At 73.5% G+C, this 57,671-nt stretch carries 38 protein-coding genes (1 of these 38 running past the window's edge); 25 read left to right on the top strand and 13 right to left on the bottom strand.

Annotated features, from left to right (window positions below; all coding sequences use genetic code 11):
- Positions 1-662: the 3' portion of an MFS transporter gene (locus ACR80Q_RS16460; RefSeq protein WP_435378736.1), read on the top strand. The gene continues 634 nt to the left of window position 1, outside the view; only the last 662 of its 1,296 coding nucleotides appear in the window; its start codon lies beyond the left edge, outside the window; it ends in the stop codon at positions 660-662.
- A 24-nt stretch (positions 663-686) separates the two neighbouring features.
- Here ACR80Q_RS16460 and ACR80Q_RS16455 read toward each other — a convergent pair whose 3' ends face one another.
- Both ACR80Q_RS16455 and ACR80Q_RS16450 read right to left on the bottom strand, forming a co-directional pair.
- Entirely contained in the window at positions 687-1,787 is a 1,101-nt protein-coding gene (locus ACR80Q_RS16455) for a 2-oxoacid:ferredoxin oxidoreductase subunit beta (RefSeq protein WP_435378735.1), read from the bottom strand.
- On the bottom strand, positions 1,784-3,721 hold the full coding sequence (locus tag ACR80Q_RS16450; RefSeq protein WP_435378734.1) for a 2-oxoacid:acceptor oxidoreductase subunit alpha: 1,938 nt from the start codon (positions 3,719-3,721) through the stop codon (positions 1,784-1,786). Before ACR80Q_RS16450 ends, ACR80Q_RS16455 begins: the two co-directional genes overlap by 4 nt.
- 212 nt (positions 3,722-3,933) lie before the next feature.
- Here ACR80Q_RS16450 and htpX point away from each other — a divergent pair, with 212 nt between their 5' ends.
- Positions 3,934-4,830: a zinc metalloprotease HtpX gene (htpX, locus tag ACR80Q_RS16445; protein ID WP_435378733.1), complete on the top strand. Its 897-nt coding sequence runs from the start codon at positions 3,934-3,936 to the stop codon at positions 4,828-4,830.
- On the top strand, positions 4,827-5,420 hold the full coding sequence (locus ACR80Q_RS16440; protein WP_435378732.1) for a thermonuclease family protein: 594 nt from the start codon (positions 4,827-4,829) through the stop codon (positions 5,418-5,420). The genes htpX and ACR80Q_RS16440 overlap by 4 nt, the downstream gene beginning before the upstream one ends.
- Before the next feature lie 29 nt (positions 5,421-5,449).
- On the opposite strand, the gene ACR80Q_RS16435 is transcribed toward ACR80Q_RS16440, so the two are convergent.
- Positions 5,450-6,913, bottom strand: coding sequence for an FAD-dependent oxidoreductase (locus ACR80Q_RS16435; RefSeq protein WP_435378731.1), 1,464 nt, complete (start codon positions 6,911-6,913; stop codon positions 5,450-5,452).
- A 71-nt stretch (positions 6,914-6,984) separates the two neighbouring features.
- Between ACR80Q_RS16435 and ACR80Q_RS16430 the strand changes: the two genes are divergently transcribed.
- The 8 genes from ACR80Q_RS16430 (at position 6,985) to ACR80Q_RS16395 (ending at position 15,077) form a co-directional block, all read left to right on the top strand.
- Positions 6,985-8,055 (top strand): ABC transporter substrate-binding protein, encoded by a 1,071-nt coding sequence (locus tag ACR80Q_RS16430; RefSeq protein ID WP_435378730.1) that lies wholly within the window; start codon positions 6,985-6,987, stop codon positions 8,053-8,055.
- A gap of 7 nt (positions 8,056-8,062) precedes the next feature.
- Entirely contained in the window at positions 8,063-8,929 is an 867-nt protein-coding gene (locus tag ACR80Q_RS16425) for an ABC transporter permease (protein WP_435378729.1), read from the top strand.
- Complete coding sequence (locus tag ACR80Q_RS16420; protein WP_435378728.1) at positions 8,926-9,690, top strand: ABC transporter ATP-binding protein; 765 nt, start codon at positions 8,926-8,928, stop codon at positions 9,688-9,690. The genes ACR80Q_RS16425 and ACR80Q_RS16420 overlap by 4 nt, the downstream gene beginning before the upstream one ends.
- On the top strand, positions 9,687-10,454 hold the full coding sequence (locus ACR80Q_RS16415; RefSeq protein WP_435378727.1) for a class I SAM-dependent methyltransferase: 768 nt from the start codon (positions 9,687-9,689) through the stop codon (positions 10,452-10,454). Before ACR80Q_RS16420 ends, ACR80Q_RS16415 begins: the two co-directional genes overlap by 4 nt.
- Complete coding sequence (locus tag ACR80Q_RS16410) at positions 10,447-12,117, top strand: class I adenylate-forming enzyme family protein (protein ID WP_435378726.1); 1,671 nt, start codon at positions 10,447-10,449, stop codon at positions 12,115-12,117. The genes ACR80Q_RS16415 and ACR80Q_RS16410 overlap by 8 nt, the downstream gene beginning before the upstream one ends.
- A 264-nt stretch (positions 12,118-12,381) precedes the next feature.
- Entirely contained in the window at positions 12,382-13,812 is a 1,431-nt protein-coding gene (locus ACR80Q_RS16405) for an alpha,alpha-trehalose-phosphate synthase (UDP-forming) (protein ID WP_435378725.1), read from the top strand.
- Positions 13,809-14,618, top strand: a complete 810-nt coding sequence (otsB, locus tag ACR80Q_RS16400) for a trehalose-phosphatase (protein ID WP_435378724.1) — start codon at positions 13,809-13,811, stop codon at positions 14,616-14,618. The genes ACR80Q_RS16405 and otsB overlap by 4 nt, the downstream gene beginning before the upstream one ends.
- 9 nt (positions 14,619-14,627) lie before the next feature.
- Positions 14,628-15,077: a nuclear transport factor 2 family protein gene (locus ACR80Q_RS16395; RefSeq protein WP_435378723.1), complete on the top strand. Its 450-nt coding sequence runs from the start codon at positions 14,628-14,630 to the stop codon at positions 15,075-15,077.
- Between the two features lie 389 nt (positions 15,078-15,466).
- On the opposite strand, the gene ACR80Q_RS16390 is transcribed toward ACR80Q_RS16395, so the two are convergent.
- Positions 15,467-17,113, bottom strand: a complete 1,647-nt coding sequence (locus tag ACR80Q_RS16390; protein ID WP_435378722.1) for an ABC-F family ATP-binding cassette domain-containing protein — start codon at positions 17,111-17,113, stop codon at positions 15,467-15,469.
- 85 nt (positions 17,114-17,198) lie between these two features.
- Here ACR80Q_RS16390 and ACR80Q_RS16385 point away from each other — a divergent pair, with 85 nt between their 5' ends.
- Both ACR80Q_RS16385 and sufU read left to right on the top strand, forming a co-directional pair.
- Positions 17,199-18,566 (top strand): cysteine desulfurase, encoded by a 1,368-nt coding sequence (locus tag ACR80Q_RS16385; protein ID WP_435378721.1) that lies wholly within the window; start codon positions 17,199-17,201, stop codon positions 18,564-18,566.
- Positions 18,566-19,045, top strand: coding sequence for a Fe-S cluster assembly sulfur transfer protein SufU (sufU, locus tag ACR80Q_RS16380; protein ID WP_435378720.1), 480 nt, complete (start codon positions 18,566-18,568; stop codon positions 19,043-19,045). Before ACR80Q_RS16385 ends, sufU begins: the two co-directional genes overlap by 1 nt.
- A 7-nt stretch (positions 19,046-19,052) precedes the next feature.
- Here the strand turns inward: sufU and ACR80Q_RS16375 are convergent, their stop codons facing one another.
- Positions 19,053-24,035: a CBM35 domain-containing protein gene (locus ACR80Q_RS16375; RefSeq protein ID WP_435378719.1), complete on the bottom strand. Its 4,983-nt coding sequence runs from the start codon at positions 24,033-24,035 to the stop codon at positions 19,053-19,055.
- A gap of 168 nt (positions 24,036-24,203) precedes the next feature.
- Positions 24,204-25,388, bottom strand: coding sequence for an ROK family protein (locus ACR80Q_RS16370; protein WP_435378718.1), 1,185 nt, complete (start codon positions 25,386-25,388; stop codon positions 24,204-24,206).
- 194 nt (positions 25,389-25,582) lie between these two features.
- Between ACR80Q_RS16370 and ACR80Q_RS16365 the strand changes: the two genes are divergently transcribed.
- The 7 genes from ACR80Q_RS16365 (at position 25,583) to ACR80Q_RS16335 (ending at position 38,800) form a co-directional block, all read left to right on the top strand.
- Positions 25,583-26,641, top strand: coding sequence for a Gfo/Idh/MocA family protein (locus ACR80Q_RS16365; protein ID WP_435378750.1), 1,059 nt, complete (start codon positions 25,583-25,585; stop codon positions 26,639-26,641).
- Complete coding sequence (locus ACR80Q_RS16360) at positions 26,638-28,161, top strand: sugar ABC transporter ATP-binding protein (RefSeq protein WP_435378717.1); 1,524 nt, start codon at positions 26,638-26,640, stop codon at positions 28,159-28,161. The genes ACR80Q_RS16365 and ACR80Q_RS16360 overlap by 4 nt, the downstream gene beginning before the upstream one ends.
- Entirely contained in the window at positions 28,158-29,252 is a 1,095-nt protein-coding gene (locus ACR80Q_RS16355) for an ABC transporter permease (protein ID WP_435378716.1), read from the top strand. The genes ACR80Q_RS16360 and ACR80Q_RS16355 overlap by 4 nt, the downstream gene beginning before the upstream one ends.
- Positions 29,249-30,298 (top strand): ABC transporter permease, encoded by a 1,050-nt coding sequence (locus ACR80Q_RS16350; RefSeq protein ID WP_435378715.1) that lies wholly within the window; start codon positions 29,249-29,251, stop codon positions 30,296-30,298. Before ACR80Q_RS16355 ends, ACR80Q_RS16350 begins: the two co-directional genes overlap by 4 nt.
- 63 nt (positions 30,299-30,361) lie before the next feature.
- Positions 30,362-31,618: a substrate-binding domain-containing protein gene (locus ACR80Q_RS16345; protein ID WP_435378714.1), complete on the top strand. Its 1,257-nt coding sequence runs from the start codon at positions 30,362-30,364 to the stop codon at positions 31,616-31,618.
- Between the two features lie 127 nt (positions 31,619-31,745).
- Entirely contained in the window at positions 31,746-32,600 is an 855-nt protein-coding gene (locus tag ACR80Q_RS16340; RefSeq protein WP_435378713.1) for a sugar phosphate isomerase/epimerase family protein, read from the top strand.
- A gap of 101 nt (positions 32,601-32,701) precedes the next feature.
- Entirely contained in the window at positions 32,702-38,800 is a 6,099-nt protein-coding gene (locus tag ACR80Q_RS16335; protein WP_435378712.1) for a ThuA domain-containing protein, read from the top strand.
- 262 nt (positions 38,801-39,062) lie between these two features.
- Here ACR80Q_RS16335 and ACR80Q_RS16330 read toward each other — a convergent pair whose 3' ends face one another.
- The 7 genes from ACR80Q_RS16330 to ACR80Q_RS16300 are packed head-to-tail and all read right to left on the bottom strand — an operon-like array spanning position 39,063 to position 46,551.
- Positions 39,063-40,475, bottom strand: a complete 1,413-nt coding sequence (locus tag ACR80Q_RS16330) for an alkaline phosphatase family protein (protein WP_435378711.1) — start codon at positions 40,473-40,475, stop codon at positions 39,063-39,065.
- Positions 40,472-41,707, bottom strand: a complete 1,236-nt coding sequence (eboE, locus tag ACR80Q_RS16325; RefSeq protein ID WP_435378710.1) for a metabolite traffic protein EboE — start codon at positions 41,705-41,707, stop codon at positions 40,472-40,474. The genes ACR80Q_RS16330 and eboE overlap by 4 nt, the downstream gene beginning before the upstream one ends.
- 22 nt (positions 41,708-41,729) lie before the next feature.
- The gene (locus ACR80Q_RS16320) at positions 41,730-42,593 is read right to left on the bottom strand and encodes a TatD family hydrolase (RefSeq protein WP_435378709.1); all 864 of its coding nucleotides are present in this window, start codon (positions 42,591-42,593) and stop codon (positions 41,730-41,732) included.
- A gap of 55 nt (positions 42,594-42,648) precedes the next feature.
- Positions 42,649-43,392: an EboA domain-containing protein gene (locus ACR80Q_RS16315; RefSeq protein WP_435378708.1), complete on the bottom strand. Its 744-nt coding sequence runs from the start codon at positions 43,390-43,392 to the stop codon at positions 42,649-42,651.
- Positions 43,389-44,336, bottom strand: coding sequence for a sugar phosphate isomerase/epimerase family protein (locus tag ACR80Q_RS16310; protein WP_435378707.1), 948 nt, complete (start codon positions 44,334-44,336; stop codon positions 43,389-43,391). Before ACR80Q_RS16310 ends, ACR80Q_RS16315 begins: the two co-directional genes overlap by 4 nt.
- The gene (locus tag ACR80Q_RS16305) at positions 44,333-45,265 is read right to left on the bottom strand and encodes an SCO3242 family prenyltransferase (RefSeq protein WP_435378706.1); all 933 of its coding nucleotides are present in this window, start codon (positions 45,263-45,265) and stop codon (positions 44,333-44,335) included. Before ACR80Q_RS16305 ends, ACR80Q_RS16310 begins: the two co-directional genes overlap by 4 nt.
- Positions 45,262-46,551, bottom strand: a complete 1,290-nt coding sequence (locus ACR80Q_RS16300) for an inositol-3-phosphate synthase (RefSeq protein ID WP_435378705.1) — start codon at positions 46,549-46,551, stop codon at positions 45,262-45,264. The genes ACR80Q_RS16305 and ACR80Q_RS16300 overlap by 4 nt, the downstream gene beginning before the upstream one ends.
- Before the next feature lie 334 nt (positions 46,552-46,885).
- Between ACR80Q_RS16300 and ACR80Q_RS16295 the strand changes: the two genes are divergently transcribed.
- The 5 genes from ACR80Q_RS16295 to ACR80Q_RS16275 all read left to right on the top strand — a co-directional run bounded on the left by ACR80Q_RS16295 (position 46,886) and on the right by ACR80Q_RS16275 (position 57,580).
- On the top strand, positions 46,886-48,424 hold the full coding sequence (locus tag ACR80Q_RS16295) for a sugar ABC transporter ATP-binding protein (protein WP_435378704.1): 1,539 nt from the start codon (positions 46,886-46,888) through the stop codon (positions 48,422-48,424).
- On the top strand, positions 48,421-49,554 hold the full coding sequence (locus ACR80Q_RS16290; RefSeq protein ID WP_435378703.1) for an ABC transporter permease: 1,134 nt from the start codon (positions 48,421-48,423) through the stop codon (positions 49,552-49,554). Before ACR80Q_RS16295 ends, ACR80Q_RS16290 begins: the two co-directional genes overlap by 4 nt.
- Positions 49,555-49,649: 95 nt before the next feature.
- Positions 49,650-50,726, top strand: a complete 1,077-nt coding sequence (locus tag ACR80Q_RS16285; protein ID WP_435378702.1) for a substrate-binding domain-containing protein — start codon at positions 49,650-49,652, stop codon at positions 50,724-50,726.
- Entirely contained in the window at positions 50,726-51,898 is a 1,173-nt protein-coding gene (locus ACR80Q_RS16280) for a Gfo/Idh/MocA family protein (RefSeq protein ID WP_435378701.1), read from the top strand. Before ACR80Q_RS16285 ends, ACR80Q_RS16280 begins: the two co-directional genes overlap by 1 nt.
- Before the next feature lie 102 nt (positions 51,899-52,000).
- The gene (locus tag ACR80Q_RS16275; RefSeq protein ID WP_435378700.1) at positions 52,001-57,580 is read left to right on the top strand and encodes a ThuA domain-containing protein; all 5,580 of its coding nucleotides are present in this window, start codon (positions 52,001-52,003) and stop codon (positions 57,578-57,580) included.
- Positions 57,581-57,671 lie beyond the last annotated feature (91 nt).

Raw genomic sequence — 57,671 nt, 5'->3', positions numbered from 1 at the left:
GTTCCGACCGTCGACCGCTCCACGTCGAGATCGGGGAGGGTCTCGGCTTCGTGCTGCGGCAGCCGCTGCTGCGACGCATCGTCGCCACCACCGCCGTCGGCAACCTGTTCAACGCGGTCGGGGGTGCGCTGCTGGTGCTGTACGCGATCCGTGACCTCGGCATCGGCGAGACGGGGCTGGGGATCGCGCTCAGCGTCGGAGCGGTCGGCGGGCTCGTCGGGGCGTTCGCCGCCGGACCCGTGATCAGGCTGGTGGGGGAGGGGCGCACCATCGCGCTGGCCCTGCTGCCCACGCTGCCGGCCACGGCGCTCGTGCCGCTGGCGGCCGGTCAGTCGCGGCCCGTCGCCGTCGTCCTGCTCGCGGTGTCGGGAGCCGCCTTCGGTGTCGGGGTCGTGCTCTACAACGTGGCGCAGGTGTCGTTCCGGCAGCGGCTGTGCCCCAGGCCCCTGCTGGGTCGGATGAACGCCTCGGTCCGGTTCGTCATCTGGGGCACGATGCCGGTCGGCGCGTTCGCCGGCGGCGTCATCGGGGCGCAGCAGGGTGTGCTGACCGCCCTGTGGGTCGGGGTCGTCGGACAGTCGCTGGCGGTGCTGCCGGTCCTGCTCAGCCCCCTGGTGCGGATGCGGGACCTGCCCCGTCACCTGGACGAGCACGCCGCCTGACCGGCCGGGCGGGCGGGCGGGGGCTCAGTCCACCGTCCAGGTGTCGGAGCCGGTGAGCAGGGCCGTGAAGGCCGCGTCGTCGGCCGGGCCGCCGGCGGCCGACACCGCGCCGTCGACCTGCGACCGGACCAGGTCGTCGTACACCGGCCGGTCGACCGAGCGGAAGATGCCGACCGGCACGTGGCCCATGGCGGTGTCGTCCAGGCGGGACAGCGCGAACGCGGCCGACGGGTCGTCGGCCGCCGGGTCGTGGACCACGGGCTCACGGCCGGCCGCCAGCGCCGCGTCGCGCGACACGACCTCGACGCCGCCGCCGTCGGCCCGGGCCACGACCACGTTCGCGTCGCCGTCGGGGCCCCCGAAGCGCACCGGCTCACCGGACTGGAGGCGGACCAGCCGCGCGGTGGCCTCGTCGCGGTCCTTGAGGACGTCGAACGCACCGTCGTTGAAGATCGGGCAGTTCTGGTAGATCTCGACCAACGCGGTGCCACGGTGCTCGGCGGCGGCCCTGAGTACCTGGGTCAGGTGCGCGCGGTCGGAGTCCAGGGTGCGAGCCACGAAGGTCGCCTCGGCGCCCAGCGCCATCGACACCGGGTTGAACGGTCCGTCGACGCTGCCGGCGGGGGTGGACTTGGTCACCTTGCCGGTCTCCGACGTGGGGGAGTACTGGCCCTTGGTCAGGCCGTAGATCCGGTTGTTGAACAGCAGGATCGTCACGTTGAGGTTGCGGCGCAGGGTGTGCAGCAGGTGCCCCGCCCCGATGGACAGCGCGTCGCCGTCGCCCGTGACCACCCAGACGTTGAGGTCCGGCCTGGCCACCGCCAGGCCGGTCGCGAAGGTCGGGGCACGGCCGTGGATGGAGTGCACGCCGTAGGTGTCCAGGTAGTACGGGAAGCGCGACGAGCACCCGATGCCGGAGACGAAGACGATGTTCTCCCGCCGCAGGCCCAGGTCGGGCAGGAAGCCCTGCACCGCCGCGAGCACCGCGTAGTCACCGCAGCCCGGGCACCAGCGGACCTCGTTGTCGGCGACGAACTGCTTGCGGGTCAGCGCCTCGCCGGCGTCCAGCGTGGGGACGCCGCGCAGGCCCTGGCCCACGGTCGGCAGACCGAGCTCGATGCTCATGCGTGGACCTCCTGGGTGTGGTCGGTGCTGTGGTCGGGGCCGCCGTTGCGTCCGAAGCGGCGTGCCGTCGTGCGCGGCGGCGCGTGGGTCACCGCGTCGGTGATGGCCTGCTCGAGGTCGCCGGAGCTGAACGGCTGCCCGCGCACCGTGGTGCGGCTGATGACGTCGACCAGGTACTTGGCCCGCAGCAGCAGGGCCAGCTGGCCCAGGTTCATCTCCGGCACCAGGACCCTCGGGTAGGCGCGGAGGACGTCGCCGGTGTTGGCCGGGAACGGGTTGAGGTGCGTCAGGTGGGCGCGGGCGACCTTGAGGCCGGCGGCGCGGGCCTTGCGGACGGCGGCGCTGATCGGGCCGTAGGTGGAGCCCCAGCCCAGGACCAGCAGGTCCGCGCCGTCGGGGTCGCACGACCACGGGTCGTCGACGTCCAGGTCCGGGACGTCGACGCCGTCGACCTTGGCCTGGCGCAGCCGGACCATCCGGTCGTGGTTGTCCGCGTCGTAGCTGATCTCACCCGTGCCGTCGGCCTTCTCCAGGCCGCCGATCCGGTGCTCCAGCCCGGCGGTGCCCGGCACGGCCCACGGCCGCGCGAGCGTGCCGGGGTTGCGGGAGTAGGGCCGGAACTTCTCCCCGGCGGGGACGTCGTCGGCGTGCGCGAAGCGGACCTTGACGCGCGGCAGGCTCGCGACGTCCGGGATCGGCCACGGCTCGGAGCCGTTGGCCAGGTAGCCGTCGGACAGCAGGATCACCGGGGTCATGTAGGTGACGGCGATGCGGACGGCCTCGCGGGCGGCGTCGAAGCAGTCGCCCGGCGTGGCGGCGGCGACGATCGGGAGCGGGGCCTCGCCGTGGCGGCCGAACATCGCCTGCAGCAGGTCGGCCTGCTCGGTCTTGGTGGGCAGGCCGGTCGAGGGTCCGCCGCGCTGCACGTCGACCAGGATCAACGGCAGCTCGAGCATCACGCCGAGGCCCAGCATCTCCGCCTTGAGCGACAGGCCGGGCCCGGACGTGGTCGTCACGCCGAGCGCACCGCCGTAGGCCGCGCCGAGCGCGGCGCCGATCCCGGCGATCTCGTCCTCGGCCTGCAGCGTGGTGACGCCGAACCGCTTGAGCCCGGACAGGGTGTGCAGGATGTCGCTGGCCGGCGTGATCGGGTACGACCCGAGCACCAGGGGCAGGTCGCTGGTGTGGGCGGCGACCGCCAGGCCGTAGGCCAGCGCGGTGTTGCCGGTGATGTTGCGGAAGGTGCCGGAGCGGCTCGGGGCCGGGGCGACCTCGTAGCGCACGGTGAAGACCTCGGTGGTCTCCCCGTAGGCCCAGCCGGCCTCCAGCGCGCGCAGGTTGGCGGCCAGGATGTGCGGCTTGGCCGCGAACTTGGACTCCAGGAACCGGCGGGTGCCGTCGGTGGGGCGGGAGTACAGCCAGGACAGCAGGCCGAGCGCGAACATGTTGGTGGAGCGCTCGGCGTCCTTGCGACCCAGGCCCAGCTCCGCCAGAGCCGTCACCGTCATCGACGTCAGCGGCACCGAGTGCAGCCGGTAGGCGTCGAGGCTGCCGTCGGTGAGCGGGCTCGAGGCGTACCCGACCTTGGACAGGTTGCGCTTGGTGAAGCTGTCGGAGTCCGCGATGACCGTGCCGCCGTGCGGCAGGTCGCGCAGGTTGGCCTTGAGGGCGGCCGGGTTCATCACGACCAGGACGTCCGGGTCGTCGCCGGGCGTGAGCACCTCGTGGTCGGCGAACTGCAGCTGGAAGCTGGAGACGCCGGGCAGGGTGCCGGCAGGGGCGCGGATCTCGGCGGGGAAGTTGGGCAGCGTCGCGAGGTCGTTGCCCAGGGCCGCGGTCTCGGCGGTGAACCGGTCCCCGGTCAGCTGCATGCCGTCGCCGGAGTCCCCCGCGAAGCGGATGACGACGTGGTCGAGCGGGGTGGTGGTTGCCATCGTGGGTGTAACAACCTCTCGTCGGGGAGATTCCGATCCTACGGACGTGACGTCCGAGGGCCGACCTGAGACAGCAAGGCGGCCGACTTTCTACCAGTCTACGCAAGCCTGAGTGCTTGCTGCACCGGGGAACTGTGGTGAGCCTCACCGGCGTTCACCGGGGAGACTGGGGTGGTAGGGGTCCCCGACGTCACGGACGAGAGCGAGGCACGGTGCTCCAGCGGCACAACCATCACAACGGCTTCAAGACCGCGCTGCTGTTCGGGGCGCTGTGGGGGATCCTGCTCCTCATCGGGGCCGCGCTCGCCGTCGCGTTCCGCAGCTCCTCGATCGTGCTCCTGTTCGCCGTCATCGGCGTGGCCACCACGGCCTACGGCTACTGGAACAGCGACAAGCTGGCCATCCGGGCGATGCGCGCCGTCCCGGTCACCGAGGCCGAGCAGCCGGCCATGTACCGCATCGTGCGCGAGCTGTCGGCGGTCGCGCAGCAGCCGATGCCCCGGCTGTACGTGTCGCCGACCGCGGCGCCGAACGCGTTCGCCACCGGGCGCAACCCGAGCAACGCCGCGGTCTGCTGCACCACGGGCATCCTGCAGCTGCTGGACGAGCGGGAGCTGCGTGGCGTCCTCGGTCACGAGCTGATGCACGTCTACAACCGCGACATCCTCACCAGCTCGGTGGCCGCCGCCGTCGCCGGCATCATCACCTCGTTCGCCCAGTTCGCCCAGCTGAGCTTCCTGTTCGGCGGGGGTCGCGGCAACAACAACCCGCTGGCGATCATCGGGGTCCTGGCCTCCGCGATCCTGGCGCCCGTCGCCGCGTCGCTGGTGCAGCTGGCCATCTCGCGCACCCGTGAGTTCGACGCCGACGAGGACGGCTCGGCGCTGACCGGCGACCCGCTCGCCCTGGCCTCGGCGCTGCGCAAGCTCGAGCGGGGGACGCAGGCCGCGCCGCTGCCGCCGGACCGCCAGCTGGTCAACGCCTCCCACCTGTTCATCGCCAACCCGTTCCGCAAGGGGGGCGGCATGAAGAGCCTGTTCGCCACCCACCCGCCGATGGACCAGCGGATCCAGCGCCTGGAGCAGCTGGCCTACGGCACCGCAGGGTGAGGCGCGGTCGGCGCAGGGTCCTGCGGGTCGGCGTGCTGCTGGTCGGGTCGGCGCTGGTCGCGGCGACGGCGGCCGGCTGCGGGGGACCGGACCTCGACGAGCCGTTCGCGTCGGTCGAGGCGCAGGCGACCACGGACGTCAGCTCGGTCCCGGTGCCCGACGGCGGCCAGCCGGTCACGGTCGAGCGGGTCGTCGACGGCGACACCCTGCTGGTGTCGGGCGACGCCGGGACGGTGCTGCCGGCCGCCGGTGAGCACCGGGTGCGCCTGCTGCTGGTGGACACCCCCGAGGTCGACGGGCCCAACGCCACGCAGGAGTGCCTGGGCCCGGAGGCCTCGGCCTTCGCCGCCGACCTGCTGCCGGCCGGCAGCACGGTGGTGCTCGCCGCGGACGAGGAGACGGTGGACCAGTTCGACCGGCTGCTGGCCTACGCGTGGACCCCGGACGGCGTCTTCGTCAACGAGGCGCTGGCGGCGAACGGGTTCGCCTACTCGGTGCTCATCCCGCCCAACGACGAGCACGCAGCGGCCGTCATCGCCGCCGAGCAGCGGGCCCGGGACGCCCGCCTGGGGGTCTGGGGCAGCTGCTGAGCGCCGGGTCCGCCCGGCGCGACCGGGGGTCAGCGGCCCAGCAGCCGGTCGACCGCGGCCTCCCACAGCCAGGACCAGGTCGGGTAGGCGTGGTGGGCGGAGAGACCGCCGAGCCCCACCCGCCCGCCGCTCCACTGCTCGACGCTCAGGCCGAGCCGGCCGACCAGCGCCGCCTCGCCGATGAGCTCGCCGGCGCTCGGACCCACCACCAGGGCCCCCGCCAGCCGGCCGCCGCCCAGCAGGGGGCCGTCCGGTGCGGCCGGGTCCACGGCCCCGGTCACCCAGACCTGGACGAACCCGCCCCGGGTCCACGCCCGTCGCCTCGGCAGGCCCGCCGCGACGGCGCGGTCGTTGCGCGACAAGGGCACCCGCACCGAGCGGGTGAGGAGTCCCTCACCCGTCGCGCCGCCGACGGTGCCGTCGGGACCGGTCGCGCACCCGACCGAGGCCACCTCGGGGTCGGTGTAGACCACCTGCGGCACCCAGCGGGCGTCGAAGGTGGCCGGGAGCCCGAGCAGCGTCGCCGCGGCCACCCGCCCCGTCGCCACCGCGACGTGGGTGCTGGGCCGCAGCCCCGTGACGTCACCGGCCGCGCAGACCCGGGCCGCGCCCGTCCGCATCGCGGCGTCGACGACCACCCCGGCCGGGCCCCGGAGCACCGCGTCGTCGCCCAGCCCCTCGAGCACCGGTTCCCGGCCGACGGCCAGCAGCAGCAGCGAACCGGGCCCGGCGCTCGCCCGCACCCGGTCGGCGTCGGCCCCGGTGACCACGTGCACGCCGTCGGCGGCCAGCGAGGCGGCGAGCACCGCGCCGGCGCCCGCCTGCGGGGCCAGCAGCGAGGCCTCGCGCTCCAGCAACACCACGCCGTGCGGGCGGGCGAGCCCCAGCCGGGCCAGCGCCTGCGCCAGCTCCACCCCGCTGGCCCCGCCGCCGACCACCACCACGGGACCGCCCCGCCCGGCCCGGGTCCGTCCCAGGTGGGCCTCGACCGCGTCGAGCCAGCCGTCCGTGGTGGCGACGGTGCCGCCGGTCGGCAGGTCGAGTCCCAGGGACCGTGCTCCGACCGGCCGCGACCCGGTCGCCCACACCACCCCGCGCGACGGGCCGAGCACGGTGCCGTCGGCCAGCCGGACCCGGGCGTCGGGGAGCAGCCCCGCGCGTTGCCGGACGACGTCGGTCCCGGCGCCCCGCAGCGCGGTCTCGCTCTCGGTCCGGGCGACCCGGGCGACCACGGCACGGGTGTGCGCGAGGGCCTCGTCGACCGTCAGCCCGGCGGCGGCCGCCTCCAGGAGCGACTTGGTCGGCACGCAGCCGTGCCAGGTGCAGTCCCCGCCGAGCGGGCCCTCGCTCACCAGGGTCACCCGCGCGCCGCCCGCGCGGGCCGCGCTCGCCGCAGCCAGGCCCGCCGCGCCGCCTCCGACGACCACGACATCAGGGCCGTCGACCGATCCGGCGGGCGGTCGGTGACGAACCACTCCAGAATCGGCGCTCATGGGACGATCCTCACACCGACGAGGTCCTTACGTACCGCGCCTACATGATTACCGACCGTGAGGACCTCACTGTGACCCGCATCCCGGCCCCGTCCGGCGTCGACCCGCTCGCCCCGGCCCGCCTCACCCGTCGTCGTCTGCTCGGCGCCGGGGGCCTGGTCGCCGGCGGGATGGCCCTCGCCGCGTGCGGCGGCTCGGAGGAGGCGGACGAGCCGGCCGGGTCCGCGGCCGCGGCCACCGACGGTCGACCGGCACCGCTGGAGGGGGACCGGGAGGTCACCATCCGCACCTGCGTGTACGCGCAGAACCACGCCAGCTCGATGCTCTTCTGGGAGCGGTTCGCCCCCGAGGGCGTGACGATCGAGGTCACCCCGGTGACGAACACCGCCGACATCATCGCCGGGCTCGAGGGCGGCACCCTGGACTTCGGTCTGATGGCCCCCTACGTGCCCATGCTCACCCAGGCCGAGGGCGGCATCACCTCGAAGGTCGTGGCCATGGTCGCGCGGCAGGGCTTCGGCCTGGTCGGCCGGGCCGGCGAGGTGGAGACGGTCGCGGACCTGGCCGGCCGCCGGATCGCGGTGCCCCCGCCCGGGGCGCAGGTCCTCGTCCTCAACCAGCTCCTCGAGGAGGCCGGCCTGGTCCTGGGCCAGGACGTCGAGGGCATCCCCCTGGGCTACGCGGACCACGTCGCGGCGCTCGCGGGTGGCGACGTGGACGCGTTCATGGGCAGCGAGCCGCCGTGCAGCCAGGCCGTCGTGGACGGCACCGGGGTGCGGATCCCCGGGGTGTACGACACGGCGCTGGGTGACCTCAACACCGCCCTGTGGGCCTCGGCCACCATCCTCCAGGACCCCGAGGTCGTCGACCTGACGGTCCGCATGCAGCAGCTGGCTGCGGAGTACATGACCCCCGACGGGGAGAACGACCCCGAGGTGTGGCGCAGCCTGCTGGTCGACAGCTTCGGCTTCGACGAGGCCGTCTACGAGGAGGTCCTGGGGACCGTGGGCGCGCAGTGGCGCTTCGACGAGGCCCGGGAGTCGCAGTTCGAGGCCGTCGGGGAGCTGCTGGTGCAGACGGGCGAGCTGGACACCGAGCCGGACAACGAGGCGCTGTACGCCCGCGAGTACTGGGACCTCTGACGTCGCCATGACCCAGACGCTGATCGAGACGACCCGCGCGGAGGCCGCGGCCGGTGGCGGGTTCGCGTCGCTGCGCCCGCGCCGACGCCGCGGCCGCCGGCTGGTGGGCCTGCTGCTGCCGGTGGCCCTGCTGCTGGTGTGGCAGGGCGCCGTGCTGCTGGAGGTGCGTGACCGCAACCGGCTGCCGTCGCCGCTGGACGTGCTGGAGGCCGCCCAGCGGTTCTTCCTCACCGCCCCCGCGCCCGTCCTGGGGGGCACGATCCCGTTCACCGGGGCGGGCTGGCAGCACCTGGGCGCCAGCCTGGAGCGGACCGGGGTGTCCTGGGGGATCGCCGTCGCGGTCGGGCTGGCCCTGGGGCTGGGGCTGGGGCTGTCGCGCTGGTTCGCCGACCTGGCCGACCCGCTGCTGAACGCGCTGCGGGCGGTCCCGCTGTTCGCGTGGCTGCCGCTGGTCATCGTGCAGTTCGGCCTGGGGGAGCAGGCGGCCCGGACGCTGGTCTTCGTCGGGGCGCTGTGGCCCGTCGTCATCGCCACCGCGGACGGCGTGGCCCGCATCCCGCGTCAGCACATCGAGACCGCGCGGATGCTCGGTACGCCCCGGGCCCGGATGTGGCAGCGCATCTACCTGCCCAGCGCCCTGCCCGAGATCGTCACCGGGCTGCGGCTGTCCCTCACCCTGGCCTGGACCTGCGTCATCGTCGGCGAGCTGGCCGGGATCACCTGGGGCGTGGGCGCGATGATGAACGCCGCCCGCGAACGCGGCAGCACCGACCAGATCGTCGTCGGCATCCTCGTGTTCGCCCTCGTCGGGTACACCGCGGACCGGCTGCTCCGCCTGGCCAGCCGGCGCTGGGTCCGTTGGGCGGACACGTGAGCGGACCCCCGGTCACGGCCGCCACGGGCACCCTGATCGCGCACGGGCTGCGGCTGTCCTTCGGCGAGCTGCTGGTGCTGGACCGCGTCGACGTGCAGGTCTCGGCCGGGCAGACCCTGTCCCTGCTCGGCCCCAGCGGCTGCGGCAAGTCCACGCTGCTGCGCGTGCTGGCGGGGTTCGAGACCCCTGACTCCGGGTCGGTCACCCTGGACGGGGACGAGGTACGCGGTCCGTCGCCGCTGCGGGGGATGGTCGCGCAGGCCGGCACCCTGTTCCCCTGGCTGAGCGTGCACGACAACATCGCGTTCGGGCCGCAGCAGACCGGGGCCCCCGACGTCCGGGGCACGGTCCGCGACCTGCTCGCCGTCACCGGTCTGACCGAGTTCGCCGACGCGCTGCCGCGGCAGCTGTCCGGGGGGATGCGCCAGCGGGCCGCCATCGCGCAGGTGCTGGCCAACACCCCGCCGGTGCTGCTGCTCGACGAGCCGTTCGGCGCGCTCGACGCCCAGACCAGGCTGCGGATGCACGAGTGGCTGCGGGGCCTGCTCACCGAACGGCCGACCACCACGGTCCTGGTCACGCACGACGTGGAGGAGGCCCTGCTGCTGGGCGACCGGCTCGGCCTGATCAGCCCCCGCCCGGCCCGGGTCGTGTCGGTGCGGGACCTGCCCTTCGGGTCCGCCCGCGGCCGGCACACCCTCGCCGACCCCGCCTTCGCGCGGCTCCGGGCCGAGGTGCTCGACTCCGTCCTGACCGCATGAGCGGCTGGGACGGGTTCCTGGCCGAGTACCACTCGCGGCACCCGGCCATCACCGAGGACCTGCTGCGGCCCATGCGGGGCCCCGGCCCCGACGGCGACGTGCAGCCGTACGAGTGGCTGTGCGAGGGGCTGGACCTGAGCGGGCCCGACGCCCTGGTCTGGGACCTGGCCTGCGGCAGCGCCCCGGTGGCCGACGTGGTCGGCCTCGCTCGCTACGCGGGCGTCGACCTGTCCGAGGCCGAGCTGGCCGTCGCCCGCGACCTGCGGCCGGGGGTGGACGTGACCCTCGGCGACGCGCTCGCCGTCGAGCCCCCACGGCGGCCCGCGGCGGTGACGGTGGCCATGGCGCTGATGCTGGTCCCGCTGGAGGAGCTGCTGGCCAGGGCCGCCGCCCTGCTCGGCCCCGGTGCCCCGCTGCAGGCGATCGTGCCGACCCGTGAGCACGGCGCCGGCACCGGCTACGGCGTGCTGCTCGAGCGGCTCGGCCAGCAGGGCCAGGGCTACCGCCAGCGACTGGCCCCGGCCGCGCTCGCTGAGGCGCTGACGCGTCACGGCTTCGACCTGGTGTCCGACCAGGTCGCGGTGTTCCGCCGCCCCGTCGGCCCGGACGACGTCGACCTGGTCGTGCGGTCGTTCTACGTCCGCGCCGCCGACGGGCCCGGCCCCGACGCGGCGCGGGCCTGGCTCGCGGAGCAGGCCGCCCGCCCCGGGTACGAGCTGGACTACCCGTTGCGCCGCATCCGGGCCGTCCGCGCCGGTGGTTGAGGACGTCGTGCGCCGCGGTGCGGACGCGGGGGTGGCGCCGCTCCGGTCCTTCGCCGGGCTGCTCGACGACGGGGTCCGGCGCTTCGCCGAGCGGATCGCGGTGGTCGACCCGGCGCTGGGGCAGCAGGTGACCTACCGGGAGCTGGGACGGCTGGTCGACGCGGCCGCGGCCCGGCTGCTCGGTCACGGCGCCGTGCCGGGGGACCGGGTCGCCGTCCTGGCCCGCAACGGGCTCGAGCAGGCCGTGGCCGTGCTGGCCTGCTCCCGCGCGGGCCTGGTCCACCTGGGGCTGCCCGTCGAGGACCCGGCCGCCCGGCTGCGCTCGGTGCTGGCGACGGCCCGGCCGCGGTTGCTGCTCGCGCAGCCCGACCTGGTGGCGACGGCGCAGACCCTCCACGGGGGGAGCGGCGGGAGCGGCTGGACGCTGCTGCCGACGGCGGGGCTGCTTGCCCGCGCCGCCCCGGACGGTCCGCCGTCACCGCGGCCGCAGCTGCCTCGGGCCCTGACCGCGTCGGTCCCCCCGCCCGGGTCCGGACCGCCGGACGCGTCGACCACCTACGCGCTCATCTGCACCAGCGGCTCGACCGGTCGACCCAAGCTGGTCAGGCTCACCGGCGCCATGACCGACACCGCCGCCCGCACGTACACCCGGTTGCTGGGCCTGGGCCCCGACGACCGGACGGCCGTGCACCTGCCCATGTGGTGGGTGTCCGGTCACGTCACCCAGCTGGCCGGCGCCCTGGCCAGCGGGGGCGCCGTGGTCACGATGCCGCGCTGGTCGCCGCGCGAGCTGGTGCGGCTGGTGGCCGTGCACGGGGTGACCTGGCTGGACCTGGTGCCCACGCTGTGGCACGGGTTGCTGCGCGAGGACGGGTTCCGGGCCGAGCGGCTGCCCACGCTGCGTGCGGCGGTGTTCGGCGGGGCGCCGGCCTCGCCCGAGGTGCTGGACGCCGTCCGGGCCCGGGTCCCCGGCCTCGCGCTGCACGACGCCTACGCCATGTCCGAGGTGCCGGCGCCGATCAGCTGCCTGGGACCGGAGGACGCCGTCGCCGGGGCGGGCACGGTGGGGCAGGTCCAGCCCCACGTCACGCTGCGCCTGGTCGACCGCTCGGGCGTCGACGTCCCGGTCGGGCAGGAGGGAGCGGTCACGGTGAGGACGCCCGCCCTCACCCCCGGGTACGCCTCGCCCGACGAGCTGGCCGTGACCGACGGCTGGTTCACCACGGGAGACCTGGCCCGGCTGGAGGACGGCCGGCTGCGCATCACCGGTCGGGTCGCCGACGTGCTGGTCCGTGGCGGGGTCAAGATCCACCCCGTCGAGGTCGAGCGGGCGATGGTCGCGTCGCGGCTGGTCCAGGCCGCCCTCGTGGTCGGCGTACCCGCCCGCCGGCACGGTGACGACGTGGCCGCGCTGGTGGTGGCCCCCGGCCCGCCCGACGGCGCTGCTTCGACCGGCGGGTCGGACGAGTCCGACCCGGCCGGGACCACGGGGCGGGTGGACGTCGCCGCCCTGCGGGCCGCCGTCCGGGACCGGGTCGGGGTCCACGCCGTCCCCGTGCGGGTGCTCGTGGTCGACGCCCTCCCGCGCAACGGCAACGGCAAGCCCGACCGCACCGCCGCCCGTGCCCTGCTCCGCCGCGCACCACCCCCCGCCCCGGGGTGAGCTCGCCCTCCTGACGGCGACACGCCGGGTGCGGCCCGTCACGAGGGCGATCTCGTCGGGCTGACCGGCGGGTGCGCCCGTCAGCCGGGCGATCCCATCGGCGCGGTCGGGCCGGACGACCCGCCCGGGCCGGGGCCGGGCTGGACGCGGCCCACTCGGGCGACCATCCTGGCCTCGGCGGGGAGTGGGGGACCGTGACGCGGGTACCCACCGGCCAGCAGGGCCGATCGGCCCGGTCATCGGTGACGCACAGGAGGCTCTTGCATGCCGTCCGGACAGTACGACTTCGTGGTCGTGGCCAACCGGCTGCCCGTCGACCAGGTGGGGACGGACTCCGACGGCTCTCCCCGCTACGAGACGTCCCCGGGCGGTCTGGTCACCGCGATGGCCCCGATCATGAACGCCCACGACGGCGCCTGGGTCGGTTGGCCCGGGGCCCCGGGCGAGGTGGGCGAGGCGTTCGACTCCGACGGCATCCACCTGGTGCCGGTGCCGCTGAGCGCCGACGACGTCGCCGACTACTACGAGGGCATGTCCAACGGCACCCTGTGGCCGCTGTTCCACGACGTCATCGCCGCGCCGGGCTACCACCGGCACTGGTGGGACCGCTACGTCGAGGTCAACCAGCGTTTCGCCGACGCCGCCGCGGCGCAGGCCGCCGAGGGCGCCACCGTCTGGGTGCAGGACTACCAGCTGCTCCTGGTGCCCGCCCGGCTGCGCGAGCAGCGCCCCGACCTCAAGATCGGCTTCTTCAACCACATCCCGTTCCCCGGCTACGAGATCTTCAGCCAGCTGCCGTGGCGCAGGCAGGTCGTCGAAGGTGTCCTGGGCGCCGACCTGGTCGGGTTCCAGCGCCGTTCCGACGCGACCAACTTCCTGCGGGCGTGCCGCCGCGCCGCCGACGTGGTGACCAAGGGCGGCACGGTGCAGGTCGAGGACGTCACCGGTCGCCGTGAGGTCCGTGTCGCCGCCTTCCCCATCTCGATCGACGCCCAGGCCTTCGAGGACCTGGCCACGACGCCCGAGGTCGTCGCGCGGGCGCAGCAGATCCGCAAGGAGCTCGGCGACCCCGAGACGGTCCTGCTGGGCGTGGACCGCCTCGACTACACCAAGGGCATCCGGCACCGGTTGTCGACCTTCGCCGAGCTGCTCGAGGACGGCACCCTCGACCGGGAGTCGACCGTCCTGGTCCAGGTGGCCAGCCCCTCGCGCGAGCGCGTCCAGGCCTACTCCGACCTGCGAGACGAGGTCGAGCTGACGGTGGGCCGGCTCAACGGCGACCACGGCAGCGTCGGCTTCTCACCCGTGCACTACCTGCACCAGTCGTTCCCGCGCGAGGAGATGGCCGCCCTCTACCTGGCCGCCGACGTCATGCTGGTCACCGCGCTGCGCGACGGGATGAACCTGGTCGCCAAGGAGTACGTCGCCGCGCGCCACGACGGGGACGGCGTGCTCGTGCTCAGCGAGTTCGCCGGCGCGGCCGACGAGCTCACGCAGGCCGTGCTGATCAACCCGCACGACATCGACGGCAGCAAGGCCGCCATCGTCCGGGCGGCGCAGATGCCGGTCGAGGAGCGGCGCCGGCGGATGCGCGCGATGCGCCGTCGCGTCAAGGAGCACGACGTGGAGCGCTGGGCCAAGGACTTCCTGGGCACGCTGGCGGGGGAGCCCCGCGAGCCGCAGGGCCAGCAGTGACGGCCACCCCGGGCCCGCACGCCGCTGCGCACGCGCGGGACGCGGTCGGGGCGGTCGTGGCGATCGCCGCCCGTGACCCGTTGCTCGTCGCGCTCGACTTCGACGGTGTCTGCGCCCCGCTGGTCGACGACCCGGCCGAGTCCCGCATGCTGCCGGGCACGCGCCGGGCCCTGGTCGGGCTGGCGGCGTCGGGCTGCCCCGTCGCCCTGGTGTCCGGCCGAGGGCTGGCCAGCCTGCGGCAGGTGGCCCAGCCCGAGCCGGGCTGGCTGCTGGTCGGGGGGCACGGTGCCGAGCCGGGGGACGGTGACGGGGTCGTGCTCACCGCGGCCCAGCAGGACCTGCTGGAGCGGACCACCGCCGCCGTCCAGGCCGTCGTCGACCGGTACCCGGGGGCGTCGGTGGAGCACAAGCCGACCGCGGTGGTGCTGCACGTGCGCCGGGCCGAGGACCCGCAGGCCGCGACGGAGCAGGTGCTGGCCGGTCCGGCCGCCGCGCCGGGGGTGCACGTCAAGCGCGGTCACGACGTCGTGGAGATGACGGTGGTCGAGGCCGACAAGGGCAGCGCCGTGCTCGCGCTGCGGCGCCGGACGGGGGCCGTGTCGGTGCTGTACGTGGGCGACGACGTCACCGACGAGGACGCGTTCGCCGTGCTCGAGGCCGACGGCGGCGACGTCGGGGTCAAGGTCGGTGACGGTGACACCGCCGCCGGGCACCGTGTGGGCAGCCCTCAGGACGTCACCGACCTGCTGGAGCGTCTGCTGCAGGCCCGCGCGAGGACCGGGACGGGGGGCTCGGACCGGGCGTAGGGTGCAGCGATGGACGCCGATGCCCGTGCCGCCGTCGACAAGCTGCTGTCCGAGTCGGAGATCACCCGGCTGGTGCACGAGTACTGCCACGGGGTGGACAAGCGCGACGCCGAGCGCTTCCTGTCGGTGTGGGCCGCCGACGGGGTCTGGCAGGTCGGCCCGGACGAGGTGTTCCGAGGGCACGACGGGATCCTCGCCGCGGCGCAGCGGCAGTGGGACGCCTTCGGGCAGATGCACCACTGGAGCGCCAACCTCGTGCTCACCGTCGAGCCGGGGGAGGACCGCGCCACGGGCGAGTCCGACGTCGACGTCACCGTCGAGATGACCGACGGCCGCTGGGTGCGCGGCGGGGGTACCTACCGCGACACCTACGTCCGTGAGCACGGCCGCTGGAAGATCGCCCGCCGCGAGGCCCTGGCCCACTTCCACCTCTACGGCGAGAGCGCCGACATCCGCTGAGCGACGACGAGACCGGCGACCCACCCGGGGGCGTGGCCCCCGGCCGGAGGGGTCGGGAGGTCCCGCTGGCCCGATACGGCCGGCAGCCACGACCGCGGCCGTCGGTGCGCACGCACCGTCCGCCCGCGCCGAGCGGCAGCCCGTACGCGACGACCGGGGCGGTCCGAGGCATGCCCCGAGTGGGCGCCTCGCCGCGGCCGCGCCGGGGCGCGGGACCAGGACCTCGGTCCCCGGGGAGCGCAGGCGTACCGGCCGGCGACACGCGACCGGCTCAGGACGGGTGCTGACCGTTCGACCCGCGTGTCGCGTCGCTGGGCGGTACGCGGGGCGGGCGGTACGCAGGGCGGGTGCGGTGGGCGGTACGAGGGGCGGGCGGGGCGGCCCGCGGCTCAGGTCTCGCTGACCCGCCCCGCCTCGACGGCCCAGCGCCGGTCCAGGCGGACCTGCTCCAGCAACCGGCGGTCGTGGCTGACCAGCAGCAGGGTGCCGGTGTACGCCTCGAGCGCGGTCTCCAGCTGCTCGATGGCCGGCAGGTCCAGGTGGTTGGTCGGCTCGTCGAGCACCAGCAGGTTGACGCCCCGGGCCTGCAGCAGCGCCAGGGCGGCCCGGGTCCGCTCGCCCGGGGACAGGCTGCCGACCGGCCGGTCGACGTGCGCGGCCTTGAGCCCGAACTTGGCCAGCAGGGTGCGCACCTCGGCGGGCGGGGAGTCGGGCAGGTGGGCCCGGACCGCCTCCAGCAGCGACTCGGAGCCCGTGAGCACGGCCCGCACCTGGTCGACCTCGCCGACCTCGACCGACGTTCCCCGCGACACCGTCCCGGCCTCGGGCGCCAGGCGACCGAGCAGCATCGCCAGCAGCGTGGTCTTGCCGCTGCCGTTGGGCCCGGTCACCGCGATCCGGTCACCCGCGTCCACCTGCAGGTCGACCGGGCCGAGGGTGAACCCGCCGCGCCGCGCCACCGCCCCGCGCGCGGTCAGCACGACGCTGCTGCCCCCGGGGGCCGAGGCGATGGAGTAGCGGAGCTCCCACTCCTTGCGGGGCTCCTCGACCTCGTCCAGCCGCTCGATCATGCGGTCGGTCTGCCGGGCCTTGGCGGCCTGCTTCTCGCTGGTGGCCTTCATGTGGGCCCGGACGTTCTTGTCCGGCTCACCCCGGCGCACGGCCTTGCTCATGGCGTTGCGGCTGCCCTTGTCGGCCCAGCCGCGCTGCATCCTCGAGCGGGCCTGCAGCCCCTCGACGGTGTCCTCGTACGTCTCGTAGGCCTCGCGGGCGCGACGGCGGGCGACCTCCCGCTCGGCCAGGTACGCCTCGTACCCGCCGCCGTAGACGTTGACCTGCTGCTGGGCCAGGTCGAGCTCGACGACCCGGGTGACGGTCCGGGCGAGGAACTCGCGGTCGTGGCTGACCAGCACCGTGCCGGCCCGCAGCCCCGTGACGAAACGCTCGAGCAGCGCGAGGCCGTCCAGGTCCAGGTCGTTGGTCGGCTCGTCGAGCAGGACGACGTCGAAACGGCTCAGCAGCAGCGCCGCCAGCCCGGCCCGCGCGGCCTGCCCACCCGACAGCGCCGTCATGGCCAGGTCCACGTCGACGTCGAGGCGGACCTCGGCCAGCACGGCGGGGAGCCGGTCGTCCAGGTCAGCCGCACCCAGGGCCAGCCACTGCTCGAGCGCGGTCGCGTACTCGTCGTCGGCCCCGTCGGCCCCGGTGGTCAGCGCCTCGGTGGCGGTGTCCAGCCGCGCCTGGGCGTCGGTGACACCGGTGCGTCGGGCCAGGTAGTCGCGCAGCGACTCGCCCGCCCGGCGCTCGGGCTCCTGCGCCAGGTGCCCCACCACCGCGTCGGCCGGGTTGAGCCGGACCTCACCCGCGTCGGGCGCCAGCCCGCCGGCCAGGACGCGCAGCAGCGTGGACTTGCCCGCGCCGTTGGCCCCCACCAGCCCGACCACGTCGCCCGGGGCGACGACCAGGTCGAGGCCGGAGAAGAGCGTCCGCTCCGCGTGGCCGGCGGCGAGGTCACGGGCGACGAGGGTGGCGGACACCGGGGGAGTCTGCCAGGGCCCTCGGGTGGCGGCGACGGATTTAGGTCACGGGTCGTGAACCTATTGGGCGTACAGTCGGCGTGTGGTGACCAGACGACCCGGACCTGACCTGGTCGAGGACTTCCCCGTCCTCGCCCGCACCGTGCGCGACGGCAAGCGGTTGGTGTACCTGGACTCCGGGGCCACGTCGCAGCGCCCCCTGCAGGTGCTCGACGCCGAGCGGCACTTCGTCACCACCAGCAACGCCGCCGTCCACCGGGGCGCCCACGCGCTGGCCGAGGAGGCCACCGACGCCTACGAGCGGGCCCGGGCCACGATCGCCCGGTTCGTCGGCGCGGCCCCCGACGAGGTGGTCCTGACCAAGAACGCCACCGAGGGCATCAACCTCGTCGCCTACAGCCTGGGCAACGCCGCGACGACGCCGGGGGCCGAGGCCCTCGCGCTCGGCCCGGGCGACGAGGTCGTCGTCACCGAGATGGAGCACCACGCCAACCTCGTGCCCTGGCAGGAGCTGTGCCGCCGGACCGGGGCGACGCTGCGCTGGTACGGCGTCACCGACGGCGGCGAGCTCGACCTGGGCAGCATCGAGCTGACGGGGCGGACCAAGGTCCTCGCGTTCGTCCACACCTCCAACGTGCTCGGCACGATCAACCCGGTGCCCGAGCTGGTCGCCCGGGCGCGGGAGGTCGGGGCGCTGGTCGTCCTGGACGCCTGCCAGTCGGTGCCCCACCTGCCGGTGGACCTGCCCGCGCTCGGCGTCGACGTCGCGGTGTTCAGCGGGCACAAGATGCTCGGCCCGACCGGCATCGGCGTGCTGTGGGCCCGACGCGAGCTGCTCGAGGCGCTGCCGCCCTTCCTGACCGGCGGCTCCATGATCGAGACCGTCACGATGGAGCGGTCCACGTTCGCGCCGCCGCCGCAGAAGTTCGAGGCCGGGGTGCCGATGGTGTCGCAGGCCGTGGGGCTGGCCGCCGCGTGCGACTACCTGGACGAGATCGGGATGGCGCAGGTCGCGGCCCACGAGCAGGAGCTGACCGGGCGCATCCTCGAGGGCCTCGCCGAGCTGGGCGGGGTCCGGGTGGCCGGGCCCGCCGGCAGCACCGCGGCCGAGCTCGCCGTCCGCGGAGGCACCGTGGCGTTCCTCGTCGACGGCGTCCACGCCCACGACGTCGGCCAGGTCCTGGACGACGCCGGGGTCGCGGTGCGCGTCGGCCACCACTGCGCCTGGCCGCTGCACCGGCGCCTCGGGATGCAGGCCACGGTCCGGGCCAGCACGCACGTCTACTCCACGGAGGCGGACGTGGACGCGCTGCTCGCGGCGGTGCGCGCGACCCAGGAGTTCTTCGGCGTCGTCCCGCTCCGGGTCGCCACCGTCCCGCCCGGCGCCACGACCACCATCCCGACCGGCACCACGAGCTCGACCGGAACCACCAGCCCAGGGGGAGCACGCTGATGGACCTGCAGGAGCTGTACCGCGAGACGATCCTCGACCACTCACGCCGGCCGCGGCACGCCGGTCTGCGCGAGCCGTTCGACGCCGAGGTCCACCAGGTCAACCCGATCTGCGGGGACGAGGTCACCCTGCGCCTGCGCCTGGGCGACGGCTCGGGGGGCGACCGGACGCTGGAGGACGTGTCGTACGAGGCCGTGGGCTGCTCGATCAGCCAGGCGTCGGCGTCGGTGATGGTCGAGGCCCTGACCGGGCGCACCGCGCGGGACGCGGCCGAGGCGTACCAGGCGTTCCACGAGATCGTCACGTCGGCCGTGCGGGGCGAGACCACCATGGACCCGATGGACCGGCTCGACGAGGACCTGGCCGAGGCCCTCGGCGACGCCCCCGCGTTCGCCGGGGTCGCGAAGTACCCGGCCCGCGTGAAGTGCGCCCTGCTGGGCTGGACGGCCCTGCGCCAGGCGTTGGTCCAGTCCGCCTGACGACCGGTCAGCGGAGCGCCTCGCTGAACGAGGTCAGCAGCTCGGCGTGCTCGGCGGACACCGAGCGCCCGACCTGACCGGTGAGCTGCCGGTCGAAGGCCGCGAGCATGCTCGCCCGGGTCGCCGGGCGACCGGCGGCCTCGGCGGAGTCGAGGCGCTTGTTGAGCGCCGCGGCCACCTTGTCGTCGTCGACCAGCTCCGAGACGACCGACCGCAACGAGTCGAACGTCACCGTGACGGTGAACGTCGTGGTCCCCGTGCCCGTGTTCCCCGCGACGTCGGTGGCCGAGGCGGTGACCTCGTGCTCACCCAGGCCCAACGACCAGGCCCGGGCGTCGACGTCGGTGCAGGTGTCCTCGGCCGGACCGGAGCCCGGCTCCGGGTCGGTCGCCGAGCACGTCACGACGACCTGCTCGTCGACCAGGTAGGTCCGGTCGCCGTCCCACGAGACGACCGGGGCGCGGGTGTCGACGCGGACGGTGATGCTCTGCGCCTCCTCCACGTTGCCCGCGGTGTCCGTGGACCGGAAGCGCACCACGTGCTCGCCCTCGCCGCTGAGGACGACCGGCTCGGTGTAGGCGACCCAGTCACCGTCGTCCACCTGGATCTCCGTGCCGGCGACGTCGCCGTCGTCGGTGACGGTGAGGGTGACGGTCGGGGCCTCGGTGTGCCAACCGGCGACCGGCGTGCCCGAGACCTCGGCCGTGGTGACCGGGGCCGTGGTGTCCGGCTCCGTGGTGTCCACGGCCGCCTCCACCTGCAGCAGGTCGAGGTTCACGTGGCCGTCGTCACCCTCGTCGTGGCGGATCGAGACCGTGTTCGCCCCGGCGTCCAGCCCGACCTCGCGGACCACGGTGGCCCAGGTCGGCCAGGTGCCGGTGCTCGGCAGTACCCACTCCTCGAGCTTCGTGCCGTTGACGTACAGGGACACCGCCTTGTCGCCGGTGAAGGGGTGGGGCCCGTTGGCGTAGCGCAGGTGCAGCGGGTACGTCCCGGCCGCGGGGACCTCGACCTCGAACGTCACCCCCGCGCCGACCTCGCCGAAGCCCTGCACGTAGCCGGTGCCGGAGAACCCGGCGTGCTCCGTGCTGGGGTTGGCGCTGCCGGCCAGCTCGGCCTGCTCGGCCTCGTAGCTGCCGATGAGCACCGGACCCAGGGACTCGCCGACCTTGAGCACGTCGAGGTTGACGTTCCCGTCGTCGCCGTCGTCGTAGCGGACGGTCACCGTGTTGCTGCCCGCCTCGAGGGCGACCTCACGCACCACGGTCGCCCAGGTCGCCCAGGTGCCGGTGCGCGGCAGCACGAGCTCGTCGAGCTCGGTGCCGTTGACGTGCAGCGACACGGTCTTGTCCCCGTCGAACGGGTGGGGGCCGTTGGCGTAGCGCAGGTTGAGCGGGTAGCGCCCGCGCTCCGGCACGTCCACCTCGAACGTGACCTCGGCGCCGACCTGCTGGAAGCCCTGCACGTAGCCGGTGCCGGAGTACCCGGGGTGCTCCGTGCTGGGGTTGGCGCCGCCACCGAGCTCGGCGTCCTCGGCCTCGTAGCTGCCGACGTAGACCGGCTCCTGCTGGACCGAGCCCACCCGGAGCACGTCGAGGTTGACGTTGCCGTCGTCACCGGAGTCGAAGCGGACGGTGACGGTGTTGGCGCCCTCCTGCAGCGTCACGGAGCGCACGACGGTGCCCCACGCCTTCCACGTGCCCAGACGGGGCAGCACGAGGTCGTCCTGCGGCTGGCCGTTGACGTACAGCGACATGGTCTTGTCGCCGTCGAACGGGTTGGGCCCGTTGCCGTAGCCCAGGTGCAGCGGGTAGCTGCCGTCGGCGTCGACCTCCACGTCGAAGGTCACGCCCGCCCCCACCTGCTCGATGCCCTGCACGTAGCCGGCTCCGGAGAACCCGGCGTGCTCCGTGCCGACGTTCGCGCCGCCGAACAGCTGGGCGTCCTCGGCCTCGTAGGTCCCGGCGAAGTCGACGCCGCCCTTGACCTGGATGTCGCGGTAGTGGACGGTCTCGCCGCCGCCGTGGTTCTGGACGCCGACGAAGCCGGCCAGGTCCCGGGCGGGGTCGGTGCTGACGAAGTCGTTGACCAGCGTGCCGTTCAGAGAGACGCGGATGCGGTCGCCGTCGACCTCGATGTCGTAGCTGTTCCAGCGCCCCACCGGGTTCAGGGCCTGCTCCACGGCCTCGAGGTCCGCCCCCTGGAAGGTGTAGATCGCACCGGTGGTGCGGTCGTCGGCGTCGCTGGCGTCGATCTGGATCTCGTACCCCTGGTTGACGGCCACCCACGGGTCGTTGCCCGGGTTCGGGAAGCCGATGAACACGCCGCCGTTGTCGTCCTTGACCAGCTTCCAGTCCAGGGACAGCGTGTACTGGTCGCTGAGCTGCTGCTCGGTGAACCAGAGCAGGCCGAGCCCGCCCTCGCCGCGGATGCTGCAGTCGTCGACGCGTCCGAACGAGCCGGGGCCCGCCATCCGCCAGCCGTCCAGCGAGGCCAGCGTCCCGTCGAACAGCGCCGTGTAGCCCTCGTCCGCCGGGGTCGGGCTGCAGATGTCCCGCTGGTCGCCGATCGACAGCACGTCGACGTTGACGTTGCCGTCGACGTCGTCGTCGTACGTCAGGGTGATCGTGTTGTCGCCGGCCTGCAGGGCGAGGTCGCGGGTCAGCCACTCCCACGTCTTCCAGTCCCCGGTGTCCGGGAACGTGATCGGGTCGAGCTTCGCGCCGTTGACGTAGAGCGCGACGTCCTTGTCCCCGGCGAACGGGTTGGGGCCGTTGGCGTAGCGGATGTTGACCGGGTACGTGCCCGCCTCGTCCACCGTGGTGGTGAAGGTGACCTCGGCCCCGGCGTTGGAGAGGCCGGCCGCGAAGCCCGCCCCGGAGTAGCCGCTGTGGTCGAAGGCGACCGACGCGCCGAACCGCAGCGTCGCCTCCTCGGCCTCGTAGTACCCGCGGTCGGCGGGCGCCTCGTAGCCGGGCAGCGAGTTCAGGGTGTACCAGGCCTCGGTGTTCCACAGCTCGGTGCCGTCGGTGCTGGCGAAGGGCCGGGGGGAGCGCAGGTGCACGACGCGCCCGGGCCTGAGGCCCTCGATCTGCAGGCTGACCGTGGTGCGGTCCTGCGACACCTCGGCCTCGGTGACGAAGAGGGGCTCCTCGTCGATCTTGGGGCCGCCGTAGGACGGCGTGGGCAGGTAGCGCCACTGCTGGATCTGGTAGGCGGACTCGATGTCCGCGACGGTCTCCTCGGACAGGGGCTGCGTGTAGCTGATCTCGAAGCCGCCCTCGACCACGCTCATCGACGTCATGTCGAAGGTCACGCCGCCGTTGGGGGTCAGCTTCTGCAGGCCGTGGCGCAGCTTGCCGGGCTCGCTCCAGTTGCCGGCCTCGCCGATGCCGCCCACGTACACGGCGCCGTCGGGGGCGATGGCGGTGCGGTTGATGCCGGCCTCCAGGCCCGCGGTGTGCCGGAACACGGCGCCCTGGTACTCGCCGTCCACCTCCTCGAGGAACGCCCGCTGCAGACCGCCGTATGTGACGTCGCCGAACACCATCTGGCCCGCGTAGACGCCCTCGGTCAGCAGCACCGGCGTGCTGGGGGAGTTGCCGATCTCGTTCTGCGGCACCCACACGACCGGCTCGGTGACGGGGTTGTCGTCGAAGGGCCCGGCGGGGTTGGTGTAGTGGTTGAAGAACCGGTCCTGCTTGACGTGGACCATCTTGGACGCGGGCAACCAGGCGCCCTGGTTGTCCATGACGAAGAGCCCGTCGTCGGGGCCCCAGCCCATGCCGTTGGGGGTGCGCAGACCGCCGGCGAACGGGACGACCTCGCCGGTCTCACGGTCGATCCTGATCGCGGTGCCCGCGTCCTCGCCCGGCTGGGGGTCCGTCGTGGCGCCGCCGTTGTTGATGGCCACGGAGCGCGTGACGTAGAAGTAGTCGTCGTCGTGCAGCAGCCCGAACGCGAACTCGTGGAAGTTGCCGCCGCTGGGCCACGTGGCGTGCGTGCGGTGCTCCATCAGCCCGTCGCCGTCGGTGTCGGCGGTGAGCTCGGTGAGCCCGTACTTCTCGGACACCCAGACGGAGTCGTCGACCACGGTGACGCCCATCGGGGTCTGGAGGTCGGTGGCGACCTTGGTGTACGTGACGTCGTCGGGGCCGTCGGCCTCGGCCGCGCCCTCGACGAGGAACACCTCGCCCGGGGTGGGCTCGTCCGGGTAGCCGGCGGGGCTGACGGCACCTGAGGTCAGCAGCACCAGGTCGCCGTCGTCGGTGAAGTCGATGCCGGACACCATCGGGTCGAAGCCCTCGGGCCGCAGGTCGGTCAGGTCGTAGCCGGGGTGCACGGAGTCGAGCTTGAGCCCGTCTCCTGGGGTGTCGGCGGCGCCCTCGCAGTACTTGGTCCCGGGCGCGGTCACCCGCACCACGCCGGCCTCGGTGCTCATGGCTGACGTCGGCACCAGCGTGAAGGCGCTCGCGCCGGGCGGCTGCCACTCCAGGGTCAGCTGCTGCCCGCCGCCTGCCTCGAAGAACTCCACGAACATCGGGTAGGTGCCCGCGGTCAGCGTGACCGCGCCGTCCTTGGGCTCGGCGCCGTGCAGCCCGTCGTGGTCGACGACGACCTCGCCGTCGATGCTCAGCCGCGAGCCGTCGTCGCTGGTCAGCCGGAACGTGTACTCGCCGTCGGTGGGCACGGTGAGGTTCGCGTCCACCGTGGTGAGGAAGTTGTCCTCGAAGCCGAAGTCCTCCGCGGTGCGCAGGTCGATCACCGGGATGAGCCGGTCGACGTTGGGCGTCGACCCGGACTTGATGGTGCACAGGGCGCTCAGCGGCTGCCCGGTGCTGTAGGTGCGCATCGTGGCGCCGGGCTCCTGCGGGGGGAGCGGGTCGTCGGCGGCGGCCGCGGGGACCGCGCCCGCCAGCGAGGCCACCAGGGCGAGGCCGGTCAGGACCGGCAGCCCCGCCCAGCGGCGGGGGGTCAGGCGGTGGGGCATGGGTCCTCCTCGACGGGAGGGCGTCGGTGCCCCCCGGTGCCGACCCCTCGTCCTCGAGGCGCCACGACCGTCAGGGCCGCCCCTCGAACCTAAGGACGCCTTGTGCCGGAGGTCAAGCAAAACCTGCGTCGGCGACAGCCATACCCGGCGTGCCGGACGGTCCCCGCCTCAGCCGACGACGCGGTCGACCTCACCGGGGGACAGCACGCGCTCGATGACCATGACGGCCGCGCCCACGATCCCTGCGTGCTCGCCGGTGCTGCCCGGCACGATGCGCAGGTGCTGGGTCGCCAGCGGCAGCGACCGTCGGTAGACGACCTCCCGCACGCCTGCGAGCAGGTGCTCCCCGGCGCTGGCGAGCGAGCCCCCCACCACGATCACGGACGGGTTGAGCATGCTCACCACGTTGGCCAGGACCTCGCCGATGTAGCGGCCCGCCTCCCGGAGCACCTGCACCACCTCGACGTTGCCGCCGCGGGCCAGGGCCGCGATGTCCCGGCTGTTCCGGATCTCCAGGCCCTTGGCGGCGAGCCGCGTCACCAGGGCGGCGCCGCCGGCCACCGCCTCGAGGCAGCCGGTGTTGCCGCAGCGGCACAGCACGTCGTCGGCGTGGGGGACCTGGATGTGGCCGAGGTCGCCCGCGGCCCCCTGGGCGCCGCGACGGAGCTGGCCGTCGGAGATGATGCCCGACCCGATCCCGGTGCTGACCTTGACGAAGACGAGGTGGTCCTCGTCGGGCCAGGTGGTGAAGTGCTCGCCGAGGGCCATGACGTTGACGTCGTTGTCGACCACCGCGACCGGGCCCAGGTCGCCCTGCAGCCGGGCCACGACGTCGTAGCCGTCCCAGCCGGGCATGATCGGCGGGTGGATCGGCCGGCCGGTCGCGTGCTCCACCGGGCCCGGCAGGCCGACCCCGACCCCGACGAGGCTCTGCCCGCTGGTCGACACCTCGTTGACCAGGGTGCGGCCGCGGTCGATCACCCAGCTCAGGACGTGGTCGGGGCCGGCGGCGATGTCGAGGTCCTCGCGCACCTCGGCGAGCAGCCGCCCCGCCAGGTCGGTGACACCCATCCGGGCGTACGTCGCCCCCAGGTCCGCGGCGAGCACGACCCCGGACGCGGGGTTGAAGGCGAACTGGGTCGGTGGGCGACCCCCGGTCGACACGGCGTCGCCGGCGGGCCCGATGAGCCGGCTGCTGAGCAGGGCGTCGACCCGCTGGGCCACGGTGGACCTGGACATGCCGGTCATCACGGCGAGCTCGGAGCGGGTCCGCGGGACACCGTCCCGCAGCAGCGAGAGGAGCTGTCCCGCCCCGCCCGGGGCGGCCCAGGGGTCGATCACGGTGGTACCCATGTTCGGACGATATGCGACCCACCTGGAAGTCGCCAGACGCGAGTATCGCTCTGGCCGTCCGCATCTTTTGCTTGACGTCTGGCGAAAGTGCTCGTAGGTTCCCGGTCGTGGGCCTCATGGACGCGGTCAGAGCGACTCCTGCCTCGCACCTCGGTGCGACGCCGGACTCCCCGACCGCCGGATACCGCGCCGGGATAGTCGGCGCCGGCTTCATGGGCCGTGTGCACGCACGGTCCGTGCTCGTCTCCGGCGGGCGGGTGGTCGGGGTCACCACGGGCAGCGCCGCCGGGTCGGCCGAGGCGGCCGCCCGGCTGGGTGCCGAGCGCGGCTACGACGACGTCGCCGCCCTGGTGGCCGCCGACGACGTCGACGTCGTCCACGTCTGCACGCCCAACCACCTGCACCACGAGGTCGCCCTGGCCGCGATGGCCGCCGGCAAGCACGTCGTCTGCGAGAAGCCGCTGGCCACGTCGGTGGCCCAGGCCCGCGAGCTGCTCGTCGCGCAGGCCGCCGCCGGGACCGTCGGCGTCGTCCCCTTCGTGTACCGGTTCCACCCGATGGTCCGCGAGGCCCGCCAGCGGGTCCGTGAGGGCGGGCTGGGCCGGCTGACCCTGGCGCACGGCTCCTACCTGCAGGACTGGCTCACCGGCGCCCAGGACGACAACTGGCGCGTCGACCCCGTCCTGGGCGGCAGCAGCCGGGCCTTCGCCGACATCGGCTCGCACTGGTGCGACCTGCTGGAGTTCGTCACCGGGCACCGCATCGTGTCCGTCAGCGCCCAGGCCGCCACCGTCAACGCCGAGCGGGGCCACCGCGCCGTGACCACCGAGGACGTCGTCACCCTGCAGCTGCGCACCGACGGGGGCCTGCTCGGGGCCACGGTCATCAGCCAGGTCTCCCCGGGCCGCAAGAACCGCCTGCTGCTCGAGGTGTCCGGCTCCGAGGGGACGCTGGCCTTCGACCAGGAGCAGCCCGAGCGGCTGTGGCACGGACGACGCGCCGGCGCCGAGTGCCTGGTCCGCGACCCGGACTCGGGCGGCTCCGACGCCGCCCGCTACCACCGCCTGCCCGCCGGTCACGCCCAGGGCTACCAGGACTGCTTCGACGCGTTCGTCGCCGACACCGCCGAGGCCGTCCGGGGCTCGGCACCGGACGGGCTGCCGACCTTCGCCGACGGGGCGAGGTCGGTGGACGTGGTCGAGGCCGTGCTGGCGTCGGTGCGCTCCGGGCAGTGGGCGGAGGTCCGGGCATGAGCACGCCGACCACCCCCACCGGGCCCGACGGCACCGCGCGGCCGCTGGTGCGCATGACGGGCATCGTCAAGTCGTTCTTCGGCGTCGACGTCCTGCACGGGGTCGACCTGGAGGTCCGGGCCGGGGAGGTCCACGCCCTCGTGGGCGAGAACGGCGCCGGCAAGTCCACGCTGATGAAGATCCTCGCCGGGGTGCAGAAGGCCGACACGGGCACCGTCGAGGTCGACGGCCGGGAGGTCGTCTTCGAGCACCCGCTGCAGGCGCAGCACGCCGGGGTGTCGACCGTGTTCCAGGAGTTCAACCTGCTGCCGGAGCGCACGGTGGCCGAGAACGTCTACCTGGGTCGTGAGCCCCGTCGGTTCGGCCTGGTCGACGCCCGCCAGATGAACCGCGACACCGACGCCCTGCTGCACGACCTCGGTGTCGGGGGCATCAGGGCGGGCGACCGAATCGGGTCGCTGTCGGTGGCCCAGCAGCAGGTCGTCGAGATCGTCAAGGCGCTGTCGACCGACGCACGCATCATCAGCATGGACGAGCCGACCGCCGCGCTGTCCGGCGCCGAGGTGCAGCTGCTCTACCGGCTGGTCCGCACCCTCAAGGAACGCGGCATCGCCATCCTCTACGTCTCGCACCGCCTGGTCGAGATCTTCGACCTGTGCGACCGGATCACCGTCCTCAAGGACGGCGCCCTGGTGCAGACCGTCGACACGGTCGACACCAGCCCGGACGAGCTGGTCCGCAACATGGTCGGTCGCTCGGTCAGCGCCCGGTTCCCGCACCGCCGCGACGCCACGGTGGTCGGGGACGTCCGGCTGCGGCTGAGCGGAGCGGGCAACGCCGACGTCGACAGCATCGACCTGACCGTCCGCGCCGGCGAGGTCGTCGGCCTGGCGGGGCTGCAGGGCAGCGGGCGGACCGAGCTCGCCAACGCCCTGTTCGGCACCGCTCCCTTCACCCGGGGTGAGATGGCGGTCGACGGCACCACGGTGCGACCCCGCTCGCCGCGGGACGCCGTCCGCGCCGGCCTGGCCCTGGTCACCGAGGACCGCAAGGCCCAGGGGCTGGCCCTGGAGCAGGGGGTGCTGGCGAACGCGCGCCTCGTGCTCGACGCCGTCATGCCCCGGCAGGCCACGCGCCGATCGGCCGACATCCCCGGGATCCTGTCCTCGCTGGAGTTCACCGCCCGCGCCGGGTCGCGGGAGGTCCGGTTCCTGTCCGGCGGCAACCAGCAGAAGGTCGTCCTGGCCAAGTGGCTGGTGACCGACCCCGCGGTGCTGGTGCTCGACGAGCCCACCCGGGGCATCGACGTCGGCGCCAAGCAGGCGGTCTACGAGATCATCCGCGAGGAGAGCGCCAAGGGGGTCGCGGTCCTGCTCATCTCCTCCGAGCTGACCGAGGTGATCGGCATGGCCGACCGGGTCGTGGTGCTGCGCGACGGCCGGATCAGCGGTGAGCTGCCCGGCGGCTGCGACGAGGAAGACGTGATGGCCATGGCCACGGGCACGGTGAGCGCCCCGTGAGCACCACGACCACCACCAGGGGCACGACGGGGTCCACGGGCCCGACGACGAGGACGCCGTTGCACCGCCGGCTGCACCTGGCCGGGACGACGACGATCATCTACGCCGCCCTGGTCCTCATCATCATCATCGGCACGGTCCTGGTCGCCCTCGACGGCGGGAACCTGCTGGCGGGCAACAACGTCGTCAACATGCTGAGCCGCACCAGCGTGCTCGGGTTCATCGCCATCGGGCAGACCCTGGTCATCCTCAACCGGTCGTTGGACCTGTCGGTGGGGTACGTGGCCGCGCTGGCCAGCATCGTCGGCGCGACGACGATGGCCGGTCAGCAGGACCGCATCCTGCTGGGCGTCGCCGCCGCGCTCGTCGTCGCCGCGGCCGTCGGCCTGCTCAACGGCCTGCTGGTGACCAAGGCCAAGGTCAACCCCTTCATCACCACGCTCGGCGTGGGCCTGATCATCAAGGGCTACCTGGACACCCAGTACCAGGGACCGTCGGGCGAGGTCGCCCTCGGCTTCCAGAACTTCGGCTACACCCGGATCGGCTTCGTGCCGCTGTCCACGGCGATCATGCTGCTCGTCGCCGTCGCGGCCTACGTGCTGCTGCACCGGACCCGGCCCGGCTACGCCATGTTCGCGGTCGGCGGCAACACCGACGTGGCCCGGCTGTCGGGCATCCGGACCGACCGCACCCTGATCCTCGCCCACGTGCTCTGCTCCACCACCGCCGGGATCGCCGGGCTGCTGCTGGCCTCGCGGTTCAGCACCGGGGTGGCCGTGCAGATCTACAGCGCCGGCTACGACCTGGACTCGATCGCGGCCGTCGTGCTCGGCGGCACCCTGCTCATGGGTGGGCGCGGGGGGATCGCGGGCACCATCGCGGGCGTCCTGATCCTGGCCACCCTGGACACGGTGTTCAACCTGCTCCAGGTCGACCCGTTCTTCCGCGACGTGCTGCGCGGCGTGATCATCGTCGCCGCCGTCGCGCTGTACGCCCGTCGCCAGATCGACCCCCACGCCAGCCGCAGGCGCTTCGCCGACGGCCCACCACCACCACCCGCACGCACCACCGGTGAGGGGGTGTCCGCATGAGCGCCCTGCAGACCGTCCGCCACGGCCTGGGCCGCGCGACGAGCGGCTCGGCGACCATCTTCGCCCTCCTCGTCGTGGTGCTGGTCGCCATCACGGCCCTCAACCCCGGCTTCGCGGAGCCGCCGTCGTTGATGACCTTCCTGCGCGCCGCGGCCCCGCTGATCGTCCTGGCCATCGGTCAGTACTTCGTCATCGTCTCCGGGGAGTTCGACCTGTCGGTCGGCGCCCTCGTCGGGGCCCAGGTCGTCATCGCGGCCCGGCTCATCGACGGCGAGGAGAGCCGCACCGTCCCGGTCATGCTGCTCATGGTCGGCTTCGGGGTGCTCGTGGGCCTGGTCAACGGTCTCGTCACCACCCTGCTGCGGGTGCCGTCGTTCATCACGACGCTCGGCATGCTGCTGGTGCTCAACGGGGCCGTCCGGCTCTGGACCGGGGGAGCGCCCACCGGGGCCCTCTCGGAGTCCTTCCGGCAGTGGGGCCGCGGCGGGATCGACATGCCCGTCGTCCGTCAGCTGCCCTGGGCGCTGCTCATCGCGATCGCCGTCGGTGTGCTCGCGGTGCTGCTGATGCGCGCCCCGTTCGGCCGCACCCTGATGAGCACCGGCGACAACGACGTCGCGGCCGCCTACGCCGGCGTCACGGTCTGGAAGGTCCGCACCACCGCCTTCGTCATCTCCAGCGTCATGGCGACGCTGGCCGCGGTCCTCATCGGCGGCTTCGCCGGGGTCACGGCCCAGGTCGGCAGCGGGCTCGAGTTCGTCGCCATCACCGCGGTCGTCCTCGGCGGCGTCGTCCTGGGCGGCGGCAGGGGCACCGTCGTCGCGGCCATGGCCGGGGCCCTCACCTACCAGGCCATCAGCCGGCTGTTCACCCAGCTCGACCTGCCCTCGACCGCCCAGCCGATCCTGCAGGGCGTGATCATCATCGCCGCCGTGGCCTACGCCGCCCGGGGCGCGACGCGCGCCACGTCGCCGCCCCCGCCGCCCGCGCAGACCCAGGAGGCGGGCCGGACCGGACCGGACCGCACCCCAGCAGCCACCGGCTGAACGCCGGGAGAACCACCGCTCGACCCCATCACGCTCCACCCACAACCCCTCTGGAGGGCAACGATGCCGCTCACCAAGACAGTGCTCGCCACGCTCGCCGTGGCGAGCCTCGCCCTGGCCGGCTGCTCCACCGACGCACCCACCGACGACCCCGCCTCCGACGCCCCCGTCGTGGACGAGACCACCGACGCGGGTGGCGCCACCGACGACGAGTCGGACGCCGCCGGCGGTGACGGGCCCGCCGAGGGCGAGTTCTTCGTCCAGGCGGACTTCGACGCCGAGCTCGCCCAGCGCGACGTCGAGCCCGAGGGCGACGCGGCCACCCCCTGGCTGCAGGCCATCGAGCCCGAGATGGTCGACACGGCGGAGTTCGCCGCGGAGGGCCCGCAGGACATCTGCTTCTCCAACGCCTCGGTGTCCAACCCGTGGCGCGTGACCGGCTTCATCACCATGCAGGAGCAGGTCGCGCTCTACCAGGAGGAGGGGCTGATCGGTGAGTTCCGCGTCGCGGACGCCGCCGACGACGACAACCAGCAGATCTCCGACATCCAGTCCTTCGTCGACGCCGGCGACTGCGGCGCCATCATCATCTCGCCGTCCACCACGGCCACCCTGACCCCGGCGGTCGAGGCCGCCTGCGCCAGCGGTGTCCCGGTCGTCGTGTTCGACCGCGGCGTCAACACCGACTGCATGGTGACGTTCATCCACCCGATCGGCGGCTACGCCTACGGCGCGGACGGCGCGGAGTTCCTCGTGGAGAACCTGGAGCCCGGCAGCACCGTCCTGGCGCTGCGCATCCTCCCCGGGGTGGACGTGCTGGAGAACCGGTGGGCCGCCGCCCAGCAGATCTTCGCCGACTCCGAGCTGGAGGTCCTCGGCGACGAGTTCACCGGCGGCGACGCCGCCCAGATCAAGGACCTCGTCACGCAGTACATCCAGCGCGGTGACGTGGACGGCATCTGGATGGACGCCGGTGACGGCGCCGTCGCCGCGGTCGAGGCGTTCGAGGACGCCGGCGTCGACTACCCCGTCATGGTCGGCGAGGACGAGATGAGCTTCCTGCGCAAGTGGGACGAGACGGGTATGACCGCGATCGCCCCGGTCTACTCCAACTTCCAGTGGCGCACCCCGATCGAGGCGGCCGTCGACATCTTCGCCGGCGAGGAGGTCCCCTCGGAGTGGGTCCTGCCCCAGGAGCCCGTCACCGACGAGACCCTCGCGCAGTTCCTCGAGCAGAACGCCGAGATGCCGAGCCTGCACTACGCCAAGTTCGGCGGCGAGGACCTGCCCGGCTACCCCGAGGCGTGGCAGGACCGCTGAGGCACCACCCCTGACCCCCGGGACCGGTCGTGGCGCGACACCGCGGCCGGCCCCGGGCTCCAGGAGCAGCGCGGCGGACCGCGAGCCCGCGGCCGCCGGACCAGCCCCACCTGACGAAGGAGTCGGCGTGACGTACCGGATCGGGGTCTCCACCTGGTTGTGGCGGTCCCCGCTGCGCGACGCCGACCTGGCGGAGCTCGCGCCCCGCGTGCGTGGCTGGGGCTTCGACGTCATCGAGCTGCCGGTGGAGAACCTGGGCGAGTGGGACCCGGCGGCCGCCCGCACGGTGCTGGACGACCTCGGTCTGGGCGCCACGGTGTGCCTGGTCATGGGTGAGGGGCGGGAGCTCGTCGACACCGACGACGTCACCGTCCGCCGCACCCAGGACTACCTGCGCGGCGTCGTCGACGTCGCCGCCACGGTGGGGGCGCGGGTCATCGGGGGCCCCGCCTACGCCTCCGTGGGACGCACCTGGCGCCTGGACCGGGGCCAGCACCGTGACGCCACCAAGCGGTGGGCCGAGGCGCTGGCACCGGTCGCGGACCACGCCCTGGCCGCGGGCGTCCGGATCGCCGTGGAGCCGCTCAACCGGTACGAGACGTCGTTCCTGACCACCGTCGCCCAGGTGCTGGCCGCGGTCGAGGACCTCCCGGTCGAGGCCGTCGGCGTCCTGCTGGACAGCTACCACATGAACATCGAGGAGCAGGACCTCGCGGCGAGCATCGCCGCGGCCGGCCCCCGCATCGCGCACGTGCAGGTGAGCGCCACCGACCGGGGCACCCCGGGGCGGGACCACCTGGACTGGGCGGGGTTCGTGGCCGCGCTGCGACGCGCCGACTACGACGGCCCGCTCTGCATCGAGTCCTTCACCCCCGACAACGCGACCATCGCGACGGCCGCCTCCATCTGGCGACCCCTGGCGACCTCCCAGGACGCCATCGCCGTCGACGGCCTCGCGTTCCTCCGGGAGGTCACCGCCTGACCCAGACGCCGCACCACCCCGAGGCCCCTGGTCGCACCGGGTCTCCGGGCTCCGCGACGCAGCGACGCGTCGCGATGTCACCGACGACACCAGGAGCACCCATGCACGTGCCACGTCCACGGCGTACCCGGGTAGGCGGCCTCGTCGCCACCGGCCTCGCCGCGCTGCTGGCGGCCACCACGGTCGCCGCCGCACCCGCCGCCGCAGTGGTGGAGGAGGAGGCCGCAGAGGCCAACGTCCTCATCTTCACCAAGACCACGCAGTTCCGGCACACGGAGGCGATCGTCCAGGGCACCCCGGTGCTCCAGGCGGCCTTCGCCGAGGCCGGCATCGACTCGGTGCACACCGAGGACTCGACGATCTTCAACGACACCGACCTGGCGACGTTCGACGCCCTGGTCATGTTCCAGACCTCCGGCGACCCGTGGAACGCGGAGGAGAAGGCCGCGCTGGAGCGCTACCAGCAGGCCGGCGGCGGCATCGTCGCCATCCACAACGCCACCGACATGCGCGGGAACTACGCGTGGTGGGACGAGATGATCGGCGCGCTGATGCCCGGTCACGCCGCCACCGGCAACAGCCCGGGCCTGCCCGGCACGGTCCGCGTCGAGGACCGCACCCACCCCTCGACCGAGCACCTGCCGCAGCGCTGGGACCGCGCCGACGAGTGGTACAACTACTCGGCCAACGTGCGCGGTGAGGCCCACGTGCTGGCCACGATGGACGAGTCGACCTACGCCCCCGGCCCCAACGCCATGGGCGCCGACCACCCGATCTCCTGGTGCCGCGGCTACGACGGCGGCCGGTCCTGGATGACCGGCATGGGTCACTTCGGGGCCCACTTCACCGGCGAGCCCGACCTGGTCCAGCACATCCTGGGCGGCGTCGAGTGGGCCGCGGGCCTGGCCGAGGGCGACTGCGGCGGCACGGACTGGAGCGAGTTCGAGAAGGTGTCGCTGGACAGCAACACCAGCGCCCCGTTCGCGATGGACGTCGCGCCCGACGGGCGGGTGTTCTTCACCGAGCTCGTCCGCGGCCAGATCCGGGTCTACGACCCGGCGCGGCAGGTCACCTCGACCGCCGTCACGCTGCCGGTGTACTCCGGCGGCGAGGACGGGCTGCTGGGCATCGCCCTGGACCCGGACTTCGCCACCAACGGGCACCTGTTCGTCTACTACAGCCCCGCCAGCGCCGACGACCGCGACCCGGCGAACTTCTTCAGCCAGGTGTCCCGGTTCACCGTCGAGGAGGGCTCGGTCATCGACCCCGCCAGCGAGGTCGTCGTCATGGAGGTGCCGGCGCGCCGGCTGCCGGACGAGCCCGGTCACACCGGTGGCGCCCTGGCCTTCGACAACGACGGCAACCTGCTGCTGGGCGTCGGCGACGACGTCAACCCGCACTCCGAGCCCTCGGGCGGCTACGCGCCGCTGTCGGAGCGGACCGGCACGTTCCACGACGCCCGCGAGACGTCGGCCAACACCAACGACCTGCGCGGCAAGCTGCTGCGCATCACCCCGCAGGACGACGGCAGCTACACGGTGCCGGACGGCAACCTGATCGACTCCGCGTGGGCCGAGGGCAAGGACCGGTCCAAGATCAAGCCCGAGGTCTACGCCATGGGCTTCCGCAACCCGTTCCGGTTCTCCGTGGACCCGGTCACCGGGCACATCGGCCTGGCCGACTACAGCCCGGACAACAGCTCGGACAACCCCACCAACCGGGGCCCGGCCGGCATCGCGGAGTGGAACCTCATCACCGAGCCCGGCAACTACGGCTGGCCGATGTGCATGGGCGACAACGAGCCCTTCCGCGACGTCGACTACCGCACCAGCCCGGTGACGGTGGGGCCGTACTTCGACTGCGACGCCCCCGTCAACGACTCGGTCCGCAACACGGGGCTGACCGAGCTGCCCCCGGCGGTGCCGGCCGACCTGTACTACGGCTACCAGCGGACCTCCGCGCCCGGCATCATCAACGCCGGCGGCGGTCTGGCCCCCATGGGCGGCCCGTTCTACGACTTCGACGCCGAGCTCGACTCCGACACCAAGTTCCCGGAGTCGTACTCGGGCAAGCCGTTCTTCTACGACTGGGCCCGCAACCGGATGTTCTCCGTGCAGCTCACCGACGCCGCGCGCGCCGGTGAGGCCGCCCCCGGTGACGCGGTGGAGCAGGTCACCCCGTTCCTGCCGCCCCCGGCCGCGAGCTTCATGGCCCCGATCGACTCCACCTTCGGGCCCGACGGGTCGCTGTACGTCCTGGACTGGGGCGGCGGCTACGGCCGTGACAACCCCGACTCCGGGCTGCACCGCATCGACTACATCAGCGGCTCGCGCTCGCCCGAGGCCCGGATCACGACCGACGTCGACTCCGGTCCCGCGCCGCTCACCGTCGCCTTCTCCGGCGAGACGAGCTCCGACCCCGAGGGCGGGGACATCACCTACGCGTGGGACTTCGACGGTGACGGCACGGTCGACTCGACCGAGTCGGCCCCGACGCACACCTACACCGCCGACGGCGTCTACGACGCCCGGCTGACGGTCACCGACCCCGAGGGCAAGACCGGTACGGCCACCGCGCCGATCACGGTCGGCAACACCCGCCCCGTGGTCGAGTTCGTCGACCCGCCCACCGGCGGCTTCTTCGACTTCGGCGACCCGATCGACTGGGACCTCGAGGTCAGCGACGCCGAGGACGAGGAGATCGACGAGTCGAAGGTGATCATCCAGCCGGCGCTCGGCCACGACGACCACGCCCACCCGGCCGCGCCGCGGACGGGCACCACCGGCACGCTCGTCACCGAGCTCGGCGGCGGCCACGGCGAGGACATGGACGTCTTCTACGTCGTCGACGGTCGCTACACCGACGACGGCGGCGCCGAGGGCGTCCCGGCGCTCACCGGCTCCGACACCTCGCTCATCTACCCGCGCCTGAAGGAGGCCGAGTTCCACGCCTCCACCAGCGAGGACCTCACGACGTCGGCCTCCGGTGACATCGAGGGCCACGGGACGGCCATCGGCGGCTCCGACGGCGCCTGGGCGTCCTACGACCCGGTCAACCTGCGGGGCGTGGACGCGTTCACCGTCCGGGCCGCGTCCGCGGCCGGCGGCACCGTCGAGCTGCGCCGCGACGCCCCGGACGGCGACCTGCTCGCCACCGCCGAGGTGCCCGCGACCGGCAGCCTGTCGCGCTACGTGGACGTCCGCGTCCCCGTGACCGACCCGGGCGACAGCTTCGAGCTGTTCCTGGTGATGACCGGCTTCTCGACCACGCGGGTCAACTTCATCGAGGCCATGGGCAAGGCGCTGTCGCCGGCCGCCCCGGCCGAGGTGCGGCTGACCCAGCCGGAGCCGTGGAGCGTGCTCGACCCGGGCACCGTCGAGCTCGCGGCCGAGGCCTCCGTGGCCGAGGGCAGTATCGCTCAGGTCGAGTTCCTCGTCGACGGCGAGGTCGTCGCGACCGACACCACCGCCCCGTTCACGGGGGAGTGGGACGTCACCGAGGAGCGTCGCTACCAGCTCAGCGCGGTGGCCACCACCGGCGACGGCGAGGAGGTGACGTCGCGCCGCGTCGTGGTCGACGTCGGTGACCTTCTCGCCGGGTGGGAGACCTGGACCCACCCGAACGCCGCGGCCACCTTCGACCGGCCGGACTCCGACACCTGGGTCGTCACCTCGGGCGGGGCCAACATGTGGCAGGCCACCGACGAGTACGGCACGGCCTTCCGGCCGGGCGGTGCCGCCGGTGAGCAGTGGACCGCCACCGTACGGGTGGACTCGGCGACCGGTGGCAACACCAACGCCAAGGCCGGTCTGCTGGTCCGCAACGACGCCACCGCGCCCGGGACCTCCCCGGGGTACGGCGCCGTCGGCCTCCGACCCAACAACGGGGTCGAGTGGCTGCGGGACAGCGACGGCAACGGCACGCTCAACGCGTCGACGGCCGGCGGCACCAACGGCTACCCGACCTGGGTCCGTCTGGTCCGGGACGGCGCGTCGTACCAGGCGTCGTCCAGCCGCGACGGGGTGACCTTCACCCCGCTGGGGGGACCGGTCCAGCTGCCCGGGGCCGCGGACGTGCAGGACATCGGCCTGTTCGTCACCGCCCACAGCACCACGGCCCGGATGCAGGTGCAGTTCTCCGACTTCACCCTCGTCGAGGGGGGCCCGGAGCCGGAGCCCGAGCCCGAGCCGCTGCCCCCGTGCGTGGGGACCAACGGCGACACCTTCGACGGTGACGCGCTCGACACCGACCGCTGGACCACCGTCCGCCAGGCCGACGGCCTGCCGGTCTCGGTCAGCGGGGGCGCCTTGCGCCTGCCGGTGCCCCAGGGCGACATCGACGGCGGCAGCACCGGGCCCATCTCGTTCGTCGGCCAGCCGGCCGCGGCCGGGGCGTGGGAGGCCACCACCACACTGACGCTGCCGCACACGCGGCACTGGCAGCACGCGGGCCTCATGCTCAACGCCACCGACGACGAGTACGTCAAGCTGGCCTACACCCGCAGCAGCAACGGCAGCCGGTTCCTGGAGTTCGTCACCGAGACCGGTGGCGCGAGGACCTGGCATCACAACAACGTGGCGATGCCGACCGGCACCGACACGGTGTGGCTGCGCCTGACCAGCGACGGCGAGGGGCTGCGTGCGGCCTACTCGCTGGACGGCGGGACCTGGACGGACCTGGACGGGGTCGCCCCGCTGAAGGCGGACGCGGTGCTGGGCCTGGTCGCCGCCGGTGACACCGGCACCAGCGAGGCGGTCGCGGCCTTCGACTCCTTCCAGCTCACGGTCCCCGACGAGGGCGACCCCCTCGAGCCGTCGGACGAGTTCGAGGGCACCGCGCTGGACACCTGCCGCTGGGACGCCGTCGTGCGCCCCGACGGCAACGCGCTGCAGGTGACCGACGGCCACCTGAGCATCACCACCCAGCCCGGTGACATCAACGGCGCCGCCAACGAGGACCCCCGCAACTTCGTGCTGCAGGACCTCGGCGACGGCGACTGGACGGTCGAGACCAGGCTGCGGGCCACCATGAAGCACCAGTGGCAGCTCGCGGGCCTGATGGCCTACGGCGACGACGACAACTACGTCAAGCTCGACATCGTCGCCAACAACGCGCCGACGGCGGCCACCAACCTGGGGGCCGAGCTGGTGTCGGAGCGCAACGGCGTCTTCGGCAACGGCGGCAACCGTGGTCTCGACATCGCCGAGACCTCGGAGTCGGGGTACTTCTACCTGCGCCTGACCAAGGAGGGGTCCACGTACTCCGGCTGGGTCAGCGACGGTGGGGTGACCTGGACGTCGCTGGGGGCCCCGGTCACCAACGACGCCGCCCTCACGAACGTCGGTGTCATCGCGATCGGCCCGGCGCAGGTCGAGCCCGTCGTCGTCGACTTCGACTTCTTCCGCGTCACGACCGACGACGAGGAGCCGGACACGACCGCGCCCGAGCTGGACGTGACCGTGTCGCCGGCCGAGCCCGACGGGCTCGAGGGCTGGTGGACGTCGCCGGTGACGGTGTCGGCCACCGCCACCGACGACAGCGAGGGTGACGTGCTGGTCGAGCACCGCGTCGGCGACGGCGGGTGGACCGAGCACACCGAGCCGGTGGTCGTGGCCGAGGACGGCACCCACGTCGTCCACGTCCGCGCCACCGACGAGGCGGGCAACGTCGCCACGCACGAGCCGCTCACGGTGCAGCTGGACACGACGGCCCCCGTGGTCGACGTGGCCGGGGTCAGCGACGGCGCCGAGGTGGAGCAGGGGGAGACGGTCGACCTGGCCGCCACCGCCACCGACGCCACGTCCGGCGTCGCCTCGCTCGAGGTGGTCGTCGACGGCGAGGCCGTGGACGCCGAGACCAGCTGGGTGCCGTCCCGCGGCACGCACACGGTCGAGGTGACCGCGACCGACGTCGCCGGCCACGTCACCACCGGCTCCGTCACGTTCACGGTGCTCGTCACGTTCGCGGGCATCTCGGGCGAGCTGGACGCCATGCATGCCGACGGCGACCTCAGCCGGGCGCAGCACTCGCGCCTGGACGCCCAGGTCGTGGCGGCGGAGCGGGCCCACGCCCGTGACGACGCCGTCGGCGTGGGCCGGGCGCTCGACCGGTTCGAGGACCAGGTCGCCACCGTCAGGGACGCGGCCGTCCGGGCCGCGCTGACGGAGATGGCCGAGGAGCTGCGCGCCAGGTTCGCCTGACCAGTTCCCCACCACCGCCAACGGGCGGCGTCGACCTCACGGTCGGCGCCGCCCGTCGGGCTGTCGGGGGTCCGACCGAGCGGGCAGGAGACGCCGCCGAGCAGGAGCGCGTCCGGCTCGCCCTCGTCGCGCGGCGACAGGTGGCCACATCTCGAACGGTTGGACAAGTCGGTCAGCCGTCCGAAACCGGTTGTGGCCGCTCCTCGCGGGCTCGTCGGGGTCAGGCCGGCGGGGTCAGGCCGGCGGGGTCAGGCCGGCGGGGTCAGGCCGGCGGGGTCAGGCCGGCGGCGGCGAGCACCAGGGCCTTGACGTCGGTCGCGGCGACCCGGTCGGCGGCCAGCGACGGGTCCGAGCACAGCAGCACGGGCGCGTCGTCGCCGGGGCGGGGCAGCCGGCCGTGGGAGCCCTTGACCCAGCGCGCGTCGGTCGGCACGACGCTCATGGCGTAGCGCAGGCCGACCTTCTTGCGGACCAGCTGCAGCCCGGCCTTGGCCTTGGCGCTGCGGTCGGCCGGGTCGAAGAACAGCTCGGCCGGGTCGTAGCCCGGCTTGCGGTGGATCTCGACCCCACGGGCGAAGTCGGGCGCGTGGGCGTCGTCGTGCCAGTAGTAGTACGTGAACCAGGCCCGCGGCTCGGACACCAGCACCAGCTCGCCGGAGCGCTCGTGGTCCAGCCCGGCCTCGCGCTTGCCGTCGGCGTCGAGCACCTGCTCCACGCCCGGCAGGGCGCGCAGCAGCGTCGCCACGCGCTCGACGTCGGCAGGGTCGGCCACGTAGACGTGGGCGACCTGGTGGTCCGCGACGGCGAAGGCGCGTGACGTCCACGGGTCCAGGTACTCCATGCCGGCCTGGGTGTAGACCTCGAGCAGACCGGCGTCGCGCAGCACCCGGTTGACGTGGACGGGCTGGTCCACGGCGGTGATGGCGTACTCGCTCAGGGCCACGACGGTCACACCCTGGGCCCGGGCGTCGTCCAGCAGCGGGGCCAGCTCGGCGTCCAGGTCCGAGGCGGCCTCGTCGGCCTGCCGGGACTCCGGCCCGAAGCGCTGCAGGTCGTAGTCCAGGTGCGGGACGTACGACAGGGTCAGGTCCGCGCCGGGCATCAGGTGGCGGGTGGCACCGACGATCCAGCGGGTCGAGGCGATCGACGCCGTCGGGCCCCAGTACTGGAACAGCGGGAACTCGCCGAGGGCGTCGACGAGCTCGTCGTGCAGCTCGGGCGGGCGGACGTAGGCATCCGGGGACTTGCGGCCGTCGGCGTGGTAGACCGGCCGCGGGGTGACGGTGACGTCGGTGGTGGCGCCCATGGCGTACCACCAGCAGACGTTCACCGTGCGGAAGGACGGGTCGCTGCGACGGGCCGTCTCCCACACCTTCTCGCCCTGCACGAGCCGGTTGTGCTGGCGCCACAGGTAGACCTCGCCCAGGTCGCGGAAGTACCAGCCGTTGGCCACCGCGCCGTGCTCGGACGGGGTGGTGCCGGTCAGGAACGTCGACTGGACCGTGCAGGTCACCGCGGGCAGGACGGTGTCCAGCGGCGCCCGGAACCCCTGGGCCGCGACGGCCCGCAGGTTCGGCATGTGGGTGAGGGCGCGATCGCTCAGGCCGACCACGTCCAGCAGCAGGACGGGGGTGCGGGGGCGGGGCGTGGTGGGGGTGTCGTCGGCGGTGCTCATGCGGACTCCAGACCGTGGTCGAGCAGGTGGTCCCGGACCCAGGCGAGCTCGCTCGCCAGGCCGTGGGCGAGGCCGTCGTCGACGGCCCCGGGGGTGGTGCGGCCGGCGCCGCCGGCCCGGCGGCGCTGCTCCTGCGGCAGGACCGACCAGGTGTAGGTCTCGACCTCCACCAGGTCGACGCGCCCCCCGGCGGGGGCGACCGGGGCGACCAGCTGGTCCAACGAGGCGGCCAGCGCCCGGGTGGCCACCTGGGTCTCGGCGGTCCCGGTGGCGTGCAGCGGCAGGTGGACGTGGCAGCGCCACGGGGCCTCGCCCGGCAGTCCACCGGCCAGGGCCTCGTCCAGGTCGTCGGTGCCGGCGGGGCGGGCATCGGCGGCGGGGCGCTCCCGGGTCTGGTGCAGGAACCGGGGCTCGACGAACTCGGCCAGCGCCGCCCTCGAGACCGGTGACGCCGGGTCGGGCACGTGCAGGGCCGCGGCGGCCTGCAGCTTGACGACGGGCACCCCCGCGGCGCCCACCCGGGCCCCGACGTCGGCCAGGTCGTCGAACCCGACCGCGCTGTGGCAGGTGTCCAGGCAGACCCCGACCAGGCCGTCGCGCAGGTGCTCGGTCGTCAGCAGCCCCGCCAGCCGGTCGGGCCCGGTCAGCACGTCGTCGAGCACCTCCCAGACGCAGCCGGGCTCGGGCTCGAGGCCGACGGTCACCCGGGGACCGGTCGCGGCGATGTCGGCCAGGCCGCGGGCCAGCTCGCCCAGGTGCCCGCGGGCCGCCTCGCGCCGGGCGTCGTCCCAGGGGGTCCGCCAGGACAGCGGGAGCGTGCTGACGCTGCCGGTCGCGACGTCGTCGGGCAGCAGGGCCGCGAGCACCCGGGCGCAGGCCAGGGTGTGCTCCAGCCGGCTGCGCTCGGTCCAGTCGGGGCGGTAGACCGCGTACTTGACGACGGGGGAGTGGAAGTCGCCGTAGGGGAACGCGTTCAGCGTCACGACCTCCAGGCCCAGCCGGGCCAGCTCGTCACGCAGCCGCCGCACGAGCCCCAGGTCCTCGGCGAGGCGGGCGGCCACCGGGGCCGGCAGCCAGAGGCCGACCCCCAGCACGTCGACGCCGAGCTCGGCCCGGACACCGACGGCGTAGCGGCGCAGCTGGGCGAGGATCCCGTCCAGCCCGGTCGCCGGGTGGACGTTGGTGCAGTAGCCGACGTGGACCAGGCTGCCGTCGGGCCGGCGCAGCCTCATGCGGAGACCTCCTGCGCGCTCCTCACGCGGACGCCCGCGGGCCGCGCAGCACCGAGCTGCCCTCGAACTCCGCCCCCAGGTCGGTCCGGACGTCGGTGAGCATCAGCCGGTCGCTCTGGCCGTAGAACTCGACGGGGTTGCGCCACAGCACGCGGTCGACGTCGTCGTCGGTGAAGCCGGCCGCGAGCATCGCCTCGCCGACCTTCAGGGTCTTGAGCGGGTCGGAGCGGCCCCAGTCGGCCGCGGAGTTGACCAGCACCCGCTCCAGGCCCCGCTCCTGGAGGATCCTCACCATCCGGTGCTCGTCCATCTTGGTGTCGGGGTAGACGGAGAAGCCCAGCCAGCAGCCGGAGGAGTCGACCTGCTGCAGGGTCGTCTCGTTCAGGTGGTCCACGGCGACCATGCCGGCGCCGATGCCGGAGGCCTCGACCAGCTCCAGGGTGCGCCGGGTGCCGGCGGCCTTGTCGCGGTGGGGGGTGTGGACCAGCGCCGGCAGGCCGTGCTCCTTGGCCATCGCCAGCTGTCGGACGAACGCGTCCGTCTCCGCGTCGGTCATCGAGTCGAACCCGATCTCGCCCACGGCGACCACGCCGTCCTTGGCCAGGTAGCGCGGCAGGACGTCCAGCACGGGCGTGCAGCGCGGGTCGTTGGCCTCCTTCGGGTTCAGCGCGATCGTGCAGTGGTGCGCGATGCCGTACTGCGAGGCCCGGAACCGTTCCCAGCCGAGCAGCCCGTCGAAGTAGTCGACGAACGAGCCGACCGACGTGCGGGGCTGACCGAGCCAGAACGCCGGCTCCACCAGGGCCTGGACGCCCGCGGCCGCCATCGCCTCGTAGTCGTCGGTGGTGCGGGAGGTCATGTGGATGTGCGGGTCGAAGATGCGCATGCGGTGCTCCTGGCTGGGCGGGGTCTGGGGTGGTGCGGGGTCGGTCCGGGGGACCTCAGCCGCGGGGGAGCAGCAGGGCCCGCGCCCGCGACGCGGCGGCGAGGCGGTCGGGGTGCCCGCCCTGCAGGTCGTCGGACAGGCCGGCGTGGGCCAGCGCGGGTGAGGTGGGGGGCAGCACGTCGCCGACGTCGGCGGGCACGTCACGGCCCGCGGCCACCCGTTCGGCGACGTAGCGGGCGACCATCCCCTCCAGCTCCGCGTCGGCACGTCCGGACAACCGGTGCACGCAGGCGAGCGGTACCCCGGTGAACAGGCACTTCAGGACCGCCTGGCGCCAGCCGGCCGCGTCGAGCGCGTCGGCGGCCGGGCCGAGGGCGGCGGCCACCAGGCGGGGGTCGTTGGTCCGCAGGGCGTCCTCGAGCAGGTCCGTGACGTCGTCGGCGGCGGTGAGCAGGTGCAGGGCCCGGAGCACCGCGCGACGCTCGGCGGAGTCGCCGTCGCGGTACAGGTGGCGCGGCAGGTCCGCGCGGTCCGTGGCCGTCCGCAGCAGCAGCACGCGGGCCAGGTCGTCGACCGAGCCCAGCAGGCCCTGCTCGTCGCCCTCGGCGAGGGGGGCGCGCCCGACGGTGCGACCGGTGGCCGGGAAGACCACGTCGAGGCAGCCCGGGTCCTCGGCCACCCGCTGCTGCGCGGCGCGCCACCGCGGCCGCGCCTCCTCCGGCAGGCGGGCCTCCAGCTCGTCGGCGAGCGCAGGGGCGCCCTGCGACCAGCTCGCGACCGTCCAGCGGTCGGGGCTCACGCCCGGCTCCCGGCGCTGGTGGACCCGACCCTGCCGCGCTGGGCGCGCGGGGACAGCGGCGGGCCCTGCCGGTCCACCGCGGCGCCGGGGGCGCCCGTCCGGCGGGCGGCCTCGGCGATCGCGGCCTGCAGCGCGAGGGCGCTGCGACGGGCCACCGCCGGCGCGGCGTGGGAGTGACGGGGCAGCTCGACCGCGGCGAGGCCCTGGTAGTCCAGGTCCAGCAGGGTCTGCACGACCTCGACCAGGTCGACGTCGCCGTCACCCATCTCCAGGTGCTCGTGGACGTGCGGGCGCATGTCGTCCAGCTGGACGTTGGCCAGGCGCGAGCCCACGTGGCGCAGCGTCTCACCGATCCCGCGCGGCTCGTTGCAGATGACGTGACCGACGTCGACGGTCAGGGCGAGACCGTCGGGGTGCCCGAGCCGGTCCAGGACGTCGAGGGCCTCGTCCACCACGCTGACGTGGTGACCGGGCTCGGGCTCCAGCGCGAGGCGGACGCCGGCCGACTCGGCCTGCGGGACGAGCTGCTCCAGGGCCGCGACCAGCCGCTCGGTGCCCTTGCGGGCCGGGGTGCCGGTCGGCAGGACCCCGCTCCAGAACGACACCACCGGGGCGCCCAGGTCGGCGGCGACGCGGATGGCGCGGGCCAGCAGGTCGACGCGGCGGGACCGGCCGTCCTCGCAGACCAGCGTCGGCTCGTGCTTGCGGACCGGGTCCAGGACGTAGCGCCCGCCCGTCTCCACGACCACCGACAACCCGCGCTGCTCCAGAGCCGTGCGGACCAGGGCGCTGCGGGCGGGCAGGTCGTCGGCGAAGGGGTCCAGGTGGTGGTGGTCCAGCGTCAGCCCCACCCCCTCGAAGCCGAGGGAGGCGATGACGTCCAGCGCCTCCGTCAACCGGTGGTCGGCGAAGCCGTTGGTGCCGTAGCCGAGTCGCAGGCTCATGTCGTGGGTCCTCCTCGCAGCAGGCGTGAGACGAGCGTGCCGGCCCCGACGAGCGACACCGCCTGGACCGGTCGGCCCAGGGCCGACAGCAGCGCGGCCTGCAGGGGCAGGAACGCCTTGATGCCGGTGATGGTCGCGTGGCGGGCGTCCGGGCCCGTGCCGGTCCGTCCGGCCCGGGCCTGGGCGCGCAGCAGCGGCACGGTGTGGGCGGTGAGCGCGGCCGCACCCACCAGGACCTCGAGGAGCACCGCGCCCGTGCGGGCCGGTGCGGTGGTGCGGGAGGTCAGGCGGCCGAGCAGGACCGGCACGACCGCCGCCGCGGCCAGCACCGTCGTCGCGCCGGCCCGGGAGGCCTGCGCGGACGGGGCACCGTGCACCTCGCCGCGCGACAGGTCGGTCACGGCCAGCGTGTGCAGGCCCGTCGTGAGGGCCGGGAGCAGGGCGGGGGGCAGGGAGCGGCCGGCCGCCGCGGGCGCCGCGGCACCGGTGGCGCCGAGGGCGACGTCCAGCGCGCGGGTCAGCGACATGCTGACCGGGGCCCAGGCGCGAGGCTTGGCCACGAGGTCGTAGGACCACACGGCGGCGGCGAGGACCACGGCGGTCCCGGCGCCCCGGCGCCCCGACGCGGCGGCGGCGAGGCCGACCGAGGCGGCCGTCAGCGCGGCGGCGGCGCCCAGGGCCTGCCGCGGGCTGATCCGCCCGCTGGGGACCGGCCGCTCGGGTCGCTCCACGGCGTCGAGGTCGCGGTCCGCCCAGTCGTTCAGGGCCATGCCGGCCCAGTACATCGAGACCGACGCCAGCGGGAGCAGGGCGCTGCGGGGGCGGACCGGCCCGCCGGCGGCCGCCAGCCCGACCAGGGCGTCACCGGGGACGGTGACGGCGGCCGGCAGCCGGACCAGCTCGGCCCAGTCCCGCAGCGTCGCACTCACCTCGTCGTCGTGGGGGTCACGAGCTCGGGCGTGGAGAGGTCGACGGACGCGGGCGACTCGGCGAACGAGCCCACCAGGCGCAGCAGGTCCTGCCACTGCACGGCGAGGGCGTGCTCGTCGCTGCCGAGCGGGTTCTTGAAGAAGAAGCCGAGCTCGCTCACCGGGCCCGTCCGCCCGGCCGCCATGCAGGCGGCGGTGAGCCGGGCCAGGTCGAGCACCAGCGGGGCGGCCAGGGCGGAGTCGCAGCCCTGCCAGGTGAACTGCAGCGTCATGGCCGTGCCGAGGAACCCGGAGAACCGGATCTGGTCCCAGGCGGTCTTCCAGTCGCCCATGTCGGGGACGTAGTCGATGTGCAGCGGGCCGGGGACGTGCCGGCCGAGCATGGCCTCCAGACCGGCCGCCTTGGTGCTGGTCTTGCTCCGGGCGGTCACCGGGTCCGACAGCGTGTCGCCGTCCCCGCCGCCCAGCAGGTTGACCGACGCCCAGGAGTCCACCCGCAGCGCGCGCTGCACGAACATCGGGGCCAGGACGGACTTGAGCAGGGTCTCACCCGTCTTGCCGTCCGCCCCGGCCCAGGTGGCACCGGTCTCGCGGCCCAGGTCCACCAGGCAGGGCAGGTCGACGCCGGGGCTGGGGGTGAAGGCGACGTAGCCGGCCCCGGCCTCGAACGCGGCCCACGGGTGGACGGCGCTGGCCGGCAGCGGGGCGCGCCCGGCGTCCCAGGCCTGCCGGACCGCGGCGGCCGAGGCCAGGTCCGGGTGCTCGGCGTCCACCGGGGCGTGCGTGCTGGACACGTCTACGACGACGACCCGGGCCAGGCGGTGGCGCTCGGCGAAGTCGGCGAGGTCGCCACGCAGGCGGGCCACCTGGGCCCGCTGGGCTGCGCCCGCGTCCTGCCGTGCGGCCTCCTCGTCGGTGACGACGTGGCGGACCTCGGCGTCGGCGCGGGCCAGCGCGTCGGTGAGGGGGGCGAGCAGCTGGGCGGGGATGACGGCCTGCGCGGCCAGGTCCTCGGCCCGCTTGCGGTACGGCGCGTCGGTGACGTCGTGCCCGCCGAAGACCAGCCGCTCGAAGCCGGGCAGGGGGGCGTCGGCCAGCTCCGGGAGCTCGCTGACGCAGCCCAGCCCCGTCGCGAGCCCGTCCCGGATCGCGAGGGCCCCTACCAGCGCGGTCGTGGCCACCGAGCCCTTGGCCCCGACGAACCAGACCCCGACCTGGTCGGACCCGGCAGCGGGACCGGTCGTGGGGGCGGTCACTTCGGCCGGTGCGTGAACAACTTTGTCCATGTCGCTGAGCATAAGCCTCTCCTGTGCTGGGGGAAACCCTGGGCGTGGGCGGCAGGGTCCTCCGCCTCCCGACCGGGCGATCGCCCCGTCCGGACCGGTAGATCTCGATCAGCGAACGACGCGCACCTTCTGCTTGACCGTCCGTGCAAGGCCTGTCTAGCGTCGCGAACCCGGCGGCAACGATGCGGTCGGTCCCGCGCTTCTGTGCGGCTCGCGTCGGACTTCTGCAGCGTAAGGCTTCACAACCTCACCTGGGAAGCGATACGTTTCGGCGGCAGACGAACTAATTGCAGGAAGCGTCGACGTCGACGCTTCCCCACACGAGGAGGTGTGCATGGAGTCGTCCCTCCTTCAGATGCACGGCATCGTCAAGACGTTCCCGGGCGTCAGGGCCCTGGACGGGGTGGACCTGGACGTGCGAGCCGGCGAGGTGCACTGCCTGCTGGGTCAGAACGGCGCCGGCAAGTCGACGCTGATCAAGGTCCTGGCCGGCGCGCACCAGCCCAACGGCGGGACGATCACCTGGAAGGGCGAGGAGGTCCGGCTCACCACCCCGCAGGCGTCGACCAGGCTGGGCATCGCCACGATGTACCAGGAGCTGGACCTCGTGCCCGGCCTCACGGTGGCCGAGAACGTGTTCCTCGGTCACGAGACCTCCCGGTTCGGGATCACCCTGACCCGGACCCGCGACCGCCGCACCCGCGAGCTGCTGGCCCAGCTGGGCCACCCCGAGATCAGCCCCGACCGCGAGGTGGGCAGCCTGTCCGCCGCCGGCCAGCAGGTGGTCTCCATGGCCCGCGCACTGTCGCGGGAGGCCCAGGTGATCGTCATGGACGAGCCGTCCGCGGTGCTGGACTCCGACGAGGTCGCGAACCTGTTCCGGGTCGTCCGCAGCCTGACGGCCGCAGGTGTCGCGGTGATCTACATCAGCCACCGGCTGGAGGAGATCCGCGAGATCGGCGACCGCGTGACGGTCCTCAAGGACGGCCGCACCGTCGCGGAGAACCTGCCGGCCCGGGAGACCCCCCAGGCGGACGTGATCCGGCTGATGACGGGCAAGACGCTCGACGGCGTCTTCCCGGAGGGCAGCGGCGCGGTGGGTGACGTCGTCCTCGACGTGCAGGGCCTGGCGTGCGGTGGCCGCTTCTCCGACGTGTCGCTCCAGATCCACGCCGGCGAGATCGTGGGCCTGGCCGGGCTGGTCGGCGCCGGCCGCTCCGAGATCCTCGAGACGATCTTCGGCGCCCGGAAGGCCACCGCCGGCACCGTGACCGTCGACGGCCGGACGCTGCGGCCCGGCTCGGTCAAGGACGCCGTGCGGGCCCGCATCGGCCTCGCGCCCGAGGAGCGCAAGAGCCAGGCCCTGGTCATGCAGCAGTCGATCGCCAGCAACATCACCCTGGCCAGCCTCACCCGGTTCTCCCGCGGTGGGTTCATCGACTTCGGCGGCGAGCAGAAGCGGTCCGAGCAGCTGACCAGCGACCTGGACCTGCGTCCCGTCGACGTCAACCGTCAGGTGTCGACGCTGTCCGGCGGCAACCAGCAGAAGGTCGTGCTCGCCCGCTGGCTGCTGCGCGAGTGCCGGGTGCTCCTGCTGGACGAGCCCACCCGTGGCGTCGACGTCGGCGCCCGCAAGGAGATCTACGACGTGGTCCGGCGCCTGGCCGACACCGGCGTGGCCGTGCTCGTCGTCTCCAGCGAGGTCCCCGAGGTCCTGGGGCTGGCCGACAAGGTGCTCGTCATCCGCGAGGGCCGCGTGGTGCACACCGGCCCCGCCGCCGAGCTCGACGAGTCCAAGGTCCTCGACCTCGTCATGTCCGAAGAACACCAGCGCTCACGCGGGCACCACCCGCAGGAAGGCGATGCCGCATGAGCACGTCCTCGACCGCAGCGACATCCGACCGCGACTCGCCCCAGGCCGCGGCCGGGCACACGGCCTCCTCGGCCCCCAAGCAGCCGCGCATGTCCGAGTCCGTGGTGCGCAACCTCGGCCTCGTGGGGGTGATGGTGATCCTGGTGATCATCGGGGTCTCCACGGCCGGGGACCGGTTCCTCTCCGGGAACAACCTGCTGATCATCCTCGAGCTCGGCGCCATGATCGCCGTCGTCAGCGTCGGCATGACGTTCGTCATCGCCGGCGGTGGCATCGACCTGAGCGTCGGGGCGATCGCCGCGCTGGCCAGCGTCTGGGCCACGACCGCCGCCACCCAGTACTACGCCGAGCAGTACGGCTTCTGGGTGATGGTGATGTGCGCCCTGCTGGTGGGCACGGTGGTCGGGGCGGTCAACGGGTTCCTCGTCGCCTACGGCCGGATCGTGCCGTTCATCATGACCCTGGCCATGCTGGCCGCCGCCCGTGGCCTCGCCGAGCAGATCAGCGACAACCGCTCGCAGCTCGTCACCGTCTCGAGCTTCGCCGACGTGTTCCGGGCCCGACTCCTGGGCATCCCGGTGTCGATCTACATCATGGCCGCGGTGGCCGTCGGCGGTTGGGTGCTGCTGAACCGCACCACGTTCGGGCGCCGGACCCTGGCGGTGGGCGGCAACGCCGAGGCGGCCCGGCTGGCGGGCATCGACGTCCGTCGCCACACCATGCTGCTGTACACGCTGCTCGGTCTCTGCTGCGGCATCGCGGCCGTCATGATCACGGCGCGGACGACCACGGGTACCTCCACCCACGGCCTGCTCTGGGAGCTGGACGCCATCGCCGCGGTCGTCATCGGCGGCACGCTGCTGTCCGGCGGGCGGGGCACGATCGTCGGCACGCTGCTCGGCGTCCTGATCTTCACCACGGTCACCAACATCTTCACCCTGAACTTCCTGCCCACGGCCACCCAGCAGGTGGCCAAGGGCGCGATCATCGTGGTGGCCGTGCTCCTGCAGCAGCGGCTGTCCGGCGGTGGCGGTCTGCCGCCCTGGCTCCGGCGCCCGGGCTCGCCCGGCAAGCTGCCCGCCCAGACGGCGGCCGCCCCTGACGCCGAGGGGCGCAACCCCGCGGGCTGACCGCACCCACCCCCCCGACCGCTCCACCCGCGACCGGCGCCCTGCCGCCGCGGCCAGACCCCCCGCACCAGCACCAACTCGATGAGGAGTACGACATGACCGATCCCCTGCGCCCGCGACTGCCCCGACTGGGCCGACGAGGCTTCCTGCTCGGTGGTGCCGCCGCCGGCGCCGCAGGTCTCGCCGCCTGCACCGGCGCAGCGCCGTCCGACGAGGCCGCGGCCTCGGCCCCGGCGGCCGCCGCCGGTGGCGGTGCCTCCGCCGAGCCGGGTGCGCCCGTCACCCTGGGCTTCTCCGCGCCCGCCGCCGACCACGGCTGGATCGCCGCCATCACCGAGAACGCCCGCGCCCAGGCCGAGGCCCACCCGGACGTCACCCTGCAGCTGACCGAGGGCACCAACGACGTCAACCTGCAGATCAGCCAGGTCCAGTCGCTGCTGGACGCCGGCATCGACGCCCTGGTCATCCTGCCCTTCGACGGCAACGCCCTCACCGAGATCGCGCGAGAGGTGATGGACGCGGGCGTGCCGGTCATCAACCTCGACCGTCGCTTCTCCTCCCCGCTGGCCTACCGGACCTTCATCGCCGGCGACAACTACGGCATGGGCGTCGCGGCCGGCAACTACATCGGCCAGCGCCTGACCGACGAGGGCGTCAGCAGCCCCGTCATCGGTGAGATCGCCGGCATCGACGCCCTCGAGCTGACGCAGCAGCGCAGCCAGGGCTTCGCCGACGCGCTGTCCTCGTGGGGCTTCGAGGTCGGCCCCCGCCAGGCGGCGGAGTTCACCGTCGAGTCCGGCGACGCCGTCACGCGGCAGCTGCTGCAGGCCACCCCCGCCTTCGACGCGATCTGGAACCACGACGACGACCAGGGCATCGGCGTCCTGGCCGCCATCGCCGACTCCGGCCGTGAGGAGTTCTTCATGGTCGGCGGCGCGGGCTCCCTGAACGCGATGGAGGAGATCCAGGCCGGCACCTCCGTCCTGCAGGCCACCGTCACCTACTCCCCGTCGATGGCCTCCTCGGCCATCAACCTGGCGCGCCTCGTGGCGCAGGGCCGTGGCATGAGCGACCTGGTCGAGAACGAGGTCCCCGAGGAGATCATCCTGTCCTCGGCGACCATCACCGCCGAGAACGTCGACCAGTACCTCGAGCTGGGCTTCGAGTCCTGATGCCCGACGGCACGCTGGGGGTGGCGCTGGTCGGCCACTCGTTCATGGGCGCCACGCACTCCCACGCGTGGCGGACGGCACCGAGGGTCGCCGAGCTCCCGCTCGGCATCGACATGGCCGTCGTGGCCGGCCGGGACGCGGGGCGGGCCGAGGCGGCCGCCGCGCAGCTCGGCTGGCGCGACAGCACCGACGACTGGCGCAGCGTCCTGGCGCGCGACGACGTCGACCTGGTCGACATCGTCACGCCCGGCGACAGCCACTGCGAGATCGCGGTGGCGGCGCTGGAGGCCGGCAAGCACGTCCTGTGCGAGAAGCCGCTGGCCAACACGGTCGAGCAGGCGCAGCGGATGGCCGACGCCGCCCGCGCCGCCGCGACCGGCGGGGTCCTGTCCATGGTCGGGTTCAACTACCGACGCGTCCCGGCCATCGCCCTGGCCAGGAAGCTCGTGGCCGAGGGCCGGCTCGGCACCATCCGCCACGTCCGGGCGCAGTACCTGCAGGACTGGATCACCGACCCGGAGTTCCCGCTGGTCTGGCGCCTGCAGGCCGAGCGGGCGGGGTCGGGGGCGCTCGGCGACATCGGTGCGCACATCATCGACCTGTCGCAGTTCGTCACCGGGGCCCGCATCACCGGCCTCACCGGCCTGACGGAGACCTTCGTGAAGCAGCGGCCCCTGCCGTCGGAGTCGGCCGGCCTCAGCGCCGGTGCGGACGCCGCCGGCGCGACGGGCGAGGTCACGGTGGACGACGCGGCGCTGTTCCTGGCGCGGTTCTCCGACGGGGCGCTCGGGTCGTTCGAGGCCACGAGGTTCGCCTCGGGCCGCAAGAACGCCATCCGGCTGGAGGTCAACGGCTCGCTGGGAAGCGTCGCCTTCGACTTCGAGCAGATGAACGAGCTGTGGTTCCACGACCACACGCTCCCCGCGGCGGAGGCAGGGTTCCGCCGCATCCAGACCAGCGAGCCCGACCACCCCTACGCCGCGCTGTGGTACCCGCCCGGCCACGGGGTGGGCTACGACGCGTCGTTCGTCCACCAGGTCGTCGACCTGGTGGGTGACGTCGCCGCTGGGCGGGCCCCGAGCCCGTCGTTCGACGACGGCGTGCAGATCCAGACCGTGCTGGACGCCGTCTCCCGCTCCTCCGACCAGGGAACCACCTGGCTCGACCTCTGAACCCGAGCCGCCCGGGGACGCACCCCCGGGCGGCTCGGCTCCCGCCTCGAGACCGATCGCTTCCAACCCGAACCGGCCCCTCCAGAGAACGGAAGAACAACGATGTTCCCACCCCCTCCCCGTCCCTCCCCTCGTACGCCACGGCGTAGACGCAAGGGAGTAGCCGCGGTCGCGGGCCTCGCCCTCGCGGCCGGCCTGCTCGTCGCGACCCCGGCCTCGGCGTCGGCCGCCCCGGCCCCGGCAGCGCTCGCCCCGACGGCCGCGGCCGTCACGTCCTCGGCCGTCGCCACCCAGGCCCCGCCCGTCGGGCAGGGCCGCTTCGACGTCCTCGTCTTCTCCAAGACCGCGGGCTTCCGGCACGCCTCCATCCCCTCGGGCATCGCCGCCATCGAGGCCCTCGGCACCGAGCACAACTTCAGCGTGACGGCCACGGAGGACTCCTCGCTGTTCACGGAGGCCTACCTCGAGCAGTTCGAGGCCGTCGTCTGGCTGTCGACGACCGGTGACGTGCTCAACGACACCCAGCAGGCCGCGTTCGAGAGCTACATCAACGGCGGCGGCGGGTTCGCCGGCATCCACTCCGCGTCCGACACCGAGTACGGCTGGGAGTTCTACGGCGACCTGGTGGGGGCGTACTTCACCTCGCACCCCCAGAACCAGACCGCCACCGTCCTGGTCGAGGACCCCGCGCACCCCTCGACCGAGGGCCTGCCGACCGAGTGGTCCCGCTTCGACGAGTGGTACAACTTCGACCGCAACCCGCGCTCGGACGTCCACGTGCTCGCCTCGCTGGACGAGTCCTCGTACTCGCCCGGCAACGGCGCGATGGGCAACGACCACCCGATCGCCTGGTGCCAGGAGGTCGAGGCCGGCCGCAGCTGGTACACGGCCATGGGCCACACCAACGAGTCGTTCGTCGAGCCCGAGTTCCTCGACCACCTGCTCGGCGGCATCGAGACCGCCGCGGGGGCCGTCGCCTCGGACTGCAGCGCGACCGCCGACGACAGCTTCGAGAAGGTCGCGCTGGACGAGAACACGTCCAACCCGATGGAGATCGACGTCGCCGACGACGGACGCGTCTTCTACATCGAGCGCAACGGCCAGGTGCGCGTCATCGAGACCACCGGCGCCGTGCGCACGGTCCTCAACCTGTCCGTCACGACCGTGCAGGAGTTCGGCCTGGTCGGCCTGGTCCTGGACCCGGACTTCGCCGACAACGGCTGGGTGTACGTGTACTACTCGCCCACCGGCTCCAACATCGACCTGGTGTCCCGCTTCACGATGGGCGAGACCAGCATCGACCCGGCCAGCGAGGTCGTCGTGCTCGAGGTGCCCGTGCAGCGGGCCCAGTGCTGCCACGCCGGCGGCGCCCTGGAGTTCGACGGCGAGGGCAACCTGTACATCGCCACCGGTGACAACACCAACCCGTTCGAGTCGCAGGGCTACACGCCCATCGACGAGCGCCCGGGCCGCACCCCGTTCGACGCCCAGGCCACGTCCGGCAACACCAACGACCTGCGGGGCAAGATCCTCCGGATCACGCCGCAGGACGACGGCAGCTACACCATCCCCGAGGGCAACCTGTTCGCCCCCGGCACGGCCCTCACCAAGCCCGAGATCTACGGCATGGGCTTCCGCAACCCGTTCCGCATCGGCATCGACCCGCTGACCGACAAGCTCATGGTGGCCGACTACGGCCCCGACGCGGGCTCGACGAGCCCGACCCGCGGGCCTGACGGCCGGGTCGAGTGGGCCGTGCTCCAGGAGCCCGGCAACTACGGCTGGCCCTACTGCCACGGCGACAACACCCCGTACGTGGACTGGGACTTCGCCAGCAACACCGGCAAGGGCCTGTTCGACTGCGACGCCCTGGTCAACGACTCCCCGAACAACACCGGCCTGACCGAGCTGCCCCCCGCCATCGGCGCGCAGATCTGGTACGGCCGCGAGTCCACCTCGGCCTACCCCGGCATCGGCACGGGCGGCGCGCCCATGGCCGGTCCCGCCTACGTCTACGACGAGGACCTCGACTCCGACACCAAGTGGCCCGCCTACTTCTCCGACAAGGTCCTGCTCGGCGAGTGGAACACCGGCCAGCTGTACAACGTCCAGCTGAGCGAGGACCGGCTCGAGCCGGTCAAGGTCACCTCGTTCCTGCCCCGCGGCCTGATCATCAAGCCGATGGCGTGGGAGTGGGGCCCGGACGGCGCCCTGTACATGCTCGACTGGGGCTCGGGCTTCGGCGGCAACAACGCCGACTCCGGGGTCTACCGGATCGACTACCTGGCCGGCAGCCGCGCCCCCGTGGTGCAGGCCAGCGCCGACGTGACCAGCGGTCCCGTGCCGCTGCAGGTGACCTTCAGCTCGGAGGGGACGTTCGACCCCAACGGCGGGGCGCTCACCTACGCGTGGGACCTCGACGGTGACGGCGACGTGGACTCGACCGAGCCCAACCCGTCGTACACCTACTCGACGGCCGGCGCCTACCAGGCGCTGCTGACCGTGACCAACGAGAACGAGCGGTCGGCCAGCGCCACGGTCAACATCGCCGCGGGCAACACGCGCCCGACGGTCGAGATCACCGGGCCGCCGGAGGGCGGCTTCACGGAGTTCGGCGACACCGTCGCCTACTCCGTCGAGGTCACCGACCCCGAGGACGACGCCGCCGGCTACGACACCTGCCCCGGTGTCCTCGTCAAGCCCGCCCTCGGGCACAACGACCACGGCCACCCGGGTGAGCAGGAGAACGGCTGCGAGGGCGAGTTCGTCGCCACGATCGACGACAGCCACGGTCCCGAGGCCGACATCTTCGTCATCGTCGAGGCCGACTACACCGACCAGGGCGGTCCCAACGGCGCACCCGCGCTGACCGGCACCGACCTGATCACCCTGCAGCCCAAGCTCAAGCAGGCCCAGTACTTCGAGTCCACCGGGCGCGCGCCCGGCTCGACCGGCGGCGGCGACCCCGGCGTCCAGGTCGAGGCCACCGGAGACAGCGCCGGCGGGTTCCAGAACCTCGGCTTCATCGAGGACGGCGACTACGTCTCGTACTCGCCCGTCAACCTGACCAACATCGACGGTGTCACGATCCGGGCCGCCAGCCCGGGCACCGGCGGGCTCGTCGAGCTCCGCTGGGACGCCGCCGACGGCCCGGTCCTCGGCACCATCGAGGTCGGCGGCACCGGCGCCTGGCAGGTCTACGACGAGTTCAGCACCGAGCTGAGCGACGTCCCGACCGAGAGCGGTGAGCTGTTCGCCGTCTTCAAGTCGCGCACCGGCGGCACCGGCAGCCTGATGAACGTCAACTGGTTCGAGTTCCAGGGCAAGGGCGTCAGCGCCAACAGCGCGCCGATGATCGAGTCCGCCACCGCCACTCCGGACTCCGGCGAGGCGCCGCTGCCCGTCACGCTCACCGCCGAGGTCTCCGACCTCGACGGGGACGCCGTGACCGGGGTGTGGACGACCGGCATCGCCGGCGACGCCCCGCGGGACGGTCTGACGACCGACGTCGTCTACACCGACCCGGGCACCTACACCGCCACGTTCCGCGCCACCGACGCCCGCGGTGCCTTCCGCGTCGCGACGGTGACCATCGAGGTCGAGGCGGTGCCGCTGGAGCCCTGCTTCGGCGTCCTGTCCGACGACTTCGACGGTGACACGCTGGACCTCGACCGGTGGGACGTCGTCCGACCGGACGGCAACCTGCGCGTGGAGGACGGGGCGCTCGTGCTCCCGACGTCCGCGACGGACATCTACGGCACGAACAACACCGCGACGCCGAACATCGTCGTGCAGGACCTGAAGCCGGGGGCGTTCCAGGCCACCGCGAAGCTCACCCTGCCGGCCCGCGAGCAGTACCAGCAGGCGGGTCTGGTCATCTACGGCGACGACGACAACTACGCCAAGATGGTGATCCAGGGTCGTACCGCGAACCCGGACGCCGGAGCACGCATCTTCCAGTACATCCGTGAGGAGGCCGGCGTCCCCAACGAGGTCGGCGACTCCAACACGGCCGCGCTGGGAGCAGCGTTCCCCGACACCTTCTGGGTGCGGTTCACCTCGACCAACGGGACGGACCTGCGGGCCTCGTACTCCGCGGACGGCGTGACGTTCGTCGACATGCCGCAGACCAAGTCGCTGACGGGGATCACCAACCCCCGCGTCGGCCTGATCTCGCTCACGGGCACCGGCCAGACGCCGGTGGTCGACGCGGAGTTCGACTCCTTCACGATCACGCCGGACGACTCGGTCGGCGAGGTCGACCCGTCCGACGAGTTCGAGGGCACCGAGCTGGACACCTGCCGCTGGCAGGTCGTGCGGCCCGAGCCCTCCGCGCTGTCCGTCGCCGACGGGAAGCTCACGCTGCTGACGCCGAACGGTGACATCTACACCACGCCGAACGCGGCGAGCGTCACCAACTTCGTCCTGCAGGACGCGCCGGAGGGCGACTGGACGGTGGAGACCAAGCTCGACACCTCCGCCCTGGTCCAGCAGTACCAGCAGGGCGGTCTGATCGCGTGGGTCGACGACGACAACTACGTCAAGTTCGACCACCTCGTGACCAGCGCGCTCGGCGCGGCCAACGTCGCCTCCAGCATCGAGCTCCGCTCGGAGCTCGCGGGCGTCATCCAGAACCCGCAGCCGAGCTCCGGGCAGGTCGCCCGGGGCGAGGTCTGGCTGCGGCTGGCCAAGTCCGGGTCGACCTTCACCGGTGAGTACTCGCTCGACGGCACCACCTGGGTCGCCGTCGGCGCGGCCGGGGTCCCGAACGCGGCGATCGCGAGCTCCGACGACCTCAAGGTCGGTCTCTTCACGATCGGCACCAACCAGGCCGCGCGTGTCCCGGTGTCCTTCGACTACTTCCGGGTGCTGGGCGACGAGGAGCCCGACACCACCGCCCCCGAGGTCTCGGCCACGGTGGCACCGGAGGAGCCGGCGTCCGGCTGGTACACCGAGCCCGTCACGGTGACCGTCACGGCCACCGACGACTCGGAGGCCACGGGTGGGGTCGTCTACACCGAGTACCGCATCGGTGACGGCGACTGGCTGGAGTACACGGCTCCGGTGGTCCTCGACCCCGAGGCCCTCGGCGACGGCACCCACACCCTGCAGTACCGGGCGTCCGACGCCGCGGGCAACGTCTCCGAGGTCGGGACGGTCGAGGTCCGCTTCGACACCACCGGCCCGGAGGTCGAGCTCGGCGTCGAGGACGGTCAGGTGCTCGGCGACTCCGTCGAGCTCGACCTGACCGCCGTGGCGACCGACGAGGGGTCCGGCCTCGCCTCGGTCGAGCTGATGCTCGACGGGGAGACCGTGGAGGCCGGCACGCTCGAGCTGTGGACGCTCGACCTGGGTGAGCACGTCCTGTCGGTCACGGCGACCGACGAGGCCGGCAACACCACCGAGGTCGAGGTCACGTTCACGGTGACCACGTCGTTGCAGGACATGGACGTCCTGCTCGACCGGTTCGTGGCCGAGGGCACGGTCACGGCGACGGTGGGCAAGCAGCTCGCCGGTCGTCTCGACCAGGCCGTCGCCGCGCAGGCGCAGGGTCCCCGGGGTGAGCAGCGCATGATCGCCGCGCTGCGCAGCTTCGACACCCTCGCCCGTCGTATCGGTGACGCCGAGGTCAGGCAGGTCCTCCTGCGTGACAGCGCCTTCGTGGTCGACGAGATCGGATGACCCGACGCACCAGCACCGACCGGGCGACGCGCACCTCGCGTCGCCCGGTCGGGGCGTCCCCGGCCCCCCGCCCGGTCACGCCGGGCGGGGG

The sequence above is a fragment of the Aquipuribacter aurantiacus genome, assembly GCF_051216895.1.
Classification (GTDB): Bacteria; Actinomycetota; Actinomycetes; order Actinomycetales; family JBBAYJ01; genus Aquipuribacter.
Note: the sequence above shows the minus strand (reverse complement) of the source record. Positions and strands in the feature narration are given on the sequence as shown.

Bases quoted from the DNA above. Each gene is read 5' to 3' on its own strand.
- ACR80Q_RS16425 (WP_435378729.1), top strand. From the start codon at position 8,063: ATGACCCAGACGCTGATCGAGACGACCCGCGCGGAGGCCGCGGCCGGT.
- ACR80Q_RS16375 (WP_435378719.1), bottom strand. From the start codon at position 24,035: ATGCCCCACCGCCTGACCCCCCGCCGCTGGGCGGGGCTGCCGGTCCTG.
- ACR80Q_RS16350 (WP_435378715.1), top strand. From the start codon at position 29,249: ATGAGCGCCCTGCAGACCGTCCGCCACGGCCTGGGCCGCGCGACGAGC.
- ACR80Q_RS16330 (WP_435378711.1), bottom strand. From the start codon at position 40,475: ATGAGCACCGCCGACGACACCCCCACCACGCCCCGCCCCCGCACCCCC.
- ACR80Q_RS16290 (WP_435378703.1), top strand. From the start codon at position 48,421: ATGAGCACGTCCTCGACCGCAGCGACATCCGACCGCGACTCGCCCCAG.
- ACR80Q_RS16395 (WP_435378723.1), top strand. From the start codon at position 14,628: ATGGACGCCGATGCCCGTGCCGCCGTCGACAAGCTGCTGTCCGAGTCG.
- ACR80Q_RS16450 (WP_435378734.1), bottom strand. From the start codon at position 3,721: ATGGCAACCACCACCCCGCTCGACCACGTCGTCATCCGCTTCGCGGGG.
- sufU (WP_435378720.1), top strand. From the start codon at position 18,566: ATGGACCTGCAGGAGCTGTACCGCGAGACGATCCTCGACCACTCACGC.
- ACR80Q_RS16285 (WP_435378702.1), top strand. From the start codon at position 49,650: ATGACCGATCCCCTGCGCCCGCGACTGCCCCGACTGGGCCGACGAGGC.
- ACR80Q_RS16300 (WP_435378705.1), bottom strand. From the start codon at position 46,551: ATGGACAAAGTTGTTCACGCACCGGCCGAAGTGACCGCCCCCACGACC.
- ACR80Q_RS16415 (WP_435378727.1), top strand. From the start codon at position 9,687: ATGAGCGGCTGGGACGGGTTCCTGGCCGAGTACCACTCGCGGCACCCG.
- ACR80Q_RS16320 (WP_435378709.1), bottom strand. From the start codon at position 42,593: ATGCGCATCTTCGACCCGCACATCCACATGACCTCCCGCACCACCGAC.
- eboE (WP_435378710.1), bottom strand. From the start codon at position 41,707: ATGAGGCTGCGCCGGCCCGACGGCAGCCTGGTCCACGTCGGCTACTGC.
- ACR80Q_RS16360 (WP_435378717.1), top strand. From the start codon at position 26,638: ATGAGCACGCCGACCACCCCCACCGGGCCCGACGGCACCGCGCGGCCG.
- ACR80Q_RS16275 (WP_435378700.1), top strand. From the start codon at position 52,001: ATGTTCCCACCCCCTCCCCGTCCCTCCCCTCGTACGCCACGGCGTAGA.
- ACR80Q_RS16455 (WP_435378735.1), bottom strand. From the start codon at position 1,787: ATGAGCATCGAGCTCGGTCTGCCGACCGTGGGCCAGGGCCTGCGCGGC.
- ACR80Q_RS16280 (WP_435378701.1), top strand. From the start codon at position 50,726: ATGCCCGACGGCACGCTGGGGGTGGCGCTGGTCGGCCACTCGTTCATG.
- ACR80Q_RS16345 (WP_435378714.1), top strand. From the start codon at position 30,362: ATGCCGCTCACCAAGACAGTGCTCGCCACGCTCGCCGTGGCGAGCCTC.
- ACR80Q_RS16370 (WP_435378718.1), bottom strand. From the start codon at position 25,388: ATGGGTACCACCGTGATCGACCCCTGGGCCGCCCCGGGCGGGGCGGGA.
- ACR80Q_RS16435 (WP_435378731.1), bottom strand. From the start codon at position 6,913: ATGAGCGCCGATTCTGGAGTGGTTCGTCACCGACCGCCCGCCGGATCG.
- ACR80Q_RS16335 (WP_435378712.1), top strand. From the start codon at position 32,702: ATGCACGTGCCACGTCCACGGCGTACCCGGGTAGGCGGCCTCGTCGCC.
- ACR80Q_RS16295 (WP_435378704.1), top strand. From the start codon at position 46,886: ATGGAGTCGTCCCTCCTTCAGATGCACGGCATCGTCAAGACGTTCCCG.
- ACR80Q_RS16405 (WP_435378725.1), top strand. From the start codon at position 12,382: ATGCCGTCCGGACAGTACGACTTCGTGGTCGTGGCCAACCGGCTGCCC.
- ACR80Q_RS16310 (WP_435378707.1), bottom strand. From the start codon at position 44,336: ATGAGCCTGCGACTCGGCTACGGCACCAACGGCTTCGCCGACCACCGG.